Origin of the sequence: Streptomyces sp. NPDC007901 (assembly GCF_042959465.1) — a bacterium.
Classification (GTDB): domain Bacteria; phylum Actinomycetota; class Actinomycetes; order Streptomycetales; family Streptomycetaceae; genus Streptomyces.
Genome location: NZ_JBIBKW010000003.1, coordinates 697,070 through 754,418, shown reverse-complemented (window position 1 = coordinate 754,418; position 57,349 = coordinate 697,070). Strand labels below are relative to the sequence as shown.

50 protein-coding genes and 1 pseudogene (2 of these 51 cut by a window edge) are annotated in these 57,349 nt (G+C 70.5%); 26 read left to right on the top strand and 25 right to left on the bottom strand.

Annotation, left to right across the window (positions count from 1 at the left end; genetic code table 11):
• A protein-coding gene (locus tag ACFZDK_RS13680; protein WP_390972224.1) for a DUF4142 domain-containing protein crosses the window boundary here: on the top strand, nt 1–445 show its 3' portion. 338 nt of this gene lie to the left of the window's left edge; 445 of the gene's 783 nt are visible here — the last part of the coding sequence; the start codon falls outside the window, past its left edge; it ends in the stop codon at nt 443–445.
• Between the two features lie 114 nt (nt 446–559).
• Nucleotides 560–1,300, top strand: a complete 741-nt coding sequence (locus ACFZDK_RS13675; RefSeq protein WP_390972223.1) for a DUF4142 domain-containing protein — start codon at nt 560–562, stop codon at nt 1,298–1,300.
• Between the two features lie 35 nt (nt 1,301–1,335).
• Here ACFZDK_RS13675 and ACFZDK_RS13670 read toward each other — a convergent pair whose 3' ends face one another.
• The 3 genes from ACFZDK_RS13670 to ACFZDK_RS13660 all read right to left on the bottom strand — a co-directional run bounded on the left by ACFZDK_RS13670 (nt 1,336) and on the right by ACFZDK_RS13660 (nt 3,912).
• On the bottom strand, nt 1,336–2,040 hold the full coding sequence (locus ACFZDK_RS13670; RefSeq protein WP_390972221.1) for a hypothetical protein: 705 nt from the start codon (nt 2,038–2,040) through the stop codon (nt 1,336–1,338).
• 209 nt (nt 2,041–2,249) lie between these two features.
• A complete protein-coding gene (locus ACFZDK_RS13665) occupies nt 2,250–2,789 on the bottom strand; it encodes a MarR family transcriptional regulator (RefSeq protein ID WP_390972219.1) in 540 nt (179 codons plus the stop codon).
• 34 nt (nt 2,790–2,823) lie between these two features.
• Nucleotides 2,824–3,912: a SpoIIE family protein phosphatase gene (locus ACFZDK_RS13660; protein WP_390972217.1), complete on the bottom strand. Its 1,089-nt coding sequence runs from the start codon at nt 3,910–3,912 to the stop codon at nt 2,824–2,826.
• 182 nt (nt 3,913–4,094) lie between these two features.
• Between ACFZDK_RS13660 and ACFZDK_RS13655 the strand changes: the two genes are divergently transcribed.
• The 3 genes from ACFZDK_RS13655 (at nt 4,095) to ACFZDK_RS13645 (ending at nt 7,285) form a co-directional block, all read left to right on the top strand.
• Nucleotides 4,095–4,601, top strand: a complete 507-nt coding sequence (locus ACFZDK_RS13655; protein WP_390972215.1) for a nitroreductase family deazaflavin-dependent oxidoreductase — start codon at nt 4,095–4,097, stop codon at nt 4,599–4,601.
• 286 nt (nt 4,602–4,887) lie between these two features.
• Nucleotides 4,888–5,406, top strand: a complete 519-nt coding sequence (locus ACFZDK_RS13650) for a hypothetical protein (RefSeq protein ID WP_390972214.1) — start codon at nt 4,888–4,890, stop codon at nt 5,404–5,406.
• A 94-nt stretch (nt 5,407–5,500) separates the two neighbouring features.
• Nucleotides 5,501–7,285, top strand: coding sequence for a copper resistance protein CopC (locus ACFZDK_RS13645; protein ID WP_390972212.1), 1,785 nt, complete (start codon nt 5,501–5,503; stop codon nt 7,283–7,285).
• A 12-nt stretch (nt 7,286–7,297) separates the two neighbouring features.
• Here the strand turns inward: ACFZDK_RS13645 and ACFZDK_RS13640 are convergent.
• Nucleotides 7,298–8,034, bottom strand: a pseudogene (locus ACFZDK_RS13640) (flavodoxin family protein).
• 230 nt (nt 8,035–8,264) lie between these two features.
• On the opposite strand from ACFZDK_RS13640, the gene ACFZDK_RS13635 reads away from it, so the two are divergent.
• Together ACFZDK_RS13635 and ACFZDK_RS13630 are read left to right on the top strand one after the other, a co-directional pair.
• A complete protein-coding gene (locus ACFZDK_RS13635; RefSeq protein ID WP_390972210.1) occupies nt 8,265–8,846 on the top strand; it encodes a hypothetical protein in 582 nt (193 codons plus the stop codon).
• A 345-nt stretch (nt 8,847–9,191) separates the two neighbouring features.
• Nucleotides 9,192–9,470, top strand: a complete 279-nt coding sequence (locus tag ACFZDK_RS13630) for an STAS domain-containing protein (protein WP_390972208.1) — start codon at nt 9,192–9,194, stop codon at nt 9,468–9,470.
• Nucleotides 9,471–9,479: 9 nt separating this feature from the next.
• Here the strand turns inward: ACFZDK_RS13630 and ACFZDK_RS13625 are convergent, their stop codons facing one another.
• A complete protein-coding gene (locus ACFZDK_RS13625; RefSeq protein WP_390972207.1) occupies nt 9,480–10,055 on the bottom strand; it encodes a TerD family protein in 576 nt (191 codons plus the stop codon).
• A gap of 245 nt (nt 10,056–10,300) precedes the next feature.
• Here ACFZDK_RS13625 and ACFZDK_RS13620 point away from each other — a divergent pair, with 245 nt between their 5' ends.
• Complete coding sequence (locus ACFZDK_RS13620; protein ID WP_390972205.1) at nt 10,301–10,783, top strand: CBS domain-containing protein; 483 nt, start codon at nt 10,301–10,303, stop codon at nt 10,781–10,783.
• A 21-nt stretch (nt 10,784–10,804) separates the two neighbouring features.
• Here the strand turns inward: ACFZDK_RS13620 and ACFZDK_RS13615 are convergent, their stop codons facing one another.
• From ACFZDK_RS13615 to ACFZDK_RS13590, 6 genes are all read right to left on the bottom strand, one after another.
• Complete coding sequence (locus ACFZDK_RS13615) at nt 10,805–12,109, bottom strand: SLC13 family permease (RefSeq protein ID WP_390972204.1); 1,305 nt, start codon at nt 12,107–12,109, stop codon at nt 10,805–10,807.
• Complete coding sequence (locus tag ACFZDK_RS13610) at nt 12,106–13,353, bottom strand: cation:proton antiporter (RefSeq protein ID WP_390972202.1); 1,248 nt, start codon at nt 13,351–13,353, stop codon at nt 12,106–12,108. The genes ACFZDK_RS13615 and ACFZDK_RS13610 overlap by 4 nt, the downstream gene beginning before the upstream one ends.
• 166 nt (nt 13,354–13,519) lie before the next feature.
• Nucleotides 13,520–16,069 (bottom strand): ATP-binding protein, encoded by a 2,550-nt coding sequence (locus ACFZDK_RS13605; RefSeq protein WP_390972200.1) that lies wholly within the window; start codon nt 16,067–16,069, stop codon nt 13,520–13,522.
• A gap of 187 nt (nt 16,070–16,256) precedes the next feature.
• Nucleotides 16,257–21,215 carry a DNA repair ATPase gene (locus ACFZDK_RS13600; protein WP_390972199.1) on the bottom strand — a complete coding sequence of 1,653 codons (4,959 nt, stop codon included), beginning with the start codon at nt 21,213–21,215 and terminating at the stop codon, nt 16,257–16,259.
• An 80-nt stretch (nt 21,216–21,295) separates the two neighbouring features.
• Nucleotides 21,296–23,329, bottom strand: coding sequence for an SPFH domain-containing protein (locus ACFZDK_RS13595; protein WP_390972197.1), 2,034 nt, complete (start codon nt 23,327–23,329; stop codon nt 21,296–21,298).
• 80 nt (nt 23,330–23,409) lie between these two features.
• A complete protein-coding gene (locus ACFZDK_RS13590) occupies nt 23,410–23,814 on the bottom strand; it encodes a hypothetical protein (RefSeq protein ID WP_390972195.1) in 405 nt (134 codons plus the stop codon).
• A gap of 235 nt (nt 23,815–24,049) precedes the next feature.
• On the opposite strand from ACFZDK_RS13590, the gene ACFZDK_RS13585 reads away from it, so the two are divergent.
• Nucleotides 24,050–25,108 (top strand): helix-turn-helix domain-containing protein, encoded by a 1,059-nt coding sequence (locus ACFZDK_RS13585; protein ID WP_390972194.1) that lies wholly within the window; start codon nt 24,050–24,052, stop codon nt 25,106–25,108.
• A gap of 35 nt (nt 25,109–25,143) precedes the next feature.
• On the opposite strand, the gene ACFZDK_RS13580 is transcribed toward ACFZDK_RS13585, so the two are convergent.
• Nucleotides 25,144–25,605 (bottom strand): MarR family transcriptional regulator, encoded by a 462-nt coding sequence (locus ACFZDK_RS13580; RefSeq protein ID WP_390972193.1) that lies wholly within the window; start codon nt 25,603–25,605, stop codon nt 25,144–25,146.
• A 318-nt stretch (nt 25,606–25,923) separates the two neighbouring features.
• Between ACFZDK_RS13580 and ACFZDK_RS13575 the strand changes: the two genes are divergently transcribed.
• From ACFZDK_RS13575 to ACFZDK_RS13565, 3 genes are all read left to right on the top strand, one after another.
• Nucleotides 25,924–26,145, top strand: coding sequence for a three-helix bundle dimerization domain-containing protein (locus tag ACFZDK_RS13575; RefSeq protein WP_390972191.1), 222 nt, complete (start codon nt 25,924–25,926; stop codon nt 26,143–26,145).
• Nucleotides 26,146–26,429: 284 nt separating this feature from the next.
• Complete coding sequence (locus ACFZDK_RS13570) at nt 26,430–27,662, top strand: alpha/beta fold hydrolase (protein ID WP_390972189.1); 1,233 nt, start codon at nt 26,430–26,432, stop codon at nt 27,660–27,662.
• Between the two features lie 447 nt (nt 27,663–28,109).
• Nucleotides 28,110–28,574, top strand: a complete 465-nt coding sequence (locus ACFZDK_RS13565) for a hypothetical protein (RefSeq protein ID WP_390972188.1) — start codon at nt 28,110–28,112, stop codon at nt 28,572–28,574.
• 431 nt (nt 28,575–29,005) lie between these two features.
• Here the strand turns inward: ACFZDK_RS13565 and ACFZDK_RS13560 are convergent, their stop codons facing one another.
• The 4 genes from ACFZDK_RS13560 to ACFZDK_RS13545 all read right to left on the bottom strand — a co-directional run bounded on the left by ACFZDK_RS13560 (nt 29,006) and on the right by ACFZDK_RS13545 (nt 34,435).
• Nucleotides 29,006–30,214 carry an alpha/beta fold hydrolase gene (locus ACFZDK_RS13560; protein ID WP_390972186.1) on the bottom strand — a complete coding sequence of 403 codons (1,209 nt, stop codon included), beginning with the start codon at nt 30,212–30,214 and terminating at the stop codon, nt 29,006–29,008.
• Nucleotides 30,215–30,286: 72 nt separating this feature from the next.
• A complete protein-coding gene (locus tag ACFZDK_RS13555; RefSeq protein ID WP_390972185.1) occupies nt 30,287–31,867 on the bottom strand; it encodes an AMP-binding protein in 1,581 nt (526 codons plus the stop codon).
• 209 nt (nt 31,868–32,076) lie between these two features.
• Nucleotides 32,077–33,735 (bottom strand): penicillin-binding transpeptidase domain-containing protein, encoded by a 1,659-nt coding sequence (locus tag ACFZDK_RS13550; protein ID WP_390972183.1) that lies wholly within the window; start codon nt 33,733–33,735, stop codon nt 32,077–32,079.
• Between the two features lie 286 nt (nt 33,736–34,021).
• On the bottom strand, nt 34,022–34,435 hold the full coding sequence (locus tag ACFZDK_RS13545; protein ID WP_390972181.1) for a MerR family transcriptional regulator: 414 nt from the start codon (nt 34,433–34,435) through the stop codon (nt 34,022–34,024).
• Between the two features lie 401 nt (nt 34,436–34,836).
• On the opposite strand from ACFZDK_RS13545, the gene ACFZDK_RS13540 reads away from it, so the two are divergent.
• The 6 genes from ACFZDK_RS13540 to ACFZDK_RS13515 all read left to right on the top strand — a co-directional run bounded on the left by ACFZDK_RS13540 (nt 34,837) and on the right by ACFZDK_RS13515 (nt 41,244).
• The gene (locus ACFZDK_RS13540) at nt 34,837–36,342 is read left to right on the top strand and encodes a SulP family inorganic anion transporter (RefSeq protein ID WP_390972179.1); all 1,506 of its coding nucleotides are present in this window, start codon (nt 34,837–34,839) and stop codon (nt 36,340–36,342) included.
• A gap of 293 nt (nt 36,343–36,635) precedes the next feature.
• Nucleotides 36,636–37,457 (top strand): hypothetical protein, encoded by an 822-nt coding sequence (locus tag ACFZDK_RS13535; RefSeq protein ID WP_390972178.1) that lies wholly within the window; start codon nt 36,636–36,638, stop codon nt 37,455–37,457.
• 233 nt (nt 37,458–37,690) lie between these two features.
• A complete protein-coding gene (locus ACFZDK_RS13530; protein WP_390972176.1) occupies nt 37,691–38,356 on the top strand; it encodes an SCO family protein in 666 nt (221 codons plus the stop codon).
• A complete protein-coding gene (locus ACFZDK_RS13525) occupies nt 38,353–38,886 on the top strand; it encodes a copper chaperone PCu(A)C (RefSeq protein ID WP_390972174.1) in 534 nt (177 codons plus the stop codon). The genes ACFZDK_RS13530 and ACFZDK_RS13525 overlap by 4 nt, the downstream gene beginning before the upstream one ends.
• Before the next feature lie 101 nt (nt 38,887–38,987).
• Nucleotides 38,988–40,250, top strand: coding sequence for an iron uptake transporter deferrochelatase/peroxidase subunit (gene efeB, locus ACFZDK_RS13520; protein ID WP_390972172.1), 1,263 nt, complete (start codon nt 38,988–38,990; stop codon nt 40,248–40,250).
• A gap of 10 nt (nt 40,251–40,260) precedes the next feature.
• Nucleotides 40,261–41,244, top strand: a complete 984-nt coding sequence (locus ACFZDK_RS13515) for a cytochrome c oxidase assembly protein (RefSeq protein ID WP_390972519.1) — start codon at nt 40,261–40,263, stop codon at nt 41,242–41,244.
• Between the two features lie 104 nt (nt 41,245–41,348).
• Here the strand turns inward: ACFZDK_RS13515 and ACFZDK_RS13510 are convergent, their stop codons facing one another.
• From ACFZDK_RS13510 to ACFZDK_RS13485, 6 genes are all read right to left on the bottom strand, one after another.
• Nucleotides 41,349–41,627, bottom strand: a complete 279-nt coding sequence (locus ACFZDK_RS13510) for a hypothetical protein (RefSeq protein WP_390972170.1) — start codon at nt 41,625–41,627, stop codon at nt 41,349–41,351.
• Nucleotides 41,627–41,833 (bottom strand): hypothetical protein, encoded by a 207-nt coding sequence (locus tag ACFZDK_RS13505; RefSeq protein ID WP_390972168.1) that lies wholly within the window; start codon nt 41,831–41,833, stop codon nt 41,627–41,629. The genes ACFZDK_RS13510 and ACFZDK_RS13505 overlap by 1 nt, the downstream gene beginning before the upstream one ends.
• 498 nt (nt 41,834–42,331) lie before the next feature.
• Nucleotides 42,332–43,585 (bottom strand): helix-turn-helix domain-containing protein, encoded by a 1,254-nt coding sequence (locus ACFZDK_RS13500; RefSeq protein ID WP_390972167.1) that lies wholly within the window; start codon nt 43,583–43,585, stop codon nt 42,332–42,334.
• Between the two features lie 129 nt (nt 43,586–43,714).
• Nucleotides 43,715–44,557 carry a phosphatase PAP2 family protein gene (locus ACFZDK_RS13495; protein WP_390972165.1) on the bottom strand — a complete coding sequence of 281 codons (843 nt, stop codon included), beginning with the start codon at nt 44,555–44,557 and terminating at the stop codon, nt 43,715–43,717.
• Between the two features lie 381 nt (nt 44,558–44,938).
• Nucleotides 44,939–45,997, bottom strand: coding sequence for an LPXTG cell wall anchor domain-containing protein (locus ACFZDK_RS13490; protein WP_390972163.1), 1,059 nt, complete (start codon nt 45,995–45,997; stop codon nt 44,939–44,941).
• A 1,041-nt stretch (nt 45,998–47,038) separates the two neighbouring features.
• Entirely contained in the window at nt 47,039–48,013 is a 975-nt protein-coding gene (locus ACFZDK_RS13485; protein WP_390972161.1) for a CorA family divalent cation transporter, read from the bottom strand.
• A gap of 461 nt (nt 48,014–48,474) precedes the next feature.
• Here ACFZDK_RS13485 and ACFZDK_RS13480 point away from each other — a divergent pair, with 461 nt between their 5' ends.
• Both ACFZDK_RS13480 and ACFZDK_RS13475 read left to right on the top strand, forming a co-directional pair.
• Nucleotides 48,475–48,963, top strand: a complete 489-nt coding sequence (locus ACFZDK_RS13480; protein ID WP_390972159.1) for an Asp23/Gls24 family envelope stress response protein — start codon at nt 48,475–48,477, stop codon at nt 48,961–48,963.
• Nucleotides 48,964–49,188: 225 nt separating this feature from the next.
• Nucleotides 49,189–49,797 (top strand): DUF5994 family protein, encoded by a 609-nt coding sequence (locus tag ACFZDK_RS13475; RefSeq protein WP_390972157.1) that lies wholly within the window; start codon nt 49,189–49,191, stop codon nt 49,795–49,797.
• 63 nt (nt 49,798–49,860) lie between these two features.
• Here the strand turns inward: ACFZDK_RS13475 and ACFZDK_RS13470 are convergent, their stop codons facing one another.
• Together ACFZDK_RS13470 and ACFZDK_RS13465 are read right to left on the bottom strand one after the other, a co-directional pair.
• Nucleotides 49,861–50,259 (bottom strand): DUF5994 family protein, encoded by a 399-nt coding sequence (locus ACFZDK_RS13470; RefSeq protein WP_390972155.1) that lies wholly within the window; start codon nt 50,257–50,259, stop codon nt 49,861–49,863.
• 42 nt (nt 50,260–50,301) lie between these two features.
• Nucleotides 50,302–51,303: a fatty acid desaturase gene (locus ACFZDK_RS13465; RefSeq protein ID WP_390972154.1), complete on the bottom strand. Its 1,002-nt coding sequence runs from the start codon at nt 51,301–51,303 to the stop codon at nt 50,302–50,304.
• Nucleotides 51,304–51,617: 314 nt separating this feature from the next.
• Here ACFZDK_RS13465 and ACFZDK_RS13460 point away from each other — a divergent pair, with 314 nt between their 5' ends.
• The 6 genes from ACFZDK_RS13460 to ACFZDK_RS13435 all read left to right on the top strand — a co-directional run bounded on the left by ACFZDK_RS13460 (nt 51,618) and on the right by ACFZDK_RS13435 (nt 55,124).
• A complete protein-coding gene (locus tag ACFZDK_RS13460; protein WP_390972152.1) occupies nt 51,618–51,809 on the top strand; it encodes a CsbD family protein in 192 nt (63 codons plus the stop codon).
• Complete coding sequence (locus tag ACFZDK_RS13455; protein WP_390972150.1) at nt 51,806–52,153, top strand: hypothetical protein; 348 nt, start codon at nt 51,806–51,808, stop codon at nt 52,151–52,153. The genes ACFZDK_RS13460 and ACFZDK_RS13455 overlap by 4 nt, the downstream gene beginning before the upstream one ends.
• 39 nt (nt 52,154–52,192) lie before the next feature.
• Complete coding sequence (locus tag ACFZDK_RS13450; RefSeq protein WP_390972148.1) at nt 52,193–52,903, top strand: DUF5994 family protein; 711 nt, start codon at nt 52,193–52,195, stop codon at nt 52,901–52,903.
• Between the two features lie 10 nt (nt 52,904–52,913).
• Nucleotides 52,914–53,189 (top strand): hypothetical protein, encoded by a 276-nt coding sequence (locus tag ACFZDK_RS13445; RefSeq protein WP_390972147.1) that lies wholly within the window; start codon nt 52,914–52,916, stop codon nt 53,187–53,189.
• Nucleotides 53,190–53,333: 144 nt separating this feature from the next.
• Nucleotides 53,334–53,645 (top strand): STAS domain-containing protein, encoded by a 312-nt coding sequence (locus ACFZDK_RS13440; protein ID WP_390972145.1) that lies wholly within the window; start codon nt 53,334–53,336, stop codon nt 53,643–53,645.
• A gap of 237 nt (nt 53,646–53,882) precedes the next feature.
• Complete coding sequence (locus ACFZDK_RS13435; protein ID WP_390972144.1) at nt 53,883–55,124, top strand: SpoIIE family protein phosphatase; 1,242 nt, start codon at nt 53,883–53,885, stop codon at nt 55,122–55,124.
• A gap of 528 nt (nt 55,125–55,652) precedes the next feature.
• Here ACFZDK_RS13435 and ACFZDK_RS13430 read toward each other — a convergent pair.
• Nucleotides 55,653–57,349 carry the 3' portion of a YncE family protein gene (locus tag ACFZDK_RS13430; RefSeq protein WP_390972142.1) on the bottom strand. 298 nt of this gene lie beyond the right edge of the window, so the window shows 1,697 of its 1,995 coding nt (coding positions 299–1,995); its start codon lies beyond the right edge, outside the window; the stop codon is at nt 55,653–55,655.

Sequence of the window (57,349 nt, the reverse complement as noted above, 5' to 3'; positions counted from 1 at the left end):
CATCCCCAACCAGCCCACACCCCAGCAGGCGGGCTTTCTCGCGACGTTCCAGTCGGACACGGGCAAGCAGTTCGACACCGACTTCGCCAACATCCTGCGCGTCACCCACGGGTCGATCTTCAACACCATCGCGAAGGTCCGCTCCACGACCGAGAACACCCTCGTGCGCGCCCTCGCCGACCAGGCCAACGATGTGGTCCTGGACCACATCACACAGATGGAGAAGACCGGACTGGTCAACTACGACCAGGTCAACTTCCAGATAACGACCCCGCCGAAGCTTCCGTCCGCCCAGGTCACTCCCCCGGTGCCGCAGGCGGGTGCACCCCAGGTCGTCCTCACGGTGCCCCCCGGGCTGTCGACCGAGGGAGTGCCGACGGGTCCGGCCGTCACCTCGGAGGGCTCGTCCGGGGCGTCCCCGACACCGACGCCGACCGCGGGATGACACGGCTCCGTCCACCGCCGTATGGCAGCGTGCAAGTTTTACCTCACGCAATGATCGGTCGGCGGGACTCCCGCGTACCTCTTGACGAACGCTTTGCTCGCGCCAGGAGGAATCATGCCCATCTCTCGCAACACGATCGGATCCCTCGCCGTCGGCGGGGCGCTCACCGCCACCTTGGCCGCCCTCGTCTATCCGAGCATGCTCGGCGTGCAGACCACGTCCTCCGATCCGTCCCGGGTCATCGCCAACACCCAGTGGGGGCCGCTGACCGAGGGCGACCGCGACTTCGTCGTGAAGGTCCGCTCGGCCGGGCTCTGGGAGTATCCGCTGGGCGAGCTCGCGCTGGAGAAGGGCTCGACGCCGGAGATGAAGGAAGCGGGCAAGCACCTGATCGTGGGACATGCCGGGCTGGACGACCTGTGCCGCAAGATCGCGCCCATGCTGAACATCACACTGCCCAACCAGGCCACCCCGCAACAGCAGCAGTTCGTCGCGACCTCGGCGGCGCAATCAGGCCGACAGTTCGACAGCACCGCGGCGAACATCATGCGCGTCACGCACGGCCAGATCTTCCCGACCATCGCCAAGATCCGCGCCAGCACCACCAACACCCTCGTGCGTCAGCTCGCCGACCTCGCCAACGACACCGTTCTGGACCACATCACGGTCCTGGAGAAGACCGGCGTGGTCAACTTCGACCAGGTCAACTTCCAGCAGACCACCCCGCCCAAGTTGCCCAAGGCCCAGCTGACCCCGCCCGCGCCCCAGCCGGGAGCACCCATGGTCGCGCTCACACCGCGTCCCGACCTGAACGTCAACACCGCCTCGCCCGCGCCCTCTCCGGCCGCCGGGTGACCAGGGGCCGACCGCGCGGGCCTGCCCGGAGGACCTCAGCGTCTCGCGTCGGCGTGGGCGGAGAGCCGGTAGGAACGGACGACGGCGACCAGGCTCCCGGCGACGAGAGCAGCCGCCCATGGCGCCAGGCCGCGCAGCGGCTCCGGCACGATCGACTCCGCCTCGGTACCCCGAGTGGGCACTCTCCCACGGGGGTCGTACACGACCGTGAGGGCGTCTCCGGGGCGCGTCGTCTGCTCACAGCCACGCCAGATGCGGACCTTGAGGGGCATCCCGTCGGCGTCCCGCACCGAGCAGAGGTACCGGCCCCGCCCACCGTCCGTGGCCCATCCGTCCTCGACCGACGTCACGGTCACGGACTGCACCCGTCCTCGTTCCGCCAGCACCATGCCTGCGGCGGCCTGCGGCGCCTGCAGCGCGAGGCAGACGCCGAGCAGCACGATGATGCCGACCAGCGCGCGACCGGCCCCGACGGAGACGAGATACAGCGCGAGCGCCACCACGCACGCCAGGCCCCCCTCGCCATCGGCGAGCGAGGGGCGGCCTGTCCAGGCGCCGTAGAGTGTCGTGCCCACGACGGCCCCGGCGGTGAGGATCCCCGCGAGGAGTCCCTCCGCGACCAGCCGCCACGGCGGCAGACCGACGAACTCGGCGGGCCCCCAGACGGTGGCGCGCAGATGCGCCATGAGGTGGGAGGCGGCGGACGGCGAGGCCCGGCGCGTCCGGCGCACGAGTCCCATTCCCTGCGTCCCTCCTCAGACCCCCGGTGCCCGCGCTGTGCGGCCACGCTGTCACGACCGGTCGCGCTCGCACGACACGCGCCCCGGAGCGGGCGGCAAGGCCCGCCTTCACAATTCCCTTGCATTATGCAAGACAGTGAGGATCCGGAGAAGACGTGTCCGTGTACGGACCCTGGTCGGCCGCGCGTTCCGGCCCGGCCGGGCGCGGGTCACACGTCGTGGACCATCGCCTCGTCGACGGCCCAGCCGAGCGGGTGCGGATCCGGGTTGTCGGCGGCGGGGGTCGCCGGAGGCTCGCCGCCCGCCCGGTTGAAGGCGCCCAGAGCCTCGATCAGCGCGAGCCGCTGCGTGGGACCGAGCCGGGCGACGATCCCCGCGATCTCGGAACGGCGCCGGGCGGTGACGTGCTCGACGGTGCGCCGGCCCTCGTCGGTGAGCTGCAACAGGGTCTCGCGCCGGTTGTCGGGGTTGGTCTGGCGGTCGGCGAGCCCGGCCGCGATGAGCCGGTCGACCATGCGCATCGCGGTGGACGGCGCCACCTGGAGCAGGTCGGCGAGCACCACCAGCTTGGTGGCACCCCGGGTGGCGAGCACGACCAGCATGCGGAACTGCGGCAGCGTCACTCTCTCCTCGACCTCGGCGAGGGAACGGGCGGAGACCGCCACCAGCAGGCGAGAGGCGGTCAGCACCGCCCTGGTGACCGCGTCGACATCGTCCATGGCCCCCGCTGGGGTCTCGTGCTCCGGCATAGGTCCTTTCTACCGTGCCGAAGTCGGCGCCCCCTCACGCGAGGGGAACAGATTTTCCCTCCCCATGACCGTGGTACCGCAGGAGCAGCATCGCGGCGTCGTCGTGCAGCGGCCCTTCGGCATGCCTGACCAGGTCTTCTCGTACGGCTTCCAGAGCATGGTGCGCTTCCGGCTCCTTGAGCAGGTAGGCCCGTTCGCCGAGGGGATAGAAGGAGCCTTGCGCGTCCCGGGTCTCGGTGACGCCGTCGGTGTACAGGAGAAGCTGGTCGCCGGGCGCGAAAGCCACCCGATAGGGCTTGGGCCCCTCGGCCCCGTGGGCGCCCAGCCCGAGGGGAAGCGCGTACGCGGGCGGCTGCGGGAAGTCCGCGGTGCCGTCCTGCCGCACGACCATCGGCGCCGGATGGCCGAAGTTGAGGAAGACGACCTCGTGACCGGAGCCGATCTCGGCGAGCACCGCCGTGACGAACTTCTCACCCTCCAGCTCCCGCGCCACACTGCGTTCCAAGCGCTCGCCCAGCCCCACCAGGTCCGGTTCGTCGTGGGCCGCCTCCCGGAAGGCACCGAGCACCACCGCCGCCGTCTCCACGGCGGCGAGCCCCTTGCCCTGCACATCACCCACGATTACCCGGATCCCGTGCGGCGAGGCGACCATCTCGTACAGGTCGCCACCGATCCGAGCCTCGGCGACCGCCGACGTGTACGACACCGCCGCCTGCAACGGACCCGCCGTCCTGGGCACCGGCCGCAGCAGCACCCGCTGAGCCACCTCGGCGATCGAGCGCACGTTGGCCAGCTCGGCCTCCCGGCGGGAGCGCATCACCGCGGCGGCGACACCCACGCCGGTGACACCCGCCACCGACACCATCGCGGTGAAGCCCCGGCGCTCCTCGAAGAGCCCGTCGTACATCCCGAGTCCCACGCACAGGAGCAGCGCCACGGATCCGATCAGCGCCGTACGCCGCCACCCTCCTACCAGCCCGGAGAACGCCGGCCCCAGTGAGACCAGCGGCAGGAACCCCACCCCTGGCCCGGCGACCAGGTCCGCTCCCGCCACCACGGCCATCGCCGCCACCGGCATCCAGGACAGCACTGCGGACCCGGACGTCGGCTTGTGATCGATCATGACGTCCTCCAGCGGTCCCGCGGTCTCAGGAGCCGCCCGTCCAGGACTTCCGACACAGGCACCCCTCCCCGTCCTTAGACTATGCAAGAGTTTGCGTGTCGAAGCGGGCCCCATTCCCGGCCCTTTACCCAAGAGTGGCCGAGAGGTACCGGGGCCGACGCACCCGATCCCGGAAGGCGACCATGCCCGGCAGACACACCGCACCGGACCGACCCCCACTCCCCGTCGGCTGGCGGCGTCAGGCCGCACGACTGCCGATAGCCCTCTTCCGCTGCGGGCTGGGCCGGCTCTTCGGCGGGCGGCTGCTCCTGCTGCACCACACGGGTCGCGTCACCGGTCTCCAACGCCGGGTGGTCCTCGAAGTGGTGGAGTACGACCCGGTGGCGGGCAGTTGGACCGTCGCCTCCGGCTTCGGGCCGCAAGCGGCGTGGTACCGCAATCTGCGCGCGGACCCGAAGACCCTGGTCAATGTCGGCAACCGCGGCTACGCCGTCACGGCACGCTTCCTCACACCCGGCGAAGGCGCCGAGATCATGGCCCGCTACGCCCACCGTCGCCCCCGGACCGCGCACCGACTGTGCGCCTTCATGGGATTCACGCCGGACGGCACCGACACCGGGTACCGGGAGATCGGAAGAGCGACCCCCTTCGTCCGACTGGAGGCGGCCCCCGGGTATCACCCGAGGTGACCGACCACACGGCCGACACGGCCCGGGACAGAAACTTCCCCGAAGTGCTGGCATTGCATTTTGCATCATGCAAAACTTGCACCGGGGGGTCGAGTCGGCGGTCGGTCGTCCGGCGCCCGCGCAGGAGTGACCGGCACGGATACGGGCTCGGGCGGTACACCGGCCGCCGACTGGCCCCACGGGACCGACCCGGCACGCACTCCTCGCCACCCCTCCGCCTCCCGCAGAACACCCCTCCAGCAGGATGTACCACGGGTCGAGGAAACAGGCATGGAGATGAGGGCCAGTGGCCGCTGAGTATCCGCCGGACAAGGAGAGACCAGGCGGCGAGGACGGCGGTGTGCCCGTACCGGACGCCGTGTGGCGCAGATTCCTCGACGACACCGAACAGGCCATCCGGGCCTCCGCGCCCCGGGAACCCTCCGCGCAGGAGCGAGCGGCAGGCGTCCGCCACGGCCCGACGGAGGCGACGGGTCTACGGTGGAGGTTCCCGGCGGCGACCTACGACTCCGGGTCGAGTCGTACGGACCACACGGTCGGCGACCTGTGGGACCCGGAGGACCAGTCGCCGACGACGGGCTGGCGGGATCTGGACGGCTCGGGGAAGCTGCGGCGGGCGGGCCGTGTCCTCGCCGTCGTCGCCGCCGTCATCGTGGCCGTGGGAGCGCTCTCCCGCCTACCCACCCGATCCGCTTTCTCCGACGCCAGCCCCGACGGGGGCACCACACAGCAGTCCGGGGACGTCCTGCCGGACGGTGTGCCCACCGCGACCGGCGGCCTGCCGCCCGGCCCCACCCACGGATGAACAATTCCGACGAGTGAGCAGGATCCGGGGCGCGTCCGTACGTCCTGACGGACCAGGAGCCGAAGACCGGAGAAACCGCGTGGTGCGAGGACAAGTGAACGACGGCAGGCACACGGTCCGCTCCCTGATCGCTCTCGTCGCTCTGCTCGCCGGCATCCTGCTCGGCACTGCCTCGCCCGCGTCGGCGCACGCGACGCTGACCGCCAGCGACCCGCGCGACGGGGCTGTGCTGAAGACCGCGCCGAAGCAGGTCACCGCGACGTTCGACGAATCGGTCGCTCTGGTGGAGGACTCGCTGCGGGTGGTCGACCCGGACGGCCGTCCGGTGACCGCGGGGCGTCCGCAGCACGCGGGCGGCAGGGGTAACACCGACCAGGTGAACTTGACGGGCGGTCTGGGACAGGGCACGTACACCGTGTCCTGGCGGGTGGTGTCGGCGGACAGCCACGCCGTGTCGGGCGCGTTCACCTTCTCCGTCGGGAAGCCCTCGGCGACCCGCGCCACGACCACCGCCGCCCCTGCCGTGGACCCCACGGTCAACGTGCTGTACGGCATCGGCCGCTATGTCGCGTACAGCGGTCTGGCGCTGCTGATCGGCGTCGCCGTCTTCGTGCTGATCTGCTGGCGGTCCGCCACGACCGTGCGGCTGGTGCGCCGGCCGTTGGTGATCGGCTGGTGGGCGCTGCTGGCGTCCACGGTCGCGCTGGTGCTGTTGCGCGGCCCTTATGACAACGGTGACGGACCGGCCGGGGTGCTCGACGTGGAGTCACTGCGCCAAGCCGTGGCCACTCGACCGGGCATCGCCCTGCTGGCCCGGCTGGTCCTGCTCGTGGCGGTGGCCGCGCTGGTGCGGTGGCGGCCGCCGGAGCCCACGCGGCCCGTCGTCGCGGCGGGCGGTGCGCTCGCGCTGGGCCTGACCGCGACCTGGGTATCGGCCGAGCACGCCTCCGCGGGAATCCAGGTGCCCGTGGCCATGACCTCCGCCGCGCTGCACCTGATGGCGATGGCGATCTGGCTCGGCGGCCTGACCGCGCTGCTGGTCACGCTCCACCGCGCCCCCGCCGAGGACCCGCTGCCACCCGCCGCCGTCACCCGCTTCTCCCGCATCGCGCTCGCCTCAGTGGCCATGCTGGCCGCCACCGGCGTCTACCAGTCCTGGCGCGGACTCGGCTCCTGGGAGGCGTTCACCACCCCCTACGGCAGGATCCTCGCGTTCAAGATCTGGGCCGTGCTGCTGATGCTGTTCGCGGCGTCGTACTCCCGGCGCTGGACGGCCCGGCTGCTGCCGGTGCCGGAGGAGGAACGGGTCCTGGTCACCGCAGGCCGCGGCGGATCCGCTCCTCCGGCCGAAGCGGGCGATGCGACTGAGTCCGCTTCCCCAGCGCCCCGCCACGGCCTGCGCCGGTCCGTGCTGGCCGAGGTGGCGGTCGGCGTGGCGGTCCTCGTGCTCACGACCCTGCTGACCGGCACCCAGACGGGCCGGGCCGACGCCGAGACGGCCGCCAATTCGACCAGGGTGCCGGGTCAGCCGGACATCTCCCTGACCCTGATCCCGTACGACACGGGTACCAGCACCCTTGTCGGGCGCGGCAAGGTCCAGGTCAGCCTCTCACCGGGCCGGACCGGCCGGAACGTCGTGGAGGCCCTGGTCTACGGCGCCGACGACAGCCCGGTCACCATCCCCGAACTCCACCTGACCTTCACGGACGCCGACCGAGGAATCGGCCCGCTGGACGCCGGGCTCGTCGACGAACGCGGCTACTGGGGCAGCGACACCCTCAACCTCCCGGTCGCGGGGACCTGGACCATGAAGGCGACCGTCCGCGTCTCCGACATCGACCAGGTCACGGTGGAGAAGACCGTGACGATCCGGCAGTGACCGTCGTCCTGCCTAGCGGTGTTCGGGGTTCTCGTAGTCGCGGCGGCAGCCGGCGTCCCAGGCGGTGGGCTGGTTGCCGTGGGCGGGGATGCCTCCGAGGTCCTTGAGCGCGCGGGCCAGGTGGAGCAGGTTCCAGGTCATGAAGGTGGTGTTGCGGTTGGTGAAGTCGTTCTCCGGGCCGCCGGAGCCGGGGTCGAGGTACGAGGGGCCGGGGCCCGCCTCGCCGATCCAGCCGGCGTCCGCCTGGGGCGGGATGGTGTAGCCCAGGTGCTGGAGGCTGTAGAGGACGTTCATGGCGCAGTGCTTGACGCCGTCCTCGTTGCCGGTGATCAGGCAGCCGCCGACCCTTCCGTAATAGGCGTACTGGCCGACGTCGTTGAGCAGGCTGGAGCAGGCGTAGAGGCGCTCGATCACCCGCTTCGTCACGGAGCTGTTGTCGCCGAGCCAGATCGGGCCGGCGAGCACGAGGATGTCGGCCTCCATGACCTGCTGGTACAGATCGGGCCAGGCGTCCGTCTCCCAGCCATGCTCCCGCATGTCGGGCCAGACCCCGGTGGCGATGTCATGGTCCACCGCCCGCACCACATCGACCTGGACCCCCTGCGCGTCCATGACGGCGGTGCTGCGGTCGATCAGCCCCTGGGTGTTGCTCGTGTCCGGCGACCGTTTGAGGGTGAGTTGATCACCAGGGCGCGCAGGTCGTCGTACCGGGCCGGCGGAGCGTCTCCGGTGGACGGCGAAGCGTTCACACGATCCTCCTTAAAGGCCCTGCCGTCGCAGTGATGCGTGGCGAGTCGTCCCTGTCCGGGCTCCAGCGTGGGAGCCGCCCGCGCCGGACGCCACCGCAGCACCGCCGAATGGTCCTGCCGCTCTCGGGGCACCCGCACCCGGCGAGCGCCCCGAGGCCCCGACAAGCGCGACGGGAGCACACTTGAGGAAACGACGGGCCTGTCAGCACTCGCCCGAGGGGGTGTCGGTCATGGTGCGGACCCGGGGCGCCAGGGTGAGGATGTGGCGCCTGCGGCGCAATCCGCTGAGGCGGCGCAGTGATGTGGTCGACGCCTGGATCCTGCTCGCGGCATGGCTGATCGCGCTGGCAGTGGGCCTGATCACGGGTCTTGCGGCGGGATCCGCGGTGGACCACCAGCTGGACCGGCAGCGGGCCGAACGCAGGACTGTCCCGGCCGTCCTCACTGCGAACGCGCCGGGCAGGACATCCGCGTCGGCCGTGGACGACGGCCGCGTCTGGGCCACCGTGCGCTGGACGGCCCCGGACGGCTCCACCCATACCGGCCGCACGACGGTGCACCCCGGTGCGAAGGCAGGGACGCCGGTCACCGTATGGATCGACCGTCAGGGCCGCCTGACCTCCGAGCCACTCGCGCCTGTTGATGCGGCTTTCCAGGTGACCTGGACCGGCGTGCTGGTCGCCCTGACCACGGGCGGTGCGGTGCTCGGCGTTACCCAACTCGTCCGCCTCCGACTGGAGCGGCGGCGACTGGAGCGGTGGGACGAGGAATGGGCGCGGGTCGACAGTCCCAAAGGGTGGAAGACCGGGTGACTCGGCCTCGGGGCCGACAGCGCTTGATGCCTCGCGGTTCCGGTCCGGAGGGTCCGGACGACGGTCGTCGGTATCGGCGGGGAGAGGCTGGTGCCCGCGGGACGGCGCCTGTCCCGCGGGCACACCGTCCCTCTCCGATGCGTACTGCGGCAGCGCCCGGCTCGCCCCGCGGTCCAGAAACAGGCGCCCTGCAGTCATGCCCGATATGGTTTATAAAAGGTGTGCCGGGAAGTCTGGTCGGCGGACGTCTGCCGCTGCCCGGAGCCACCGATGCGCTTCTTCCCCTCGTGTTTCCCCCGAATCCTTCGACGGTCGGTCGTACGCGACCCGTCCGCATACGAGGTCGTGCGACTGCACGGTGAGCTCGACACCCGCAGCGCAAGGGCGACCGGCCTGCGCCTGGTCCGGCTGATCGACGCGGGACCGCGGGTCCTGGAGATCGACCTCGGCGAGGTGACGTATCTCAGTCCGGACGGTTGCAGAGCGTTGTTCGCCGCACTGCGGGCCGCTCGCGCTCACGGCACCCGGCTGGTCGTCACGCACGCCGACGAACACGCCCGGTCGATCTCGGATCAGCTGGGTATCGCCCGCGTCCTGGCGGCCCAGCCAGGGGGCGGTTCCTGATCGGGGCGCTCAGACCGTCCCCGCCGGACGCTCCTCCGGGGTCTGGCCGCTGCAGGGCGGGCGCACGCTGCCCATCTCCAGGGTGAAGGGCACCGGGTCGCTGTCGGATCCCTCGACCATCGCATGCATCTCCCACCCGCCAGAGCCGTTTCTGACGAACTCGGCCACGGTGGTGGCGGTGGAGTCGGCGACCTGCGTGAAGTCGTCCGCCAGCAGTTCGGCATAGCGCTGGACGACCAGCACCCCGGCGTTGTGGATGTCGCCGAAGGTCCGGCGTCCGCCGTCCTGGTGGATGACCACTCCCACCACGACCCGCCCGTAGGCGGCCGCGAGGCGGTCGAGCTCCAGCACCATCACCTCGACGTAGCCGAAGCCCTGGCCGGTCTGGCTGTGCCGGGTCATGTTGATCGTGCCGTCGGGTGACCGGCTGTCGTAGTGGACGATGTACTCCGGCCGCCCGTGGGGATCGTCCGCGGAGTAGGTCGCGGCGACGATGTCGAGGTGCCGGGGCGGTTCCCCGAAAGGACTCGGGTCCCATTTCAGCCGCACCTCGACCTTGTCGAGCCCCTCGCCGACACCGCTCACCGGTTGTCGCCTCCCCGCACCGGACCGCTGAAGGCCCAGTCGGCCCCCACCCGTGAAGTATGGCCTGTGACCAGCGAATTGATGCTCCCTTGACGCGCTTCTCACCAGGCAATCGGGAAGGGTAGGACGTGGGACACCCTTGATGGTGTTCAGGTTGCGTATGTTTCTGCCCGATGACCTGGCGCACCGGGCGGACCGGGTACGAACCTCGACACAGGGATGATTCGGGAAGACGGGAGCCGGACGTGCGTGCACGTGATCTGGCGGTGGAGTACCAGTCGGTGAGCGTCGACAGCGACGCCCTGGACGCGGCGCGGCTGATGGCCGAGCACAAGCTGCCGGCGCTGCTCGTGCTGGACGAACGGGGGGAGCCGAAGGCGATCCTTCCGGCCTCCCAGATGGTCAAGGTGCTGGTCCCGGCATACGTCGTCGAGGACCCCGCGCTCGCGGCGGTCGTCGACGAGCAGCACGCCGACCGGCTCTGCCAGGCGCTGGCCGGACGCCGGGTCGGTGACTGCCTGTCGAGTACCGCTCCCGCGCCGCCGATCGCCGACCCGGACGACACCGCGCTGGAGGTCGCCGCTCTGATGGCTCGGGTGCGCAGCCCCATGGTCGCCGTCGCCACGAAGGACAAGGCCGGCACTCGTCTGCTCGGGGTCGTCACCGCTTCGCACCTGCTGCACGAGCTCCTGGGCAAGGCGGGCGCGGCGAGTACGCCGACCGCCTGAGCAGGCTCGCAGGCGGCCGGCTCAGGCCAGGGCGAAGTACCGCAGCCACAGGTACAGAGCGCTGATCAGGACGGTCACGGCTGTGACGACGAGGCCGTACTTGGTGAACTGCCAGAAGGAGATGGGCTGCCGGTTGCGTTCGGCGATGCCGAGGACGACGACGTTGGCGCTGGCGCCGATCGCGGTGGCGTTGCCGCCCAGGTCGGCGCCCAGGGCCAGCGCCCACCACAGCACGTGGTGGCCGCCGGCCGCGCCGCCCATGTCCTTGACCAGGTCGGCGGTGATGGGCGCCATGGTGGCCACGTAGGGGATGTTGTCGACGACTCCGGACAGGACCGCCGAACCGCCCAGCAAGGTGAGCGTGGCGCCCAGTTCCCGGCCGCCGGTGGCGTCCGCCAGGGCGCGGGACAGGTCGCCGATGACCCCGGTCTCGATCAGGGCGCCGACCATCACGAACAGGCCGGCGAAGAAGGCGAGGGTGGGCCACTCCACCTCGCCCAGGACCTCCCGGGTGTCCACCTTCGACACGCCGACCAGCAGACCGGCGCCGAGCAGGGCGACCACACTCGGCTCGTAGTGCAGCACGGGGTGCAGGACGAAGCCGGCGACGACGAGCGCCAGGACTGCCAGCCCCTGCCACAGCAGCCGTGGGTCGCGGATGGCCTCGCGTTCCGTCAGTGTCATGACCTGTGCGGCGCGCTCCTCGTCGTACACGAACGCTTTGCGGAACATCACCCGGCACAGCGCCAGCAGCACCACCGTCAGAACGGCGGCGATGGGGGCGAGGCGGACCAGGAAGTCGTTGAAGGTCAGTCCGGCCCGGCTGGCGATGATGATGTTGGGCGGGTCGCCGACCAGGGTCGCGGTGCCGCCGATGTTGGAGGCGAACACCTCGGCGATCAGGAACGGCGCGGAGGGGAGGGCGAGGCGCTCGCAAACCAGCAGGGTGACCGGGGCGACCAGCAGCACGGTGGTGACGTTGTCGAGGAGCGCCGAGGCCACCGCGGTGATGAGTATCAGCATCGCCATCACCCGGAACGGTCTGCCCCGGGCCCGCTTGACCGACCAGATCGCCAGGTACTCGAACAGGCCGGTCTGGCGCAGCACGCCGACGATCGCCATCATCCCGAGCAGCAGGAAGATCACGTTCCAGTCGACGCCGGTGTGCTCGGAGTAGAACGCCGCCTTGTCGTCTGTGGCGCTGATGACGAGCATCAGTCCGGCGCCACCGAGGGCCGCGGCCGTCCGGTGCACACGCTCGCTGATGATCAGCACGTACGCGCCCACGAAGACGGCCACGGCCGCCCAGCTCTGCCAATCGCTCATACGGCGGTCTTTCTCTCCGTTTCGGCTTGTCGGTCTGCGTGGTCGGGCTCGTCGTCGGGGATGCCGACCAGGTCCTCGACATCGAACATGCGGGCGATGGGCACGTCGGTACTGGAGTGCGCCACGATCGAGAAGGCGATGCACACCGCGATCAGCGTGTACGCCTCCTCGGCGTGCGGGATGCCCGACTGCAGCACCAGCAGCCCGTACACCACCGAGGCGAAGCCCTTGGGCCCGAACCACGCGGCGGTCAGCTTCTCCCGCCGCTCGAACCGGGCTCCGGTCAGTGAGATCAGCAGCGATGCCGGGCGGATCAGCACGATCGCCAGCACCACCGCCACGTATCCCTGCCACGGCAGGTCCGCGAACAGTCCCGGGGCCAGCAGCGCCCCGAACACCAGCAGCGCGGCGAACTTCGCCAGCTCCGCCAGCGCCTCACCCAGCGGCTCGAACGCGTCCTTCGCCTCCGGGGAGACGGCGGCGAGCACGGCGCCCGCGGAGAACGCGGCCAGGTAGGGGTTGGCGTGGGTGAGGTGGCACAGGCCGTACAGGATGACGCCGGTGGCCAGCGGCAGCAGCGGCTGCAGCTTCGGCTCGGCGCCCAGCAGCCGGAACCGAACGAACCAGTTGACCAGCAGCGGCAGCAGCACGCCGAAGGCCAGGCCAAGGGCCAGTTCCAGCGCGATCCGCCCGATCGACGCCTCGTCCGTGTGACCGGCGGCGGTGGGGCCGGCGGCGGCGATCAGGATCAGTACGACGGGCAGGGCGATGCCGTCGTTGACGCCGCTCTCGACGTTCAGCAACTCGCGCAGCTTGGCCGGGACCTCCTTGCGGCCCACGATCGCCGAGGCGAACACCGGGTCGGTCGGCGCCAGGACCGCACCCACCAGGAAGGAGGTCGTCCAGTCCAGGCCCACCAGCCAGTGGGTCACCAGTGCCATGAAGACGAGCGCCAGCGGCATCCCCAGGCCCAGTGCGCGGGCCGGGCCCAGCCAGTTGGTCCGCAGCTTGGCGAAGGAGACGTGCTGCCCGTCCGTGAACAGCACCGCGAACAGCGCCAGATCGGCCGTGACCGACACGATCTCGCTGTCCGGCGTGATGTGGATCAGCCCGAGGAAGCCGTCGCTGACCAGTGCGCCACCGACGAGGAAGAGCAGCGAGGTGGACAGCACGGTGCGGGCGGCGAGCCCGGAGAGCAGCACCGCGATCAGCAGCGCCACCCCGAAGACGGCGACGAGTACCACCGGTCACACCCCGATCGGAAGAGAGAGAACACCTCTGTTCGCCGACCAGACTTCCCGGCACACCGCTGGGAACCCTACCCGTTCTTGATGCGTCTTTGACAGAACGCATACGCGCACCGTCCCGGACGCCAGGTTGCCGGTACCCGGCAACGAGCGGCGCGCAGCGCTACGTGGCGGCTCCCGGTGTCCGGTCGGCGGCGCCGCCTGCCGCGCCGACTGAGACAGGGATGGTGAGGATCATGGTGAGCCCGCCGCCCGGGGTGTCCTCGGCCACGAGCGTGCCGCCCATGGCCTCGGCGAAGCCGCGGGCGACCGCGAGGCCGAGCCCCACCCCGGCGCCGCGCGGAGTGTCGCCATGGCGCTGGAAGGGCTCGAAGACGCACTCCTTGGCCTCGTCGGGTATGCCCGGGCCACGGTCCACGACCCGGACCTCGACGCGTTCGGCGATGGCGTCGGCCGAGACCAGGACGGGCTCGCCGTCGGGGCTGTACTTGACCGCGTTCTCGACGACGTTGGCGAAGGAGCGCTCCAGCAGACCCTTGTCGACGGCGACCATGGGCAAGGTCTCGGGGATGTCGAGGGTGACGGCCGACTCGGGGTCGGGGATGCCGAGGAGCGCCATCGGGACCACCTCGTCGAGGTCCGCCTCGACGATGAGCGGGGTGACGGTACCGGTCTGGAGGCGCGACATGTCCAGCAGGTTGCCGACCAGGTGGTCGAGCCGGTCGGCACCCTCCTCGATCGCGGCCAGCAGTTCCGCACAGTCCTCTTCCGACCACTCCACGTCGTCCGCACGCAGCGACGTCACCGACGCCTTGATTCCCGCGAGCGGGGTCCGCAGGTCGTGGCTGACGGCAGCGAGCAGCGCCGTGCGGATGCGGTTGCCCTCGGCCAGCGCCCGGGCCTGATCCGCCTCCTGCCGCAGCCGTCGGCGGTCCAGGACCACGGCGGCCTGGGCGGCGAACGCGGCGAGCACCCTGCGGTCCTCGGCGGGCAGGACCCGGCCGGTGAGGGTGAGGGTCATGTGGTCACCGGCCGGCACGTCCACGTCCGGGTCCTCGGGGCTCCGGCACGGGCGCGGGCCCACGCTTCCCGCGCAGGTCCACGGATCGTGCTCGCCCGACCTCTCCAGCAGGGTGGCCGACTCCATCCCGAAGATCTCCCGTACCCGCTCCAGCAGCGCGTCGAGGCCGGTCTCGCCGCGCAGCACGTTGCCCGCGAGATAGGACAGGATCTCCGACTCGGCGCGCAGCCTGGCCGCCTGCCGGGTCCGCCGGGCGGCCAGGCCGACGACCGAGGCGACGGAGACAGCGACCGCGAAGAACACGACGATGGCGACGACGTTCTCAGGATCCGCGATGGTCCAGGTGTGCACCGGCGGCGTGAAGTACCAGTTGAGCAGCAGGCACCCGGCGGCGGCCGAGGCGAGTGCCGGCAGCAGCCCCCCTAGCAGGGCCGCCGCGACGGTAAGAGCCAGGAAGACCAGGACGTCGGTGGTGAAAGCCGGCCCAGTGCCGGTGTGCGTGAGCACGAGGGTGAGCAGGAACGGGCCGGCCACACCGACCCCCCAGCCCCCGATCGTCCGCCCCCGGCCGAGCTGCGTGCCCCTGGCCGTCGGCAGCCCGCGCCCTCTGCCGGCCTCGTCGTGCGTGACCAGGTGGACATCGAGGTCGGGCCCCGACTCGCGGGCGACCGTCGCGCCGACGCCGGGCCCGAGGACGTACTGCCAGCTTCTGCGCCGGGACACGCCCAGGACGATCTGGGTGGCGTTGACGCCGCGTGCGAAGTCGAGCAGGGCGGCCGGGATGTCCTCGCCGACGACGTGGTGGAAGGTGCCGCCGAGGTCCTCGACCAGGGTGCGCTGGACGGCGAGTTCCTTCGGGGAGGCCGAGGTCAGGCCGTCGCTGCGGGAGATGTAGACGGCCAGCACCTCGCCGCCTGCGCCCTTCTCGGCGAGCCGTGCGGCCCGCCGGATCAGCGTCCGGCCCTCGGGACCGCCCGTCAGGCCGACGACGATCCGCTCCCGAGAGCCCCAGATCCTGGTGACCTGATGCTCGATGCGGTACCGCTGAAGATGCTCGTCGACCCGGTCGGCCAGCCACAGCAGCGCCAGCTCTCGCAGGGCGGTGAGGTTGCCCGGCCGGAAGTAGTTCGAGAGGGCCGCGCCAACCTTGTCCGGTTGGTAGATGTTGCCGTGCGCCATCCGGCGCCGTAGTGCCTGCGGGGACATGTCGACCAGCTCGATCTGGTCGGCCCTGCGCACCGCCTCGTCCGGCAGGGTCTCACGCTGGCGCACCCCCGTGATCGACTCGACCACGTCGCCGAGCGACTCCAGGTGCTGGATGTTGACCGTGGAGACGACGTCGATGCCGGCGGCCAGCAGTTCCTCGACGTCCTGCCAGCGCTTGGCGTTCCGCGAGCCGGGGACGTTGGTATGGGCGAGTTCGTCCACCAGGGCGACGGCAGGGGCGCGGCGCAGCACCGCGTCGACATCCATCTCGGTGAAGGCGGCGTCCCGGTACTCCAGTTCCCGGCACGCGATCTGTTCGAGGCCGTGCAGCATCACCTCGGTACGCGGCCGCTCGTGGTGCTCCACGAAGGCGACCACGCAGTCGGTGCCCCGCTCCACCCGCCGGTGCGCCTCGGACAGCATGGCGTAGGTCTTGCCCACGCCCGGTGCCGCACCGAGAAAGATCCGTAGTCTGCCTCGTCCCATCGTCTCGTCCCTGTGTTTCGTGGCCCGCATCGGAGATCAGGCGCATAGGGGTTTACAGATCAGTCTTGCTCATGTGGGAACCCGCCCCGATGCGCCCGCACCATGCGACGCCGGTCCCGACGCACCAGTGCGCTCGTGCAAGCCGCCACGATCAGTACGGCGGCCGCGACGGGGATCAGGAAGGACGTCATTCTCTCTCCTCCCGCACGGCCGTGTGCCGGGTGCCGGGGGTGGCGGCCCGGTCGATCGCCGTCTCGACGGCCGCGATCCGGTCGGCGAGCAGTGCGAGGGCGGAGACCGCGCGGGTGAGCGGGTCGCTCTCCGGGCCGCCGAGGGACTGGGTGCGGACGTACGCGGCTTTCACCTCGGTCCACCGCACGGCCTGCTCGGCGGTCAGCGTGCCGCGCAGCTCGGCCAGTTTCAGCAGGTTGGCCTCGGCACCTGAGGTGAGGGTGCGGGCGTCGGCGGTGTAGTGGTCGTGGAGGACGGCGGCGAGTTCGGCGCGGTCCATGACCGGCTGGATGCGCTGGGCGATCCTGTTCATGGTGCGGTAGGAACCCTGGAGCCGGAAGGGCGGTTCGGTGCGGGTGGCGTCGGGCTGGGCGGCCGAGGCGATGTAGGCGGCGTTGACCGCGAGGACCGTCTCCCTGGCGGTCAGCAGATGGCGCAGCACCGCCAGGATCCGCTCCAGTTCGGCAGCCGGGTACGGATGGACGAGGCGGTCCGAGCGGGCTGTGGGGTCGCCCTCCGCCATGCGGACCAGCAGGTCGAGGTCGGTGCGGTCCCGGCCGGCGAGCGGGGCGAGGTCCGGGTTGGCGGTCAGGGCGTTCTCGACGAAGCTGAGTGCGAAGGCGTCCTGCCTGCCCGTCAGGACGTCGCCGAGGTTCCACACGTCGGCGCGGTTGGCGAGCATGTCGGGGACCTGGAAGCGGCCGCCGGACCCGGTGTAGGGGTTTCCGGCCATGCAGACGGCGAAGCGCTTGCCCCTGAGGTCGTAGGTGTGCGGCTCGCCGTTCCGTACGCCCTCGATGCGGCGGGTGGCGTCGCACAGCGGGATGAACCTCTGCAGCAGTTCGGGCGAGGTGTGCTGGATGTCGTCCAGGTAGAGAAGGGTGTTGTTGCCGGCCTCCAGCGCGAAGTTGATCTTCTCGACCTCCCGGCGGGCGGTGGCGTTCGGGGCCTCGGCGGGGTCGAGCGAGGTGACCGCGGGCCCGAGCGCCGGGCCGTCGACCTTGACCAGGAGCAGGCCGAGGCGGTCGGCGACGTACTCGACGAGGGTCGTCTTGCCGTAGCCGGGCGGGGAGACGAGCAGGAGGAGGCCGCCGGTGTCGGTGCGCTTCGTCCCGCCGGTGGTGCCGAGCTGTCCGGCGAGGCTGTCCCCGATCAGCGGCAGGTAGACCTCGTCGATGAGCCGGTTGCGGACGAACGTCGGCAGCACCCGCGGCCGGTGCTCGTCCAGCCGGATCCGCGTACGCTCGGCGGCCACCAGTGCCGTGCGGCGCCGTTGGTAGGCGCGGTGCTTGGGGATCCCGTGGGTGCGGAACTCTCGGGTGCGGGCGAGGAGTTCGTCGATCCGGACCGTGAGCGTACGGCGGCTGATGCGCGGGTGGGTGCCCAGCAGCCCTTCGACGGTCCCGGTCAGCGATGCGTCGGAGTCGTACCGGGGCAGATCCGGGCAGAGCTCGGCCGCCACCGCTTCCGCCAGGTCGCCGGGGTCGATGTCCACCCCGGTTGCCGTGGTGTACGACGTCAGCCACGCCTCGACGATTTGCCGGCGGTCGGCCAGGGGACCGAGGGTCGTGAGGTCGTCGTCGTACGCCGAAGTACCCACGGCATGGCGGAACTTGTCGAGCAGCGTACGGGCGCCGGTACTGATGACGAACCCGTCGGGGCCCGAGGTGAGTTCCTCGAAGAGGTAGCGGGCGGCGGCGGTCGCGGTCGGGCCGCCGATCGCCGCCGACAGTTCCCCTTCCAGGTCGGCGATGGCCGGGGCGAGGCCGAAGGTGTCGCGTGCGCGGGCCAGGGAGCAGGCCCGGCGGGTCCAGGTCGTGCGCTCGTGGGCGGTGGTGGCGTGGGCCCAGAACAGCTGGGCGGCGGCGCGGGCGGCGGGCTGGTGGCGGAGCGGGCCTGCGCCGTCGTGCAGGCGCAGCAGGGCCTTGAGGATCAGTACGGCGTCGTGGTCGTGGACGCCCCGCTCGTACCCCTCGTCGTATGCCGCCTCCGCCGCCTGCCGGACCAGGTCGGGCAGGTCGGCCACCGCGAGCGCGGCCGGGCCGTGCTCGTCCAGGAGCCGGGAGGCGAGGTGCTCGGCGCGGTAGACCTCCGGGGACTCCGAGGGCAGCGGGCGGTCCCAGTAGGGGCGGGTGGCCGCGAAATCCGGATCGGTGACCGGCGCGCGGTAGTCGGTGCCGGTGACGGCGAAGGCGAGGCCGTCGCCGTGCGGGACCAGGGTGAGTTCCAGGGGCTGGGTGTTCACGGCGAAGCGGTGGGTGCCCAGGCGGAGCGTACGGCCGTCGTCGGCGTACAGGTCGCCGCGGTCGCGCAGGGCACGCAGGGCCTCCTGGCGGGCTGCCTTGAGGCGGCCCTCGAGTTCCTCCGCCCGCACCTGGTCGCCGAGTTCGCGCAGTTCGCCGATGGCGCGGTGGATCTTGGCGGGCAGCGGGTCGGAGGTGAAGTACGTGGTGACGGCGTCCGTGTCCACGAGGGTCGCGGCGCGCCGGGTCAGCGTGCCGAGGACGCGGGTGGCGGAGTCGGCGAGGCGTTCGGCGCGGCGGGCGCGGGCGTCGGCGAGGCTCTGCTTGCGGGCGGCGAACGCCTCGTGGACCTCGTCGCGCCTGTCGGCGAGTGTGGCGAGGAAGTCGTCGGACTCGGCGAACCGGGACTCCAGGTCCTCGATGTGCACGAGAATCCGGGCGAGTTGCTCGTCGCACGTCTCGGGGCTGCCGGCGGCGGCGAGCGCGCCGGTGACGGTCTGGCCGAGCAGGGCGGACTCGGCGGCGAACGCGGCACGTCCCTCGCGGTCGAGGAGGTCGCGGCGGCGGCCGTCGAGGGTGGCGCGGGCGCGGTTGAGACCGCCGAGGACTTCGGCGATCCGTTCCAGGACGGCTGTGCGCACGGTGGCGTCGCCGATGTCGAGCCCGGCCACCACCTCGGTCACCGTCCGCAGCCCGTCGGCGAGTTGGTCGAGGCGCGCGGAGAGCGGCACGGCCTCGGCGACCGCGCCGATCGCCCCGGCGTCCGCGGTGAGCCGCTCGACGTCCGCCCGGTGCTCGGCGAAGGCATCCTCACGGGCCAGGTGGGTGACGGCCCGCCGGCCGAAGGCGGCGAGGTCGGCCTCGGTGGCAGTGGCCAGTTCGTCGATGCGGGCGGTGTCCGCGTACCGCATGTCCCTGAGGGTGAGCAGGTGCCCCTGGGCGTGGCGGAGTTCGGTCAGGCCGGCGACCCAGGCAGCGGCGCCGCGCGGGGCCTCGCCGCGCAGGCGTCGTACGACCGCAGCGATCCGGGCATCGGCCTCGGTGAGTGCGGCGGCGGCCTGGCGGGTGAGGGACTGGACGGTCGCGAACTCGGTCAGTACCTGTTCGGCCGTGGCGCGTACCTGTGCGAGCGGCTCGTTCAGGTCGCCGAGTTCCGGGTCGCCCAGCCAATGGTGGACGTCGGCCGCGCGGACACACGCGGCGGCGAGTGCCTGGTACACCTCGGTCGTCGGTGTCGACTCGGCGGCCGCGCGGGTGATGGACAGGCAGTCGGCGATGCCGCGCACCAGGTCGGCGTTGCCGATCCGGGCGAGCGGTCCGGCGGCGGGGGGTTGCGCGGCCGCGTGCGTGTCGGAGACGTACGGGGAGTTCCACAGCTGGAGCGGGTGCAGCCGCCGGGGCTCATCGCCATCGGCGGCGTGCAGGACCAGCAGCGTGCCGTCGTCGAACAGCGCCCACCCGTGGCAGGACAGCGGGGCGGCGACCTCCTTGCGGATCAGGTTGTACGACAGCAGCAGGCTGCGGCCCGTCACGCGCGCGTGGAAGGCGTACAACACGTCCTCGCCGTTCGGCGAGCGCACCTCACGCTCGAACTCCAGGTCCGCGATGTCGAGGTCGTACGTCCGGTGGGCGCCCGTGGCCAGGCAGTAGCCTCCGGGAAAGACGACGCCCTGGTCCTCGGGGAGACGACGGCAGGCCAGGCCGATGCCGTCCAGGCGGACGACTGTCCTGGTCAGCGTGTTGAAGACCAGATGGCGGTCGGAGTCCTCCTTGTAGGGGCGGATCCGCAGCAGGACCAGCGAGCCCACGCGGGCGTAGGCGATGTCCGCGTCGGCGAGGGACTGCAGCGGCTCGTCGACCGGCTCGGAGTGGATACCCTCGTCCGTCTCGGTGTCGTTCTCGACCTTGACGGTCAGCGTCCCGCCGAGCGTGTCGACGAAGACCTCGCCTTCGACGGAGACGTGCGGGTGGCGGCCCAGGACGTGGTCCTCACGGGTCGTCGCGGTCCACTCGACGTCGTGGGAGCGCGGCAGGACGTGGTCGCGGTCGCCGCGCGCGTCCACGAACGACGCCCGGCCGTCGTCGGTGAGTGCCCAGCGCAGGACGCGGATGTCGGCAGCCCGCTCGCCGGTCTGGAAGACGGCGAGCAGCTTGCCGTCCACCCGGTGGAGCCGGAGCAGCCGGGCCTGGCGGTAGTAGCGGTGGAGGTCGGCCATCTCGCGGACGAACGCCGGGTCGTCGAGCAGGCCGGGCACGGCGTCGTCGGGCAGCCGGTTCAGGTCCCGGTCGAAGAGCGCGAAGACGTCACCGGCCGGGCCTCCGGGCCCGGGGTTGTGGCCGAGGAGGAGGGTGTCGCCGACGGCGACGAGGTCGCGGGGCACACTGGCGTGCCCGGTGCTCAGCTGTCCGGTGCCGGCGAGTTCGAGGCGGGTCGAGCCGAACTCCTCGGTACGGCGGACGTTCAGGGCCTCGGCTCGGCGGGCGAGTTCCCCGGCCTGGGCGGTGAGCCGGGCACGCAGCACCTCATAGGCGCCGGTGTCCGAGGTGTCGGTGCCTGCGGCTCCGCGCGTGCCGATGTCCGGGGCATCGGTAGCTGCGGCTGCGCGCGTGCCGATGTCCGGCCTGTCGATGCCTGGAGCCTCGTACGTCCCGGTGTCCTGGCCGGTGCTCATGAATGCCTCTCAGCAGGTCGTCGTAGATGCGTGGTCCGCAGCCGCCGTCCCCTGTGCGGCGGCTCCGGACCACGGGCCGGTCAGCCCCTGGCGCTGCCGTTGAGGGCGGCGAGGGAGGTGTCGGCGAGCCCCAGCTCGCCCGCCCTGTCCAGCAGTTGCTGGAGCTGCCCGGAGTTCGCGGCGCCCGACGTCATGAGCTTCGTCAGCAGCGCGGACACGGTCAGGTCCCGGATACCGGCCGTGGACACGGAGCCGAGGGCACGGCCGAGGTCGTCGGGAAAGCTCGCGGATCCGTCCAGCCAGGGCCCGGCGAGCGCCTGCGCGGTGTCGGAGTTCTGGACGAACCCGTCGACGCTCTTGCCCAGCGAGATCGCGGAGACAAGCCGGTCGAAGAAGACGGACTCCCCGCCCACGATGTCGATGTCGGCGTTCTCAAGGCCGGTGGCGAGCACCGTGGCCTGCGCCTCGGCGATCTGCCGCTGCGCGTCCAGCCCGGCGAGCCGTACGGCCTTCTCCGCCTCCAGGCGCAGCCGGTACTCCTCGTGGCCGCGCGAGGCGTCGTCCAGGGCGGCCATCGCCGCCGCCTTCTCGGTGAGACCGGCGGCCTCCGCCTTCAGCTTCTCGCCGATGCCCTCGGCCTCGGCCAGTGCCTTGGCCCGGGTGCCCTCCGCCTCGGCGCGCAGCCGTGCCTCGGACGCGGCGGCCTCCGCCCGCCCGGCCTTCTCGATGACCTCGGCCTCCTTGTCGCGGACCTGCACGGCGGCCAGCCCCTCGGCGGCGGCCTCGGCCCGGACCCCCTCGGCGAGCCGCAGCTTGGCCTGGGCGTCCAGGTCGGCGGTCTTCAACCGGGCCTCGGCGAGGGTGATCTCCTGCGCGGCGCGGTGCACGGCTGCCTGCTCGGCGGCCTCCGCGGCCTTGATGTCCTTGACCAGCTTCTCCTGAGCCTCGGCCTCGGCGGCGATGACGACCGCCTGCCGCTCCCGCTCGGCCTCCTCCACGGCCCGCAGCTTCTTGATGGCCTCCTCCTGCTCGGCGACCGTGCGGTCCACGGCCACCCGCTCCCGGACGACCTCGGCGATCTCCCGCTTCTCCGCCTCGACCTCCTTGTCGGCGGCGATCCGGGTCAGCTGGGTCTCCCGCTCCCGCGCGATGACCTCAAGGAGGCGGTCCTTCTCGACCCGCTCGCCCTCGACGGCGATGACCCGCTCACGGTTCTTCGCGGCGACGGCGATCTCGCGGGCCTGGTTCTCGCGCTGCACGCCGAGCAGTTCCTCGGTCTTCAGGAACGCCCCCTGCGCCCGTAGCCGCTCCTCCTCCACCACCCGCGCCGTCTCGGCCTCCTCACGGGCCCGCACCGTCTCGATCTCGCGCTTCTGCTTGATCTCCGCGTCCGTCTGCCGGCGCTCCAGCTCCAGGATGGCCTCGCGCGCGTCGACGTTCTGACGGGTGATCTCCTTCTCCTCCGTGCGCTGGGCCTCGTTGGTCCGCACGTGCTCCACGGCCGTCAGCTCGGTGATCTTCCGGATGCCCTGGGCGTCGAGGACGTTCGCCGGGTCGAGCTGGGACAGCGGCGTCTGCTCCAGGTAGTCGATCGCCGCGTCCTCCAGGTGGTAGCCGTTGAGGTCGACACCGATCAACTCGATGATCTTGTAACGGAGTTCCTCCCGCTTGGTGTAGAGGTCGGTGAAGTCCAGCTGCTTGCCGACGGTCTTCAGCGCCTCGGAGAACTTCGCGTGGAACAGTTCCTGGAGCGTCTTCTGGTCGCTGGCTCTCGCGGTGCCGACCGCCTGGGCGACCTTGACGACGTCCTGGGCGGTCTTGTTGACCTTCACGAAGAACGAGATCCGGATGTCGGCACGGATGTTGTCACGGCAGATGAGCCCGTCCCGACCGGCCCGGGTGATCTCGATGGTCTTCACCGAGATGTCCATCATCTCGGCCTTGTGCAGCACCGGCAGCACGACCTGCCCGGTGAACGTCACATCGACCCTGCGCAGCTTGGAGACGATCAGCGCCTTGCCCTGCTCCACCTTGCGGAACAGCAGGGAGACAACGGCGACGGCGAGCAGGCAGACGGCGATGAGCACGCCGATGCCCATGGTCATGGGAGTCATGGCATACGTCCTTGAGGCGTAAGGGAGTTCGAAAGCCAGGAAGAGGGGGCCGGGAGAGACCGGCCAAGCGGCGGCCAGGCTCAGGCTGCGTGGTCCGCCGGCGGGGGCAGGGCCGCCGCGGGTTCGTTCGGGAAGAGCCGCTGCAGCGGCCGCACGATCAGGCGGGTGGCGCCCCAGGCGAGGAACAGCGCTCCCGCCGGGGCGGCAAGGCGCAGCGACCCGGCGACCGGTCCGGGAGGCCGGAACACGGTGAGCAGCACGGCAGCCGAGACACTCAGGGACCAGGCGAGCGCCGTCAGGAGCGAGAGTGCGAGTGCCACGGGCACCCCGCCCATGCGCCAGGGCCGGAGATCGACGTCCGCGTCGAAGCCGCCGGCATCCGTCAAACGCGCCAGGGCCAGAAGCCAGAAGCAGACCACGACGACGAGGGCGGTGGTCGGCAGGATGGTGGGCAGGCCGGTGGCGGCCACCAGAAGCGTTCGCATGCTCCCGCATCCCCCTTCGCCGACCATGTCCATGGGCGCGCGGCTCCGCTCCGTTTTCCGGTGCCGGCACCTGCCGGTGTCCGGCACCGGAATCATCCGCCGTGCTCCCCACGAACCATGCTCCACGACCAAAGCCACCCGGCGCATTGCCGGTGTCCGGCAGTGTTCACTAAGGTCTGGATGCCGAGGACCGCTAAGGAAACGTCAGCGGCGCGTCAAGATTTCGGGGGACGACGTGACGGACCGGCACATACCTGAGCAGTACCTCGACGGCTACGACCGCATACTGACCGAGGTCTCCGCCACCGGCCGGCGCCTCACCCGGGACGAGATCGCCTCCCGGCGCGCACTGGGAGAACAGGCCGCCGAGGCCGGCCACGGACTGCGCGCCCTGGTCAGCGCCCACCTCACCGCCGCGCGCACGGCCTGGCCCACCGCCACCGGCTCCGCGGACGAGGCGCTCGCCGCCGTCCAGCAGGTCGTCGACGCGTTCGCGGAGGGCTTCGAGCGCGCCCAGCTGCTCGCGGTGCGCCAGGAGGAGGCGGCCCGCCGGGAGTTCATCGACGACCTCCTCTACGGCCGCAGCAACCTGGGCCGACTCTCCGAGCGCGCCGAGCGCTTCGGCCTGCGTCTGTCCCACGCCCATGCGGTCGCCGTCGCCCAGGGCGCCACCGCCTACGGCGAGGGCGACCCGGTGCCGAGGCGGGTGGAGCAGACTGTCATCGCCCGGTTCGGAGACCGCAGCGTCCTGCTCACCACCAAGGACGGCAGAATGCTGTGCATCGCGCCCGGCCACCAGACCGACGTCCTCGCCCACTTCGCCAAGCAGGCGCACGCCGCCACCGACGGCGGCCGGGTCGCCATCGGCCGCGCCCAGCCTGGCCCCGGCGGGGTCGTCCAGTCCTACGAGGAGGCGCTCAACGCGCTCGAACTGGCCGAGCGCCTCGGCCTCGACGACCCGGTCCTGCGCGCCGCCGACCTGCTGGTCTACCCCGTCCTCACCCGCGACCGGCAGGCCATGGCAGACCTCGTCCAGGACACCCTTGGCCCGCTCGTCACGGCCCGCGGCGGCGCCGAGCCCCTCCTCGACACCCTCACCGCCTACTTCGACTCCGGCTGCGTGGCCACCGAGGCGGCCCGCCGCCTGTCCCTGAGCGTGCGCGCACTGACGTACCGCCTGGAACGCATCCACAAACTCACCGGGGCAAACCCCGCGGACCCGACCCACCGGTACATGCTCCAGACGGCGGTCATCGGGGCACGGCTGCTGGACTGGCCCGCCACGCCCCTGTAACGCCCCGAGCACCGGACGGGCGAGAGCCGCGGACCTCAGCCCGCGGCCGGGCCATCGCCCTGCTCGCCCAGGTTCTCGGCGAACTGGTGGAGGTCGGCCAGGGCAGCGTCCATACGGCGCTTGTGCGCTCCGGTCCAGGCAGCGAGCTGATCGCGCCCGGCGCCGGTGAGGGTGACCCCGGAGGCCCGGCGATCGACGGGGGCGACCTCGCGGACGACCAGCCCCGCGGTGCTCATCTGCCCGATCAGTCCGCTGACGGTACGGAGGGCCAGGCGCTGGCGGACGGCCAACTCACCGATCCTGACGGGCGAGTGTTCGCCGAGCACCTGAAGCAGCTCGACCTGGGCCATGGGCAGCGTCTCCCTCGGGTAGTCGGTGCGGATCGAGGCACGCAGCGCCCGGCGCAGCCGGGTCACGGCCTCGGTCAGCAGCCGGGCGTCCGGCGCCCCTGCGCCGGCCCCGGGCAGAGGCGCATCTGAGCGGGGCTGCACGGACATGAGGCCAGGGTGGTCGGAGGCACGCCGGCATCCACCCGCCCTGCCGGACACCCCGGCAACCGATCCTCCTGATGTCCGAGCCCGGAAGCCGCCGCTCCGCCTGACCGGGAGCGCGCGCCGACGCCCCCTCGCAGCAGGACGCCATTTGCGTGACCATGACCCCACCATTACATCGACCAACGAACTATTGCACTATCGTTCCGTTGGGGCCCGCGGCGACACCGCCAACACCGCAGCCCGAACGGTGGAGGAATGTCCAAACGGCGCCGCCGCGCGCCCGCCAGCGACATCACAGCGCCCCGGACGGAGGGGTGAGTCATGTTGATCGAGCCTGACGGGGATATCACGATCCGCCACGTCATCGACCACCTCACAACCTCCTACGGCGGCAGCCGCGCACCCGACGAAGTCGAAGCAGCGGCCGCCACGGCACACACCTCCTTCGGGAGCCCGCCCATCCGGACCTACCTCCCGGTGCTCGTGGAACGGCGGGCCCGCCGGATCCTGGGCGACAATCACCGTGCTTCCGTGGGCACTTGACTCCTCCGGTGACCGACACAACCGCCCCGGTCGGCGCGCATCCTCGCCACAACCGTGCGGCGGGCCGCATCCCGCCCGCCGCCCAGGAGGCTTCGACCGCCCACCGAACCGGGGTCACCCCGCCCGATGACGGCCTTCACCACGACGACACATACGGCGCGCAGCGGAGCGGGTGCGCGGTGCACCTGACGGGCGGAGCTGGTTCGGAGCCCGCCTGACGCACCTTCCCGTATCCACGATTCGTTCACATGTACGCCGACGCCTGAGGGTTGTACGCTGCAAAGGTGGAGGGGGAAAAGTATCGCTTCGGTGAGTACGAGCTCGACGTGGCCGGGCATCTGCTGCACCGGTCCGGTGAGCCGGTCCATGTCGAGCCACGGGCCCTGGACCTGCTGTGCCACCTGGTCGGGCACCGGGACCGGGTGGTGCCGAAGAACGAACTCCTCGACGAGGTGTGGGGAGACCGTTTCGTCAGCGAGGCCGCGCTCACCACGGCACTACGGACCGCCCGCCTCGCCGTGGGCGACACCGGCAGCCGACAGGACCTGATCCGCACCGTCCACCGGCGAGGCTACCGGTTCGTGGCTCCGGTGACGGTCGTCGGGAGCGACTTGCCCACAGTCCAGGAGCCTGAGGTCGTCGCCGAGGCGGCATCAGTCGACCGGCCGAGCGGCTTCGACAGCCAGACGATCCGGTTCTGCCGGGCCGGCGACGGCACCCGTATCGCCTATGCCAGTATCGGCTCAGGGCCGCCCCTGCTCAAGGCTGCCAACTGGATGTCCCACCTCGACCTGGAGTGGACGACCCCGGTGTGGTCCCACTGGCTGGGCGGCCTGGCCCGCAACCGCCGCCTGGTCCGCTACGACGAACGCGGTTGCGGACTCTCGGACTGGACGGTCCCCGGCTTCACGTTCGACGACTGGGTCGACGATCTCGACACCGTGGTGGAGGCCGCCGGGCTCGACCGCTTCCCGCTGCTCGGGGTCTCCCAGGGCGGCGCGGTGGCGGTGGCCTACGCCGCGCGGCGCCCGGAGCGGGTCAGCCGGCTGATCCTCGCGGGGGCCTACGCCCGGGGACGGCAGGTCCGGGCCCGGGACGACGCCGAGCGCGAGGAGGCGGCCCTCGACCTGGATCTGGCCCGGGTGGGCTGGCTCCACCAGGACCCCAGGTTCCTGCGGGTTTTCGCCTCCCAGTTCCTGCCCGAGGGCACACCGGACGACTGGGACGAGTTCACCGCCTTCCAGCGGCAGACCACCTCCCCCGCCAACGGGGTACGGTTCCTTGAGGAGTTCGCCCGGATCGACGTCTCCGCGATCGCCCACCAGGTGTCCTGCCCGACGCTGATCATGCACTCCCGTGACGACGAACGCGTACCGGCGGCGCAGGCCGGTGAACTGGCCGCGCTCATTCCGGACAGCCGGCTGGTCATGCTCAAGAGCCGCAACCACCTGCTCACCGCCTTCGAACCGGCCTGGGACGAGTTCCTCGCGCACATCGACGCCTTCCTGGCCGAGTGACGCGGACCGCGGACGGACGCCCGAAGCCCGGGACGACGGTCGGCCGATCGCGGTAGCTGCCGCGAGGGGACCGGCGCGCCGGCTGTGGGGCGACGGTACGCGGACGGCAAGGCGACAGAACTCCCCCGCCGTCTCCATGAGACCGCGCCCCGTACCGGCCGCCCGGGCACGGGTCTATGGAGGCTTCCCGACGAACCGCTTCCGGACGGTGGTTCCGACGCGCCCCGCAGCACCTCGCCGCACCTGGCCGCCCCACGTCGGAGTGGATCGCGTCAGCTGAGGACACCCCCTCAGCTTCCCCTCAGACAAGCCTCAGACCTCCCCCAAGCTCCAGCCTGCCGACAGGCCCGATGCTCGAACCACGCCGCGCAGAGGGGCACTCGACCGACAACGCACCCCGGCCCGGCATCCAGGAACAGCCAGGACACGAGAGAACAGGACAAGATCATGCGACTCGACAACACCAGGACGTCCGGCCAGGCCCGGAGTCGGCGGGGGCTGGCGCTGCTGATCGCCTCGGGGGCCGCGCTGGGCTCGCTGATGGTGGGAACGATTCCCGCGCAGGCCAACGACACCACCAAGGAGGTCTCGGCGGACGGCCAGTCGATCACGTTCTCGACCAGCGACAGCAGCCGGAACGTGAGCGGAAGCGTCTCGTTCGTGGTGAACGCGGACGGCAACTGGTCGATCACGGGGACCGCGCACAACTCGAACCTCCTCGTCCGCACGTTCCACTGGACGTGCGACCTGACCTGGGACGCCGCCGAGGTCAGCCACGCGACGGCGAAGAAGGCCGTGCCGGGCAAGAAGACCCGGACCATCAGCTCAGCGGCCTACGACCCCGACATCCAGGGTGACTTCGCCGCCATCGCCGACCACGGCAGGGCCGACTGCGACATCGTCATCGGCTGACACGCCACCGGACGGGGGAAGGCCATGAACATCTACGGCTGGGACACGGTCAGCGCGTTGTCGGTGGACTCGGCGAACCGTGTTCTGGCCGCGAACCGGGCCGACCGATCATGGACTTCGAGGCGACCGGAAGCCCGCTGTCGGCCCGTTGCCTCCGTCGAGGGAAACCTGGCGCCCGGCACATCGTGCCGGGCGGTTCCGGAAGCTTCCTCAGGCGAGCGGTACCGACCGACAGCGGCACCCTCACGTCCGTGAGTCACGGCGTCGACGCCGGCGCAGTCAGCCAGAACCCGTTCACCTGCTGGACCGGTTCCCACCGCCGGCAGACGGCGAGGGCCCGGAGTCGGCGCGGAGTCATCAGCATTCCGCCGGCCGTACTCCGGGCCTTCCGTGCGCTCAGTCGCCCGTCACCCGAGGGGAACCCGGCCAGCTCACCCCTCAGCGAGGAAGGCGTCGAGATGGGTCAGGAAGGTCGGCCAGGCAGGATCGTCGGCGGTGAACAGGTGGTTGCGGCTTTCGAGCAGGATCAGTCGGCTGTCCGGGATGAGCGACGCCAGTTCCAGCGCCTGTGCGACGGGGACCCGCGCGTCGTCGCGGGCGTGGACGATCAGCGTCGGGCAGGTAACCCGGTGGGCGATGCCCGAGACATCGATACGGGTGAACTCCTCCAGGAAGCGCAGGCCGTTGGCGGGCGAAGTGGTCTGCCGTTGGTAGGCGGCGAAGGCGTCCCACTCCGCGGGGGTGGCGTCGGCCAGGAACTGGGAGGCGAAGTAGCGCAGGAAGCTGCTGTCCTGGGAGCGCCATCCGGCACGCGCGACACTCAGATCGACCTCGGCGGCGTCCTGCTCGTCCTCGCCGGCGGCGCGGGCCAGCTGGCCGCGGGCGTAGGCGGAGGTGAGGACGAGCCTGCTCACCCGCTCGGGGTGGCGCGCGGCGTAGGCGACCGCCACCGCGGCGCCCTGGGACACGCCGAGCAGCGGGAAGCGGTCGAGGCCGGCGGCATCGGCAACGGAGTCGAGGTCGGCGACGAGGTCATCGAGGGTGAAGCTGCGCAGCGCCCACTCGGACAGGCCGCAGCCCCGCTCGTCATAGCGGATGAGCTGCCGTCCACGGGTGAGCCCGTCGAACCAGTGCGCCCACATCGGCGTGGTCCGGTCGAGATCGAGGTGGGTCAGCCAGTTGGCGGTCTTCACCAGAGGCGGGCCCTCGCCGGTCAGCGCGTAGGCGATGCGGGTCCCGTCGGCGGACCTGCAGAACCGGATGACCTCGTGGTCCGCCTCCGTCGCCGGGGGGCAACCAGGTGCGGCGGGCGGAGTGTCCAGGACCTCGGTCGTCCGCGCGACGAATCGGTAGCCGTGCGGAGGCACGGTGCGTATCAACTGCTGCCGCCCGTCATTGTCACCGATCACGAGTCGTGCGGTACGCAGCCAGTCCGCGAACGCGGCCTGGCTGGTCTCCCGCCCCTGCCCCATCCTGTCGAGCAGTTCCTCTTCGGACACGACACGGTCGCGGCATTCTATTAAATGACACAGCAGGTCCAGGGCGCGGGAATCGACATCGACAGGATGTCCGCCGTGGCTGAGCCGACGGCTGTCCGCGTCCAACGCGTACTGCCCGAACCGGTAAACCGCGCCGCTCACCCCATGACTGTATAACGGAGCTTCGTTATGGGGGAGTTGGAGGAGTGGCGAGTCCTGGACCGGGGCCACCGCTCAGGAACGCGCCGACTCGCGGTCCCGCAGTTCGCGGCGCAGGATCTTGCCGGAGGCCGCCTTCGGCACCGCCTCGACGAACTCGACCCGGCGGATCCGCTTGTACGGGGCCACCTGTCCCTCGACGTAGGCGATCAACTCGGACACGGATATCGGCACTCCGGACGCCGGCACCACGAACGCCTTGGGCACCTCGTTGCCCTCCTCGTCGACGACACCGATCACGGCCGCGTCGGCGACACCGGGGTGCTGTACCAGGACGGCTTCGAGTTCGGCCGGCGCGACCTGGTAGCCCTTGTACTTGATGAGCTCCTTGACCCGGTCGACGATGAACCAGTTGCCGTCCGCGTCGACGCGTGCGATGTCGCCCGTGTGCAGCCAGCCGTCCGCGTCGACCGTCGCGTCGGTGTCCTCCGGGCGCCCGAAGTAGCCCTTCATCACCTGCGGTCCGTGGATCCACACCTCGCCCGGCTCCCCCGCCGCCGCGTCCCGGTCGGTGTCCGGATCGACCAGCCGGGCCCGGGTCGACGGGAGCAGTCGACCCACGCTCCCGACGGGCTCGTCCCGGTCACCGTCGGCGTGCAGGTGGCTGACGGGGGACAGCTCGGTCATGCCGTACCCCTGCCCGACCTCCACGCCCAGCCGCTCGGCCACCGCCGACTGCACCCCGGCGTCGAGGGGAGCCGCCGCCGAGATGACGCGCCGCAGGTGCGACAGGTCCAGGCCGTCGACCGCGGGGTGCTTGGCCAGTGCCAGCATCACCGGAGGAGCGACGTAGGCGTGCGTGATCCGGTCCCGTTCCAGACTGGTCAGGAACTCGTCGAGATCGAAACGTGCGTGCACGTACACGGTCGCGCCGCGCTGCAGCGCGTTGTTGACCAGCGCGGTCAGCCCGAAGATGTGGAAGAAGGGCAGGATCGCGATGACCCGGTCACCCTCGTCGACCCGGTGCAGGCCCTGCATCTGCTGGAGGTTGGTGCAGAGGTTGCGGTGGGTCAGCATCACGCCCTTGGGCACGCCCGTCGTACCGCTCGAATACGGCAGCACGGCCACGTCCACGGCAGGATCGATCGCGCACTCCGGTACATCGCCGTCGCGAACCAGCCCCAGCACCGGGCGGTGACCGTCGGCGGTGTCACAGACCAGGATCTCGATGTCCAAGCCGGTCTGCCCCCGCACCAGCTCCACCGCTGCCCGCGCACTCTCGACCAGCGCCGACACACTCACCATCAGCCGCGCCCCGGAGTCGATCAGCTGCTTGGCGATCTCGGCCGGCCGGGCCAGCGGCGACAGCGTGGTCACCGTCCCGCCCGCCGTGGTGGTGGCGTAGAGGACCACGGGGAACAGGATCGTGTTCGGCATGTGCAGCGCGACGACATAGCCCTTGCCGACGCCCTCGGCCGCCAGGCCCGCCGCGAGCCCGCGCACCGACTCGGCCAGTTCGGCGTAGGTGAGGGTCCGTCCGCCGGCCACGTCCACCATGGCCGGCCGTGTGCCGCGGCGGGCGGCATCGGCGAGCACCCATTCATGGACGGGACGGTCGACCGCGGCGACGTCCGGGTAGCTGCTCTCGTAGATCATCGAAGCTCCGTCTCTCCGGTCGGGACATGGTGCGGGACCGCTGGTGATGCGCGACCGGGCGCTGTCCTGGCTCAAACCGGGTCGGACCGACCCGGACCTCTTGAGCATCGGGTCCACGGCCCCCCAGGACTTGGTGAAACCCTGAGGCTTCGCTGAGGAGGAACCGGCGAGAGCGCTCCGGAGGGCATCCATGCCTCCGCTGCGATATGTCAGGCCCCGGTGAGCAGGTGGCGGACGACGTAACCGGCGGAGTCCACACCTGTGCTGCCGCCTTCGACGAGGGCGGCGACGGCGATGCTGGAGTCGTACGCGGTCAGCCAGCCGTTGGTGTGGTCGCCCTCCTCCGCGGTGCCGGTCTTGGCACCGACACCCGCCAGACCGCCCAGCCGCGGTGCGGCGGTGCCGCTGATGGCGACGGTACGCATCATCGACTGCAGGTAGTTGGCCGTACGGGCGGAGATGGGCCGGGGCGCGGTGTCCTGGTGCTGGCCGGGCAGGATGACCGGCTGCTTGAAGCCGACGCCTCGGACGGTTGCCCCCACGGACGCCAGGAACAGCGGTGTGGCCGTGACCCTTCCCTGCCCGATGAACTGGGCCGCCTGGTCGCCGCCCTGGACGTCCGGCGGAATGCTCGGGTCGGTGGTGGCCACCCCGCCTCCGATGGACCAGCTGCCCATACCGAAGACGTTCACGGCCTCGTCGTGCAGGGCGGAGGCGTCCCCGTCGTGCACGAGGTAGTGGAAGCCGTCCTTGATGAAGCCGGTGTTGCACGACACCGTGAACGACTGGGCGATGGTGGCGGCCGGGTTGGCCGTCACTCCCGAGTCGTTGTGGAAGACCTGGCTGTTGGCCGTCAGCGAGTCCGTGCAGGGAGCAGGGCTGTTCGGCGTCAGGCCCGCCTGGTCGAAGAGGGCCGCCGACGTGATGATCTTCATGGTGGAGCCCGGTGACTTGATGCCGTTGATGGCGATGTCGCCGTCCGCGCCGGTGTGGGCGAGCGCGAGGATGTGGCCGGTTCGCCAGTCGAGTGCCACCGTGCCGGCGGGCTTGCCCTGGAGGTGGGCGTCGGTCACCGCGTTCTCGGCCACGGCCTGGAGGGACGCGTCGATGGTCGTCTTGATGACAGGTGACTTGCCCTTGGTGAAGACCTTCAGCGCCTTGACTCCGGCACCGCTCGCGTCCACCACGGCGACCCCGGTGCCGGGGGTGCCACCCGCGGGGGTGGCGTTCTTGCGGATCGTCGCCACGATGTCGCGCAGTGACGAGAACCGGGCGAGGTCCGTCCTGCCGTCGCTCGCCACCACCTTGGCGGTGCCGGCGTCAGCGGGGAGCTTGCCCGCGGTCAGCGACTGGTCGTCGCCCAGGCCGGGGTAGAGAACAGAGTTGTTCCAGTGCAGCGCCAACTGGCCATTGGTGCTCTGCCGGACCGCCACCGCGCTCGGGTAGGTCCAGGTGCCGCCCGCCACCCGGGCCGTGACGTCGAAGGTGACCTTGGTGGCGCCCGTCGTGACCGTCGACGGGCCCGCCGACGTGACCTGCGTGAAGGCCAGCGACTTCAGGTGCAGACCGCCCGTATATCCCCGCAGGGCCGAAGCGGCAGTGGCCGATGCGTCGGTGTGGCTCGCCGCCTCGCCGTACTGCTGTTTCGCCCAGCTGTCCAGGAACGCCCGGGTCAGCGTGATGGCCTTGGCATCCGAGGGTGGCTCGCTCGACACGGCCGTCGGGTCGAACCCGCGCGCCGCTTTGGTCTCGCCGTTCTGAGCCGTCCCGGAGGACATCGCCTGCACGACGTTGTAGGCACCGATTCCCCCGAGGACGACCAGGGCCGTACACGTACCGGCTATCCCGATCTTCGCAGCTCTGTTCACACTGACGGATCGTACGCTCGTTTGCACTGTGCAAGTGTCGGCATGTGCGGATCGTTATATGGCTCTGAAAATCGACCAGGGTCGCTCTTCACCTCACTCGGTCCGCCGTTAAGCGGAGTGGAGAGTTCTCACGAGCGCCACGCGTATGCCTGGCCGGGGTCGCCCGCTCGCGGAGTGTGCGGGCGGCGCCGACTGGTCGGGGGCGCCTGCGGCGGCGCTCCGCGTTGGGGTTCACCCACCCGGCCAGTGCGTCATGCATGTAGCGCGAAGGGGTGACGCCGCGGTTCTAGATGCGGGCAGCAGGAGTGTTCTGCTCCAGACGGGCGCCCAGGGTGGCGGCGAAGTCCTCGGCGCGGGCCAGCTGGACCCGCAGCTTCTCCACCTGCTCGTCGGCAGCCTGCTGATACGTGCGGATACGCTCCAGGAGGGCCTCGCGTTCGCCGGCGTCGAGAGCGTCGTCGCGGTCCAGGCGGTCGGTGGCGTCCAGCAGGTCGCGCATCTGCTCCAGGGTGAAACCGAGCGGTTTCATCCGGCGGACGACCATGAGCCGGGCGACATCGGTCTCCGTGTAGAGGCGGAACCCGCCCTGGGACCGGGCGGAGGGGATGACCAGGCCGGACTCCTCGTAGTGCCGGATGGTGCGCAGGGACAGCTCCGTCCGCGCGGCGACCTCGCCGATCTGCATGTGCTTGTCGTCCACGCCCGTACTCCTGGCCCTTCCCGTCGTGGCGGCCGCGTCCCGTACAACCCCACCGACCTCTACTCTAACGTTAGGGTAGAGTTGTTGACCGTGGGGGCGACCCAGGTGCGCCCCCGCTGCCGTTCCGGGGCCGATGGCGCCCCCGGCGAAGATCCGAACCTTGCAGGAGAGAGCGTGCGCGAGCCCATGACGCTGATCGCCGCCGCCTGCCCGCCGTGACCCTTCGCCTCCGGACGCGAGGGCCTGGCCGTCCATAGCGTGCCCTTCGGCCTCGCGTCCCTTTCGACTTCCGGTCCGCTCTGCGGGCCGTCCGCGCGGGGCCACCCCGGCACCCGCACGTCCTCCCCGCACGCCCCGGCCTTGAGATGGGGTGTGCCCGAGCACGACAGGTACGCGTCTCCTTGTCTTCTGCTGCTGTGACTCCCGCCGCGCGCCTGCGCGGCCTGCGCCCCGACTGGCTGAACGACCCGAAGGTCTGGCGCACCGAGATCCTGGCCGGCCTGGTCGTCGCCCTGGCTCTGATCCCCGAGGCGATCTCGTTCTCGATCATCGCCGGAGTCGACCCGGCGATCGGCCTGTTCGCCTCCTTCACCATGGCCGTCACCATCTCCGTCGTCGGCGGACGCCCCGCGATGATCTCCGCCGCCACCGGCGCGGTCGCTCTCGTCATCGCGCCCATGAACCGCGAGCACGGCCTGGGCTACCTGGTCGCGACCGTCATCCTGGCCGGTGTCTTCCAGGTGATCCTCGGCGCGGTCGGCGTGGCCAGGCTCATGCGGTTCGTGCCCCGCTCGGTGATGACCGGCTTCGTCAACGCCCTCGCCATCATGATCTTCATGGCGCAGGTGCCGGAGATGCACGATGTGCCCTGGCCGGTCTATCCGCTGATCATCGGCGGGCTCGCGTTGCTGGTGTTCTTCCCGAAGGTCACCAGGGTGATCCCGGCGCCTCTGGTGTCCATCATCATCCTCACCGTGATCACCGTGGCCGCCGGGATCGCCGTGCCCACGGTCGGCGACAAGGGCAGGCTGCCCTCCTCGCTGCCGGTGCCCGGCCTGCCCGACGTGCCCTTCACCCTGGACACCCTCACCACCATCGCGCCCTACGCCCTCGCCATGGCGCTGGTCGGCCTGATGGAGTCGCTGATGACCGCCAAGCTGGTCGACGACATCACCGACACCCATTCCTCCAAGACCCGCGAGTCCATCGGTCAGGGCATCGCCAACATCGTCACCGGCTTCTTCGGCGGCATGGGCGGATGCGCCATGATCGGCCAGACCATGATCAACGTGAAGGTGTCCGGCGCCCGCACCCGCCTGTCCACCTTCCTCGCCGGCTCCTTCCTCATGGTGCTGTGCATCGCCTTCGGCCCGGTCGTCTCCGACATCCCCATGGCCGCCCTGGTCGCCGTCATGGTCATGGTCTCCTTCGGCACCTTCGACTGGCACTCCATCGCCCCCAGGACACTGAAGCGGATGCCCGCCGGTGAGATCACCGTCATGGCCGTCACCGTGACCGTCGTGGTCGCCACCTCCAACCTCGCCATCGGCGTCGTAGTCGGCACCATCACCGCCATGGTCATCTTCGCCAAGCGCGTCGCCCACCTGGCCACCGTCACAGCCGATACCGACCCCGACGCCAGCACGGTCGTCTATTCCGTGACCGGGGAGCTGTTCTTCGCCTCCTCCAACGATCTCGTCGGCCAGTTCGACTACGCAGGCGACCCGAAGAAGGTCGTCATCGACCTCTCGGCCGCACACGTCTGGGACGCCTCCTCCGTCGCGGCCCTGGACGCGATCGAGACGAAGTACGCCCAGCGCGGCAAGACCGTCGAGATCACCGGCCTGAACGACCCCAGCGCCGACCTCCACGGCAAGCTCACCGGCGAACTCGCCGGCAGCCACTGAACCCAGCGCCCCAACACCAGAGGACACCAGCGCAACCGGCCGGGGTCCTCTGGTTTCTCCCCAGGGCCCTACGTAGGCGAATGGTCTCGGTAGGCGCCGGATACGTGGGGAGATCCACTGAGCAGGTGTGGGTCATCCCCGAGCAGGGAGTGGGGAGACAAATATCCCCATCAACGGCACAACATGACCCGTCGGTCCCGGCTCCGCACTCCGCGGGGGCCGCGGGACCGACCGCGTCGGCACCCGCCCCGGCGTCCGCCTGCTCCTGGGCGCCTGGAATGATGGCGGCCGCCATGAACGTCCCGGTACGGGCTGCCACCGATCTGAGACTGCTGAGAGCCTCGGTGTTCTCAGCGGTCTGCGTGGCGCTGGCCGCGGGCGGCCACATACTGGCCTCGGGCGGCGCGGTCCCGCTGTGGTCCCTGACGGCCGGCTGGGCCGCGGTGCTGGGTCTCGTGGGTCCCCTGGCCGGACGGGAACGGTCGCTGCCCGGCATCGCGCTCGCCCTGACGGGCGGCGAGTTCGGCCTGCACCTGCTCTTCGCGCTCGGACAGGGCTCGGCAGCCTCGGCGCCGGCCGACCGTTCCAGTCAGGTCGTGGCGCTGGCCGAACGGTTCCTGTGCGGGGCCGACGCGGCGCGTCTCACACCGGCCGGTGCGGTCCGGATCCTGCGGCAGGCTCACATCGACCCGGCCCGTGCCGTCCCTGTCACGCACGGCACGCAGGGCATGACGGGTATGGCCGACATGGCGGGCCACGGTGGCCACGTGATGGCGCTGAGTTCGATGTTCACGGTGCCGATGCTCACCGCGCACGTGGCCGCCGCCGTCGTCACGGGCTGGGTGCTGCGCCGCTGCGAGGTCGCGCTGTGGCGCGCCGTCCGGCTGCCGGCGGTGACGGCGGGCCGGCTGGCCCGGCTCGCCCTGCTGCGGCGGCTGGTCGCACTGCTCGCCATGGTCCCGGCGCAGATGCGGGCCGCGGCACTGCTCAGACGGTTGCTTTCCCTGCTCGCCCCGCGTCGGACGGGGGACACGGGCATACGGCACCTGCGGTCCGCCGCGCTGTGGACGTGCGTCGTCCGACGTGGGCCGCCCACGGCGGTCGCGGCGGCCTGAGCCTCCCCGCGTGCGCATGTGCCCGGGGTGGGTTGCGGCTGCCCTGGTGCGAGGGTGAGATCCCCGTTCCTGTCCTCCGGGTTCCACGGAGAACGGTCTTCGCGGTCGCCAGACGCGTCATGCTGCGTTCCGCCCGCCGCACGGAGTCTCCTCCCTCCCTCCCCGCATGTGCGCCGCCCGCTGACGCGTGAGCGTGCGACATGCCCCGCTGCCTCGCACGCAGGAGACTCACCATGCACATCTTCATCCGGCGCCGGACGGTCGCGACCGCGACGTTCCTGGTCGCCGCCGGGCTGGGCCTGACCGCCTGTGCCGACACGTCCGGCGAGCAACCGGTCCCCGTCGCCGCCGCCCCTTCCTCCTCGGCGGCACCCGGCACGGTCCCGCTGGACACACCGGACACCAAACCCGCCCTGACCCTCACCGACCAGAACGGCAACCCGTACGACCTCGTCAAGCGGACCGCGGGTCACCCGACACTGCTGTACTTCGGCTACACCCACTGCCCCGACGTGTGTCCCACGACGATGGCCGACATCGCGCTGGCCGCACGGAAACTGCCCTCGGCCGACCGGGCCGACCTGCGCGTGGTCTTCGTCAGCACCGACCCCGCTCGTGACACCCCCCTGCGCCTGCGGCGGTGGCTCGGCGCGATCGACCCCTCGTTCACCGGTCTGACCGGCGACTTCGCCGCCGTACAGAAGGCGGCGCGAACCCTGGGCGTCGGCATCTCCGCACCGGTGAGGCACAAGGACGGCACCGTGACCGTCAGTCACGGTGCCGAGGTGTTCGCCTTCTCTCCCAAGGACGACAGGGCCCACCTTTTCTACACCTCCGGTACTTCGGAGCGGCGCTACGCCGCCGACCTGCCGAAGCTCATCAAGGGAGAGACTCCGTGACATCTCACACCACCCGCCGTCCTCGTCCCGGTGGCATCCGCGTGGGAACCGCCGCACTGCTGTTGGGCTGCACCACACTGGCCGGCTGCTCCTCCCCGGCATCGACGTCCGCGACCCACGCGTCGTCTTCGCCGACCACGGGAGCCGTGACCTATGACGAGCCGGTGCTGACGGTGTCCGGTGCCTACATACGGCAGCCGCCGACGGCCGACATGGCCGCGGGCTACTTCACCGTCACCAACACGGGCCGGCAGCCGGACAAGCTCACCGGCGTGACCAGCGACGCCGCCTCCAGCGTGTCCATGCACCGCACCACTGCTGAGAACCAGATGGCGCCGGTGCAGGCGTTCACCATCCCGGCGGGCGGCAGTCTGGTGCTGCGCACCGGCGGGAACCACCTGATGCTGACGGGCTTCAAGAAGAAGCCGACGGCGGGCGAGACGATCACCCTGCGACTGCGCTTCGCGGCCTCCGACTCGATCACCGTACGGGTGCCGGTCGAACCGACGACCTACCAACCCTCGAACTGACGCACGGGAGAGGGCCCGACCGTCCGCACGGACACCGGCGGGTCCTCGCCCCTCCAGACATCCGCACCACCGCACTCCTGACGTTCGGCAAAGGCTTCGACATGCCCGAAGACACCACACGACACCACGAAGAACGGGGCTCCGTCTCCCGTCGGCGGCTGCTGGGCACGGCGGGTGCGGCAGGCACCGCGGGGCTCCTGGCCGGGGCGGGCGGCGGCACGGCCGCCTACGCCGCCGGACACCGCGCCGCCCTCCTCACCTCGGTCGGCAGTACCGCTGTCCCCTTCCACGGCACCCACCAGGCGGGCATCACCACGCCCCCGCAGGCCGTGGGTCACCTCGTCGCCTTCGACCTGGCCGACGACACCGGCCGAAAGGACGCCGCCGCGCTGCTGCGCCGCTGGTCGGCGGCAGCCGAGGCGATGGCCGAGGGGCACCCGCCCGCGGGTGTCGACGACCAGATCGCCCTGGACGCCGGCCCCTGCCGACTGACCGTCACTTTCGGCTTCGGCCTCGCCTTCTTCACCAGAACGGGCCTCGCCCATCGCGCCCCGGCCTCTCTCGTGCCTGTCCCCCGCTTCCCGTCCGACGCGATCGACCCGGAACGCAGCGACGGCGACCTGTGGATCCAGATCGGCGCCGACGACCCCCTCGTCGCCTTCCACGCTCTGCACGTCATGCAGCGGGAAGCGGCCCGAACGGCCCGGATCCGCTGGCAGATGAGCGGCTTCAACCGCGGTCAGGGGGCCACCACCCGCCCGCGGACCGTCCGCAACCTGATGGGCCAGCTCGACGGCACCGGCAACCCCCAGCCCACCGACAAGGACTTCGCCACCAAGGTCTTCGTCACGGACGGCCACGGAGACCAGGCGTGGATGAACGGCGGTTCCTACGCCGTCGTACGGCGCATCCGCATGCGCCTCGGCAACTGGTCCGACCTCACCCGCACCGAACAGGAACAGGTCATCGGCCGCCGCAAGGACACCGGAGCCCCTCTGTCGGCCCCCGCGGACGCGCCGGAGAGGACTCCCGTGGACCTGGACAAGTTCACCTCCGGCGGCTCCCTCGCCATCCCCGCCGACGCCCACATCCGCGTCGCCGCTCCCGGGTCCAACGACCAGGCCGCCATGCTGCGCCGCGGATTCTCCTACCACGACGGCTACGGCGCCGACGGACAGCCGGACGCGGGACTGCTGTTCATCGCCTGGCAGGCCGACCCCGCCGCCTTCGTCACGGTGCAGACGAAGCTCGACGGAGCCGACCACCTCACCCGCTTCATCCGCCACGAGTCCAGCGCCGTGTTCGCCGTCCCCGGCGGCGCCGCACCGGGCGAGTACGTCGGCCAGTACCTGCTGGAGGCATGACATGCACGGCATGCAGCACATGAACATGACCGGCCCGATGTGGATGCCCAGCGCGCCGCCGACCCTGGCCCGGCTGCTGGCCTGGCACCCCCAGCCGCTCCCGGTGGAACCCCTCGCCTGCCTCCTCGCCCTGGCCGCCTACGGCCTGGGAGTGTGGCGGCTACGGCGCCGCGGCGACCGCTGGCCACTCGCCCGCACCCTGCTGTGGACCATGGGTGTGCTCACCGTCGCGGCAGTCACCTGCACTGGGACGGGCGGCTACGGCATGGAGCTGTTCAGCGTCCACATGGTGCAGCACATGGTGCTGTCCATGCTCGCCCCGATCCTGCTCCTGCTCGGCGCGCCGGTCACCCTCGCCCTGCGGGCCCTGCCCACCGCCAGGCGCGGCCGTACCGGCCCCCGGGAACTGCTCACCCGGCTCCTGCACAGCCGTGCCGCGCGCGTGGGCTCCTCTCCGCTGTTCACCCTGCCGCTGTTCATCGCCAGCCTCTACGGCCTGTACTTCACCCCGCTGTTCGACTTCCTCATGGGCAGCTGGCTCGGCCACGAGTGGATGCTGGCCCACTTCCTAGCCACCGGGCTGCTGTTCTTCTGGCCCATCCTCGGTGTCGACCCCGCGCCCCGGCGCCCCTCCCATCTGCTGCGCCTGCTGGAGCTGTTCATCGGCATGCCCTTCCACGCCTTCTTCGGCATCGCCGTGATGATGTCCACGAGCCTGATGGCCGCCTTCTTCGCCCACCCCCCGGCCGTCTGGCACCTCGACCCCATGACCGACCAGAACACCGGCGGCGGCATCGCCTGGGCCTTCAGCGAGATCCCCACCCTGCTCGTACTGATGGCCGTACTCGTCCAGTGGGCCGGCAGCGACCGCCGCACCGCCGCCCGCACCGACCGCCAGGCCGACCGGGACAACGACGCCGAACTCCTCGCCTACAACGCCTACCTCGCCCGCCTCGCAGCCCACGACAAAGTCACGTCACCTACCCGGCGCTGAAGCACGGGGAGTTGCCCGTCCCGTCGGGGAGGCGGGACGGATGTCCAACGGGCCGCCCTTGAGCCTCGCGACTCCCCGGAAGCGGCGGCCATCGGATGGTGGTGCTAGCGCGCCGGGTGCGCCCTGGAGTCGGTCTCGGCGTACGGGTTGCCCTCGGCCGGAGTCACGCGCCAGAAGGTTTCCGCCACCGCCTTGAACTGACGATGTGCCGGATTCAGGCCGGTGTGCTTCAGAGCCCAGACCTCCACCGGCAAGCGCTCGTTGTCCGTCGGCTGCGCCTGCGCCCCGCACTTGAGGCACACAGCCGAGTAGATGCCGGACGGGGCGCCTTCGGCCGTCTCCGCCCCGAGTGTCCATTCAGCGGCGGTGATGATCGCGCGCATCACAGTTCGCCCTTGCTGCGCCGGTTCGCCTCGGTCACGAGGGCATGCATCCTGCTGCGACTGCCCGCCGCGGTGCAGCGCGGGCACGCGCACGGCGGATACCCACTGGAAAAGTCGAGCACCTCCGCGGGCTCCACGGTGTGCTTTCTGCACACCTGCGTACGGGTGCCTGTCTCCGGGTTCACCCTGTAGACCTCGATCGTCATCACTCGGCATACCCCCAGGGGTCCACCTGGGCGCCTGTCCGGCCCGGCCCGAAACATCCCCTGGGTGTCGACGTAGGGCCGCACAAGGGCGCCTGCCGTTTCCCAGGCTTCCTCGCCTCCCAGTCGCGCGGAGGGAACCACTCGGCGCGGCCTTGGGGCTGTGGCTGCCACGACTCGGCCGGAAGCTGGGCGTGCCGCTCCCCGCGGCGCCTGCAAGCGATGACCAGCCGTGTGCCCCAGACGTCCGGCGCGGGGCGCCCGCGGGGCTCCGGGTGCACTGTGAGGGGTGTGTTGGCGGCAGTGTGCTTGCTGGCCGTACGGTGCCCACGCAGGGCAGCTCTCACTCGATCGAGGGTCTGTGGTACGAATCGCACTGTCGGTCTGCTCCTGTCAGATCGGCCCCGCCCCGGGACCGTCGTGAGCGGTCGCCGGGGTCTTCGTGGTCTTCGACCGTAGGCGCAGCGAGAGAGGGGCAGGGGCACAGATTGTGCCCCTGCGTCAGGCAGCCAACAGACCGATCTTTACCGCGAGTTCGGACGCACGGCGGCGACGGGCCGGAACCTTGGATTCGGCTTCTTCAAGGACGATGCGCTTCGCATATCCGTTGTACTTGATCGTTTCCGGTGCAGCCTCGTGTGCCTTCTCCAGCGTGGCGAGGGCGACGTCAGGTTGCCCGTCGAGCTGGTAGCCACGGGCTTCCTCGATGCGGTGGCGGGCTCGTCGCGGCCTCGATTTGATCGTGACCGCGTCTGCGGCGGCGGCCTGTCGTACCGACTCGCCGCCCTGGCGTAGCTCCACGGCCACGGTGACCGCATGCGCGCCCATGACGGCGTGAGAGAACGACGTCACCGGGTGGTAGTAATCGTCGGGGAGCCGCTGGGCCATGGCGCGCGCCTGGTCCCAGTACCGCCATGCAGTGCCGGTCTCTGCCCTCCGGGCAGCGGTGTACCCGGCCTCGAAGGTGAGGGCCCCGGTGATGGCGAGAACATGGTCCGAGGCATCGGGCAGGAGCGGTTCGAGATATGCCAGAGTCTCCAGATTGATCGCGTCGGCAGCGTCGAAGTGCGCGGGCCCCGCGTCGCGGTGAGCCTGCGCGGCCAGCCACGCGGCCACCCCGATTGCGTGCGGATCCTCGGACTCCTGGGCAGCGATCAGACCCCGCTCGGCGACGCGCCACAACAGGGCAGCGTCCGGCTGATAGGCCACGAAGAACTGACACAGCGAATAGACCTCGGCGAGCACAGCCTGCGCCGCTCTGCGATCGGGGGCAGTCTCGGCCTGCCGCACGGTGAGTTGGGCATCCCGGATCAGATCCGGCAGCAACGCGCCGATCATCTCGCGGTGGTTGGGTGCCTCGTGCCGGGCCTTCCAGGCGCGGGTGAGCCTCGCCTGAAGGTGCGCGGCCAGGGGCGCCTCGTGCCGGCTCGTGAGCGGGAAGGCGTCAACAGCGGCTTTGACCGCAGCGAGGCGCGGGTGACCGGGGCCGCTGAACAAGTGGACGTGTACGGACTGGTTGCCGGTGAGATCCGACAGGTCACGGACACGCAGCAACTCAGCGATGTGCAGGACGGTCTCCAGCTTGGGCGTCTTCAGGCGTCCGGTCTCGACGCCCTTCACCCAGGATCCGGACTTGCCGAGCAGTCCGCCCAACTGGTCGCGTGTGATGCCCTTGCGGGTTCGCAGCATCTGTAGACGCTGGCCGAAGACCAGCGGATCGGCATACGGGTCCGGGGTAGCGTCTTCAGACGACACGGCCTTGCCCCTCCTCTGAACAGCTCGACACTGTCAGGGTATGGGGCAGGGCCGCTCCCGTGTGAGGATCCCGCCGCGCACGCCCGTCTCCCGGTCTTCCCCGGCTCCGGGCTCAGCCGCCCCGCGAGGTCACAACCGGCTTTCCGCTGCTGCCGTTTCCGCCATGCCCTGTGCCGGACCGAGGGCAGCCTGCTTGTCCTCGTGCTTGCGGAGGGCCAGTGAGTCGGCGATGCGCAGTACCGGCTTGGCGAGCACGAAGCCGATACCCATCACCAGCACGCCGGCGGCCGCGTCCATCAGGTAGTGATTGGCCGTGCCGAGTACCACGACCGTGATGACCACCGGGTAGACGATTCCCAGGGTGCGCACCAGCCGGTGCCGCCCCAGTCGGAAGAGTACGAGTCCGCACCACAGAGACCAGCCGACGTGCAGGCTCGGCATGGCCGCGTACTCGTTGGTGAGATGGCCCAGGCCCCGCGGCGCACTGGCGTCGGCACCCCACCAGCCGTAGGAGCTGTACTGGGCCATGGTGTCGATGAACGCGTGCCCACCGCTCAGCAGTCGAGGCGGAGCGGTGGGCAGTACGGCGAAGCCGACCAGGCCGATCAGGGTGGAGATCATCAGCCATGTGCGGGCCGTCCGGTAGTGCGCCGCGTGGCGGCGCCACAGCCAGACCAGGACAGCGGGTGTGACGACGTAGTGCAGCGACGCGTAGGCGAAGTCGGCGGGTACGCCCAGGAGGGCGTGGTCGGAGAAGAGCCGGTTGAACCAGTGCTCCGGATGCAGGTGCACCAGCTGCTCGGCATGCAGGATGCCCACCCCGCTCTTCACGGCATCGGCTGCCTCGCCCCTGATCAGCAGGCGTATCCCGGAGTACAGGACGTAGACGACGGCGAGCAGCGGCAGCTCGGTCCTCCGACGGAGACGGTCGCGATGTGCTGCAGAACGCATCGCGGAGGCGCTGATCGTCATCCGGATGTGGCTCCATGAGTTCTTCGCGGGCTGTGGGCCGATCGTTGCTCCTGGGGTGTGTCGGCCCCTGTCTCACCCAGGGGTGATGCGGGCTCCGAACACACAGGTGCCCGAACTCGTCGCTCACCGAATATATCGGTGCCCGAAGTTGCTCCCGCTGGAGCCCCGCCTTTTCGGGTTCGCTCACCTCTAGGTGCACAACCGACCCGGTGGCCGGCCGGAAGCGCGAGGCGGCCAGCGGCGACTGTTTGCGCTGTGTGCGGGCATAGCGAAGGGCCTGCACCCAAGCCCTTTCAGGTACAGGCCCTTCGGACACGGCAGAGACGTCATGCGGCACCCCTGCCGTGTTCGGGCGAGGTGGCCATCGCGCCTCAGGCGTGCTTACGCGGCGGTGTTCGCGCCGGCGCCCTTGCGGCGCCGCACGACGAACATCGCGCCAGCGCCGGCGACGACGGCGGCACCGCCGATGAGGCCGATCGCCGGGAGGTCGGAGGAGGAACCGGTGTGCGCGAGGCTGCCGGTGACCGGAAGCTGCTCGGAGCCGCCCTGCGGCTTCATGCCGGACTCGGGCTTGCCCGTCGGCTTGTCGCCGGTGGGCTTGGCGTCACCGGTGCCGGCCGGGGTGGTGCTGCCGGCCTTGAGGACCGTGAACTCGTACGAGTCCCCGTTGCCGTTGCAGGACGTGCCCTTGCCTGCGTAGATCGCGCTGCTCATGGCGAACGAGGAACCCGCAGGGGCCTTGGAGCTGACCCGGACCCGCAGGTCCATGTCGACCTTGGCGCCCTTGTCGATGGCGTCGATGACGCCGACGAAGGTACCCGGGACGACGTCGCTGCCGTCGCTGTCCTGGTACGAGTCGGTCCACTTGCCGGTCTGCGGGTCCTTGTACTGGAGCTGGGCCAGCTCGTAGGCGAGGGAGTCGTTGACGTTGACGTTGTCGTCGTACTCGGTGAACGTGTCGACCCAGACGTTCTTCAGGTCGGTGTCGGAGTTGTTCTGCACCGAGAAGGTGAAATCGTGCCAGCCGGAGCCGGCGACGATCTTGCTCGGCAGGCCGTCCACCGCGACCTTGAGGTTCTCGTCCAGGTTGAACGCGTCGCACTGGTCCGGAGTCCAGTCGCTGGGCTTCGACGGGGTCGCCGACGGCGTGGGGGACCCCGAGTCCGCGGGGGAGCTGTCGTCGGCGGCCGGGCTGGACTCGTCGGCCGCCGGGCTCGACTCATCGACGGCCGGGCTCGACTCATCAGCCGCCGGGCTCGACTCATCGACGGCCGGGCTCGACTCATCAGCCGCGGGGCTCGACTCATCAGCCGCAGGGCTGCTCGCCGATGCGGCCGGAGTCGCTGCGTCGTCAGCGAAGGCTGCCGGAGCCGAGAGGAGGGCGAGCGGGGCTATGACTGCCGTTGCGGCCGCGGTGACCACGGCACGGCGAAGCTTCATTTGTGAGGACCTCGACAGGACAGGCGGGCTGCGGTGGCGCAGCACGCATCGGAAGGCTCTCGCGTGTGGGGCGCGGGCGCGACTGTTGGTTACGCATGGGAGACCTGTGACCGGCGAGAAGAGTTGCCCTCACCTCAGAGGATCCCAGAGTGAAGTGCGTCACAACAGTGAACGCATCGAGCGCGGAAACCGTCAGGGGTTCAGGCCGTCACGGCGATGCGCGCGACCAGGTCCCGGCCCGTCTGCACGCCGAGTCCCAGCAGCGCCTCCAGCACGGGTACGGCGGACATCGACTCGCGCGGAGGCGGCGCTGGCCCAGATCACCGTAGAGCCCCGAAAGCGTTTGGGCGGTGGACCCAACTTGAGGGAAGCCTGGACCCGCCAGATCCTGGCCCTTCCCGACCCCGCACCGAAACTGATCCGCGTCCTGCCCGCATGGACGGCCCTGACCGTCGGCGGCTCCCGCTACGGAAGGCCACACGGCCGTGGCAACGGTAGTGCTGGACGCGCTCGGCGACAACAACGAGGCATGGTCCCGCTATACCGCCGGCCCGGCCTCGCACTCCGGACCAACAGCGCGGCTACGGCTCGGAGACGTTTTCGACGCTGCCGCGCAGGGAACAGGCTGACCGACCCCACCGAACGCGAAGTGACCGTCCGAGAGCGCCACCAGCGCCAAGCAAATTTCCGCACGCAATGGCAAGCAGGTCCATGGCCATCCCACCGCATGTCAGCCGCTTGGGAGAAAACTGGGAGAAGATCTTCTCCCAGAACCCCTGCGATACCTCACCACACCACCCGAGACCAACGGCACGACCTGCATAAACACCAACTCGGCCGGTAGTGATCTTGCCCGGACCTCATTCGGGACGAAGAGGTCGTGGGTTCAAATCCCGCCACCCCGACAGTGAAACACCAGGTCAGGCCCGGCGCTGAGAAATCAGCGCCGGGCCTGAATTGTTGTTCGGCCCCGTCTTGGCAGTCGACTTCGGGTACCGGCTCCCGGGACCCGTCTGACCGCACACGCAGCAGCGTGTGCGGTCAGAGCCAGTCCCAGTGCCTGAAAGCGAAGTACAGCGTCAGAGAGACAACGACGATGACGGCGCTGGAAACGATGAAACCCGACTGTTGTCCGAAGCCGGGGTAGGGAAGGTTCTGTCCGTAGAAGCCAGTGATCGCCGTGGGCACGGCGATGATCGCGGCCCAGCTCGTCACCTTCTTCATGATCAGGTTCATCCGGTTCGCCTGCACCGACAAATTGGTCTCCATCACCGAGGCCACCAGGTCGCGCAGCGACTCCGTCCACTCGCCGGCACGCAGCACGTGGTCGTACACATCGCGGTAGTACGGCTGCAGGGGGCCGTCGACGATGTCGAGGTCGGGGCGCATGAGGGCGTTGACGACCTCCCGCATGGGCAGGACCACGCGACGGAGCCGAACCAGTGATTTCCGCAGGGCGTAGGACTGGCGCTGTACGGTCTGGATCTGCCGGCCGCCTTCGGCGAAGAGCAGATCGTCAAGTTCCTCGATACGTTCGTCGAGTTGCCGTACCGCGGCGAAGTGCCCGTCGACGACGTAGTCGAGCAGGCCGTGGAGCAGAAAGGCGACCCCGTGTGCTGCCAGAGCCGGGGTACGGTCCCAGCGGGCAACCAACTCGTCGAGGTCGAACGCGGCGTCCTTGCGGACGGTGATCAGCGCGTGAGGCGTGAGGATGACCGCGAGCTCGCTCATCGTCAGTCCTGCGCCGTCCGCGGCGACGGCGACCGCGTAGACACTGAGGAAGTGATGGGTGCGGTAGCTGTCGAGTTTCGCCCGTTGTCCCTCGTGCAGCGCGTCCTCGAGAGCCAGCTCATGGAGACCGAGTTCCTCGCCGACCGCCGTGAACTCGGCGCGGTTCGGGCGGTACAGGTCCAGCCACACGATCGAAGACGGATCCGCCAGATGCCGGGAGATGTCACGGACCGGGAAGTCCTCCTCGACCAGGGAGCCGTCGCGGTACAGCCGAGTACGGGCCATGTCGCGCACCCTAACGGCACCAGCGGAGCATCAGCGGACACCACTACCGGACATCCACCCCGACGGGTGGGCCGGTGACTGACACGAAGAGATGGTGTGATCCACCCGGCCGACCTCCGCGAGTGACACAACTGGAACACCGTTGCCTTCAAGGGCCGACAGACGCGCCGTCCACATGGACGGCGGACAGCGGCCGGCCCGCCGCTGATACCGGGAGGCTGACGTCCTGCTGTTTCTTCTGCCAAACGCGGATGGGGCACAGCCGTGGGGCCCGCGTCCGGCAGGGCGGTCCGGCCGGCCACCCGACCTGCCCTTCTGCGTGGGATACCACCGCGTCTCCCGGCGCAATGCCCGACATCGCTCACATGCCACTTGCCTGAGCGAGGTCGGGCACTCGCCGTTAGCGTGAAAGGAAGGGGGCACGACAGGCCGCCTATTGCGTCGGAAAGTGGTGACCGAAGATGACGGAGACCGGACTGCCGAACCGGCCCGAGACCCCTCGCGCGGGATCATTGGGCGAGCGCGGCAGGAAGAGTGCGGGGGTGCCGCACGGAAGCGATCCGGGGTCGCGTGGCCGTACAACGATCGCCGACGGTGTGGTGGCGAAGATCGCCGGGATGGCCGCCCGGGATGTGCCGGGCGTCCATTCGATGGGCGGTGGGTTCGCCCGTGGCATGGGGGCCATGCGTGAACGGATGCCCGGTGCGGGCGGGAAGTCCGTCACCAGCGGAGTGAAGGTCGAGGTCGGCGATGTACAGACCGCTGTGGACCTGGAGATCGTCGTCGAGTACGGCGTCTCCATCATCGAGGTCGCGGGCGACGTCAGAGAGAACGTGATCGCTGCCATCGAGCGGATGACCGGTCTGGAAGTTGTCGAAGTCAACATCGCAGTCGGAGATGTACATCTGTTCGACGAGGACGAGGGACAACCAGAGCGGCGGCTCGAGTAATCGCTTGCCGGAGCCACGGCGAGCAAGGAGCGCGCGATGGGCATGGCTGACGGGGAACTCGGTGACCTCTTCCACACCCGCGAGCACGGTAACCGGCGACGGTGAGACCAGCCGCTCCTCGGAGGACGACCGCCGACGGAAGTGAGCCGACGTCCAAGAGCGGTCCGTTCGGCCTCTTCGGGGAGTAGCGTTAACTCATCGGGAGCACTTCGCACACCGGCTCCGATGCCGGTTTCGTTCCCGGTGAGCAACGACACCGGACGGCTGCCCTCGCGCAGAGGTGCAGAGGTCCGGAGACGGGTTCGCGCGATGTCCGCGACCACCTCTCATCCCCCGCTGCGGGCCGTTCCCTTCAGGGCCCCGACCGCGCGACTCGCCCTGAAAGCCGTGAGTCCTTCACCAGGGCACGTCGAGTTGGACGGTGCCTGGTGGCCTCGGTCACGTGACCTGACACACGAACTCTCCGCACTGGCGGACGTGCTGGATCCGCTGTGGGGCCGGATCACCCATATCGCCGTCAACCCCCGCCACTGGCCGATCATCCCGCGCAAGATCCTCGTCAACGGCCATGTGGTGAAGGCCGGTTGGTTCACGTCGGAGCAGGATCCGCACAAGATCCTGCTGCTGTCCTATACGGCAGGCCGCTGGGACCTCTTGGTGATACCCCCGGAGACCAGCGCTCCCTCGGCCGCCCGGCTGATGGCCGCCGCGAGCGCGAACACCGGCCCGCCGATGACCGCGACCGCCCTCATGACGGCGGAACAGGCCGGCGGGACCTCCTCCTCGTCCGAGGCCACCAGCAGCCGGCCCGGCCGACTGATGGTGGGGGTGTGACGGTCGTCGTCGCCCTGGCCGTCGGTGCCTGATGATTCACCGGGCAGTCCGTGGTGGGCCGGATCACACATGACCACCTGCCGCGGCCGCCATGAGCGGTTCCGCTGTCTCCTCGGTCGTATCCGGAGGCACGACCAGCAGGTCCCAGCGCCCCCGGCCGGGGGCGAGCAGGACGATCGTGTGCGGGGCGGATGCCGCCAGGGTCCTGTGCAGGCGTACGACCTGGTTGAAGACGAGCATCCGGCCGGGCACCGCGGGCCACGTCGCCCCGTTGACGGTGACGCTGGTGATGTGACCCCACGCGCGCGGCAACCCGGCAAGCAGCTGGGGGAGTTCGGAGAGCAGGTCGTACGAACGGGGCCACCACGCTCCGTCGATGGGTCGGGGCATGCCGCTGCCGGATGCGAGACGCATCCGCAGGACGGGGTGGGAGGGAAGCGGGGACTGCAGTGCGGTGGTCATGAAGGCTCCTGCCAACTGCCGTAAGCGATTGAGTGGTTGACGTCAGGCACGACGGTCCGCGACCCGCTGCGCCGTCGGCCAGCGCACGTCGTACACCCAGCCGAGGCGTTCAAGGAGGCGGATGACGGCGGCCGACGGGTCGATCTGACCGCGGTCGACGCCGTGGCGGGCGCTGGTGGGGTCGGCGTGGTGGAGGTTGTGCCAGCTCTCGCCGAACGAGAGCAGGGCGAGGGGCCACAGATTGGTGGCCCGGTCGTGGCGCCGGGTGCGGAACGGGCGCTCACCGATCATGTGACAGAGGGAGTTCACGCTCCAGGTGACGTGATGGAGCAGCGCGATACGCACAAATCCCGCCCACAGCAGGGCGGTTACGCCGTACAGCCACGTACCGCCGATGGCCCAGCCCACCGCGAACGGCAGGGCGAGCGTGAGGACGCACAGCGCCGGGAAGGCGCGGGCGACGGCACGGATGTCGCGGTCGGCCAGGAGATCGGGGGCGTAACGCTCCGGCGGCGTAGGGTCGTTGCGGAAGAGCCAGCCGATATGGGCGTGCAGCAGTCCGCGCAACTGGCCTCGCAGATGCGTGCCGTAGCGGTACGGGGAGTGCGGGTCACCCGGCCGGTCGGTGAAGGCGTGATGGCGGCGATGGGTGGCGACCCAGCCGATGACGTCGCCCTGGAAACTCATCGAACCGGCCACCGCGAGCGCGATCCGCACGGGACGGACGGCCCGGTAACCGCCGTGAGTGAGGCCGCGGTGGAAGCCGACCGTGACGCCGAGACCCGTGATCGTGTAGAGGACGAGCGCGAGCACGATGTCGGCGGGATGGATGAGACTCCCCCACAGCAGCCAGCCGGCGAGACCGATCGCCAGGAACGGCAGGACGACGATCACCGTCGTCACCGCAATGTACAGACGCTCACCGCCGCTACGCGCGGGCACCGGACCGTCCTGCGGGAAGGGGGACGTCCCGTCGTAGCCCTGGGGCGCCGGGGCAGGATCCGACGGGGTGACCGTCGTGGACGTGGTCGGACTGAGTGGCATACGTGGCTCCTCGGCCTGGATGCGGATGGCACGGCCGGGGTCACGGGCTGCCCATGTGAGGGGAGTCGCGAGGACGGGCCGGTTCGGACACCGGCAGACGAAGAGCCCTCGCTGCCTCCACCGTACTCCCGCACGCTCCGAGACGAGGCAGGCCGGATCGCGTGGCCACCGCGTTGACACGGACCATTACCGGACGTTGACTGGCAGCACGGTGCAGGGCCATGCCACCCCGGAACACACGGTGAGGCATTCCGCCTTCCCGCCTCGCCCAGACCCCGCAGGAACTCACCTACCGGACAACAGCGAGGCCGGCCATGACCGTTTCACGGACCATCAGGAACAAGGCGCAGACGATGAAGGGCCGGATCACGGAAGAGCTCGGCCGGGTCACCCACGACAGGCGGCTGCAACGCAGGGGCAGGATCGACCGGGTCTCCGGAAGCCTGAAACAGGCCGTCGAGAAGACCAAGGACGCCTTCAGGCGGAACGGGAGCGGCCCCCGATGATGTACGACCAGACGCGCGCGCAGCAGCCCGCGGACCACACCCCGGGCCCGGCCGGGCGCCGCAGCCCGGGCCCGGAGCCGCTGCTCTCCTCGATCGAACGGGACAAGGTCGTCCGGCGCCTCCGGCACGCCCTCAACACCTTCGCCGACACCCCGCGCGAGGCGCTGCAAGAGGCCGAGAGCGCCTACGACGAAGCCACCGCCCAGCTCGTGAACGCCCTCGCGGAACGGCGGCGTCTCCTGCGCGCCGGCTGGCAGGACCAGGACCCCGAGACGCAGTCCGACGAACTCCGGCACGCACTGAGGCAGTACCGGGAGATCACCCAACGACTGCTCCAGCTCTAGGCGGGCACTACTCCGCGCTGCGGCGGAGCGCGGAGTAGTGTGGACAGTACCGAGAGCATTCCGCACACCGGCTTCCACGCCGGGTCGTTCTCGGCGAACCATGAAACCCGGGCCGCCGCAGAAGCGGCCCGGAGACGGGTCCGCATCATGTCGGCGACCTTGCTTCCACCCCTGCCGCATCCCGAGCCCGTCGCAGCCCCGGCCGCGCGTCTCACCCTGAAGACCGACGGCACCTCCCGCGGACTCCTGGACGGTGCCTGGTGGCCCCGCTCCCGGGATCTGCTGAGCGAACTGCCCGCACTGACCGATGTGTTGGACCCCCTGTGGGGCCGCATCACCCGCATCGCCGTCAACCCGAAGCACTGGCCGGTCATCCCGCCCAAGGTTCCCGTGCACGGCCACATCGTCAAGGTCGGCTGGTTCACCCCGGAGATCGACCCGCACAAGCTGCTGCTGCTCTCCTACGGCACCGGCCGCTGGGACCTGCTGATCATCCCGCCCGAAACCGGGGCGGAGTCGGCGGCCCGGCTGATGGCTGCCGCGTCCGACTACGACGGCCCGCCACTGACCGCGAGCGCGCTCATCGCCGCGGACGAGGCCCGGCACGGCGTCTTGGCGACCGACGAGCCACTGGACCCGGACGAGGCATGGGAGTACGAGGGCGGCGCCTCCGCGGTGTCGGTGTCAGCGGCCGTTCCGCGACAGACCCCTTCCCCCGGCCGGGCCAGCCGCCTGATCATCGGTATGTGAGGTGGCCGCCATGAACGCCTTCCTGACAGCCGCCGCCTTCGTGGTCCTCATCGCAGCGGCGGCGTACATGATCCACCGGCTCAACATCCAGCACGCCGACAGAATCGCCGTGCACCAGTACAGCGCCCGCCTGCCCGGCCGCCGCGGCCGCGGCACGCCGCAGCCCCCGGTGGAACCGGACCGGTCCGAGTCGCCGACCGCCGGCGAACGGCGGGACCACCGCGACGGGGGCCGCGGCCGCTTCCCGCCGCGCCGCCGCCGCAGCCGTACCACTCACCACAGGTGACCAGCCGGTTTCCCCGCACGGGCCGCGCGTACGGACGTCGACTCGGCCCGTAGCGACGCGTGTGCCCGAGCGCGTGCCCCCGGGCCATGGACCGCGCGAGGAGCGGCCGGGACCCATGAACCGAGGCATCCGAACCGAGGCGTCATGACTTTTCCGCAGCTGAACGTCTACCGGCACGACCGGGGCAGTCGGGCGCTGATCACCCTGGCCGGTGAGATCGACCCGGCCACCGCGCCCCAGGTGCGCGCCGCTCTGGAGCGGTGCCTGCAGGACGGCATCACCACCATCGACGTGGATCTGACCACCGTCGGCCGCTGCGACAACAGCGGTCTGCGCGTCTTCCTCGACGCGTCGCGGCACGCCGCCGGGAGCCACGCGTCCCTGCGGCTGCACCACCCGTCCCCGCAGACCGCGCGGCTCCTCGCGGACACCGGCTCCGATCTTCTGCTCCTGTGACGGCCCCGGGAGAGACCTGGTGCACAGCGGTACGGAGAGCCACCTTTTCTGATCATGTGTGACATGCCGTTCTCTGGAGTAATGGGCTGTTCGGGGTGACCGGCCGCGTCACTCTGTGCGGGTTGATCACGGTCGTGTCAGGAGCCCGTGTGTCGGTGCGGGCGCTGGACTCGCGGCACGAGGTGAGCATGGACACGGTCGTCGATGCTTTGACGACGCCGGTGCGGGGGTGCGGTTGTGACGGAAGGCGAGCGCCGACCTGACAAGGTCATGCTGGACCGGTCGGAAGGGTTCGGTGAGCGGCTGCTGGGGGTGCTGCTGGACCGGGCACACGAGATGCCGCCGCAGCTGATCGCCCCGCTGATCGCGGAAGAGGTGGCCAGGGTCGGTGGCCGCGACGTCTCGATCCTGCTGCAGGACTACGGCCAGCTGGTGTTGGTGCCGCTGTCAGGTCGGCGGCTGATGGTCGGCGAGCCCGAGCCGATCGACGACTCCCCCGCCGGTACGGCCTTTCTGCAGGCGACCACTGTCGAGGTGCCGGAGGCCGACGGCGTCCGGATGTACCTGCCGTTGCTGGACGGCAGCGACCAGGTGGGCGTGATGGCCCTCACCCTGGACACCGTCGATGACAACGACCGGCGGCTGCTGCGCAGGCTCGCCGGCCTGGTCGCCGACATGCTGGTCACCAAGCACAGCTACACCGATCAGTTCTTCCGCGCGCGGCGCCGTGAACCGATGAGCGTGGCCGCGGAGATCCAGTGGTCCCTGCTGCCGCCGCTGGCGATGTCGGTCCCGCAGGTCGCGGTGGCCGGAATCCTGGAGCCCGCCTACGACGTCGCGGGCGACAGCTTCGACTACGCCCTCAACGAGGACATCCTGCACGTGGCCATGGTCGATGCGATGGGCCACGGCCTGGACGCCGCCACGATGGCGACCGTCGCCGTCGGGGCCTACCGGCACGCCAGACGTGCCGACATCGGCCTGTCCGAGATCTACGCGTTCATGGACCGGGCCGTCGCCGAGCAGTTCGGGCCCGACCACTTCGTCACCGCCCAGATGATGCGTCTGAACATCGCGACGGGCCACCTGCAGTGGGTCAACGCGGGCCACCCCGCACCGCTGCTGATCCGCGACCACCGGGTCGTCCGGCAACTGGCAGGCCCTACCACCCTGCCCGTCGGCTTCGGCGGTGAAGAGCCCCGCATCAGCGGGCAGATGCTCCAACGCGGCGACCGGGTGCTGTGCTTCACCGACGGCCTGATCGAGGAGCACGAAGCCGGCGAAGAACAGTTCGGCGAAGAACAACTCATCCACTGGGTCAACCGCATCGAACACACGACGAAGGGGGTACGAGCGGTGGTGCGCTCGCTCTCCCACGCCCTGAAGCAGCAACGGGGCGGCCGCACCACCGACGACGCGACCCTCTTCCTGATCGAATGGCGCGGGGGCGCCGCCGACCACCTCGTGCTCCTGGAGTGAGCCGACAACCACCCGGCGAAGACAGGGCCGACGCCACAGGGACCCGCTGCCTGGCTGCGGGTCCCGGTGATTTTCCCCGCCGCCCCGCCCGCGACGATCGTTTCGCCACGGGGCTCCGACTCGGTCGGCAGCATCGTGCCCAGGCGAGTGCGGGACTCATCCGGACCGGGACGGCAAGGCACGGACCGCCCCACTCGGCCGGCTTGGGCGTTTCGCGTGCGCATACCGTGCGGTGCCTCGGACATGCGTGAGCCACCGCGTTTTTTGCAGCGTACGACACCCTGTACGCCGCAAAAGCCCAGCCGAGGGAGCCGTTTGGGAGCCGACCCGCTCCCCGAGCCCTCCCGACACCACCCGAGACCCGCCACATCCGACGCCCTGACCTGCGAAAATGCGAAACTGGCAAGTGTCGATCACGCCCGGTCCTCATTCGGGACGAAGAGGTCGTGGGTTCACATCCCGCCACTGGCGGATGCCCGGGGCGCGGGTCTGCTTCGGCAGCAGGCCCGCGGCCGTGGGGTCAGGGCGTCAGCTGGTGAAGATGAGGTACTTCCAGCTGCCGTGCGTCGTCGAGTTGACGTTGTCGCCGGACGTCGTGTCGATGTAGGAGGAGCGGACGCGGAAGCGGATGCCTGTGGGTGGGGTGCCGGTGAGTTCGAGGGTGTCCTTGCCGGCGGAGCCGAGTGTCAGGTACTCGGAGTGGGTGGTGCGCCAGGCGCCCTGGTAGTAGCGCTGCAGTTCGATCTTGTACTTGCGGCCCGGGTACGGGGTCATGGTCGTGTCGTAGACGGGGTCCTTGGACTTGTGGAAGTAGCGGTAGGTCTGGCTCCACGCCGTCTTGGTCTTGTAGGAGCCGCCGAGCGCGCTCGACACCTTGACCTGTGCGCCGACGGTGCTGGTGGCCGTCGCGGGCACGTAGCGGGTGTCGCCGGTGAACTTGGCGGTGAGCTTGGTGTCGCGGGTCAGGGAGGCAGTGACGGAGAGGTTGCCGGAGGAGTCGACCGTGCCCGACTTCAGCAGCTTCGCGGGCTTGTCCTTGCCGTAGGGGTCGGCGTAGATCGCGACGGTGCGGTTCTTGTACGTCGTCCCCAGGTGCGCGGTGAACTTCACCGCGGTGTTGTACGCGTACACCTTGCCGTTGTTGCCGAGCGTCAGCGTGGTCGCCGTGCGGGTGACGTTCACCGTGCTCTGGGCGGTGGCGCTCGCGTGGTAGTCGTCGCCCGCGTAGGTGACCGTGTACGTGACCTTGCCGCCGGCCGGCGGGGTGTCGGCCAAGGTGTACGAGCCGTCGGCGCCGACCGTCGCCGTGCCGATCGCCTTGCCGGACGGGGACTCGTCGTCGGTGCGGGTGACGGAGACCGTGGTGCCGGACGGGAGCGCGGTGGTCGACGTCAGTCTGCCCGTGACGGCGAGGGACTTGGCGCGCGGGGCGGTGGCCGGGGCGGTCGCCGTGAGGGTGGTGTCCGCCTTGGTCGGGTCGTCGAGGACGCGCAGCGAGTACACGTTCGCGGAGTTGTACGACACCGCGAACAGCTTGCTGGCGTCCGGCGCCCAGGCGAGACCCGAGGGCGCGAGGGTGTCGGAGCCGCTGCCGCCGCCGGTGTTCGGGAAGTCGTACTGCCGCACCGGGTCGGAGACGCCCGGCTCGAAGATGTGGACGTCCGGGTCGTACCAGGAGAAGGTGCCCGCGGCGACGGCGCCGTTCGGGGCGATGTCGACCGCGTTCGGGTAGGGGTTGGTGGTGTAGCTGCCGTCCTCCGACAGGTCCGAGAGCTTGAACACCTCCTGCTGGTACGGGGCGCCGCTGGCCGTGACGACGTCCTTGCCGTCCGGAGTGACCGCGAGGTCGCTGAGGTTGCTGCTGCTGCCCGGGTCCCAGGCGTACGCGGTGCGGTTCGCGGAGCCCGACGACACGTCGTACACGGCGAGTTCGACCGGGCTCTGCCCCGGTGCGCCCGCGACGATGGTGCCCGATGCGCCAGCCGAGGAGCCGAGGATCGGCGCGTCGTTCCAGGTACGGGTGGTGTCCTGGTGGAGGGCCACGACCGGGTCGGCGCCGCTCAGGTCGAGCGAGCCGATGTTGCCGCTGCCGTTGCCGCGGTAGCCGAACCAGAGCTTGCCGCCGGCGAGGGCCGGATACTCGGGCCGGCTGCCGTCGCCCGTCGGGTAGCGATGGGCCTCGGTGGCGGTCGCCGTGTCGATGGCGACGATCGCGTCGGCGCCCT

Coding starts and splice junctions, on each gene's coding strand:
- ACFZDK_RS13475 (WP_390972157.1), top strand. CDS start 49,189: ATGCCGGTTTCGTTCCCGGTGAGCAACGACACCGGACGGCTGCCCTCG.
- ACFZDK_RS13575 (WP_390972191.1), top strand. CDS start 25,924: ATGTTGATCGAGCCTGACGGGGATATCACGATCCGCCACGTCATCGAC.
- ACFZDK_RS13605 (WP_390972200.1), bottom strand. CDS start 16,069: ATGGGACGAGGCAGACTACGGATCTTTCTCGGTGCGGCACCGGGCGTG.
- ACFZDK_RS13670 (WP_390972221.1), bottom strand. CDS start 2,040: ATGGGACTCGTGCGCCGGACGCGCCGGGCCTCGCCGTCCGCCGCCTCC.
- ACFZDK_RS13465 (WP_390972154.1), bottom strand. CDS start 51,303: ATGCCACTCAGTCCGACCACGTCCACGACGGTCACCCCGTCGGATCCT.
- ACFZDK_RS13595 (WP_390972197.1), bottom strand. CDS start 23,329: ATGACTCCCATGACCATGGGCATCGGCGTGCTCATCGCCGTCTGCCTG.
- ACFZDK_RS13600 (WP_390972199.1), bottom strand. CDS start 21,215: ATGAGCACCGGCCAGGACACCGGGACGTACGAGGCTCCAGGCATCGAC.
- ACFZDK_RS13565 (WP_390972188.1), top strand. CDS start 28,110: ATGCGACTCGACAACACCAGGACGTCCGGCCAGGCCCGGAGTCGGCGG.
- ACFZDK_RS13505 (WP_390972168.1), bottom strand. CDS start 41,833: ATGACGATCGAGGTCTACAGGGTGAACCCGGAGACAGGCACCCGTACG.
- ACFZDK_RS13460 (WP_390972152.1), top strand. CDS start 51,618: ATGACCGTTTCACGGACCATCAGGAACAAGGCGCAGACGATGAAGGGC.
- ACFZDK_RS13470 (WP_390972155.1), bottom strand. CDS start 50,259: ATGACCACCGCACTGCAGTCCCCGCTTCCCTCCCACCCCGTCCTGCGG.
- ACFZDK_RS13510 (WP_390972170.1), bottom strand. CDS start 41,627: ATGCGCGCGATCATCACCGCCGCTGAATGGACACTCGGGGCGGAGACG.
- ACFZDK_RS13660 (WP_390972217.1), bottom strand. CDS start 3,912: ATGATCGATCACAAGCCGACGTCCGGGTCCGCAGTGCTGTCCTGGATG.
- ACFZDK_RS13495 (WP_390972165.1), bottom strand. CDS start 44,557: ATGACGATCAGCGCCTCCGCGATGCGTTCTGCAGCACATCGCGACCGT.
- ACFZDK_RS13455 (WP_390972150.1), top strand. CDS start 51,806: ATGATGTACGACCAGACGCGCGCGCAGCAGCCCGCGGACCACACCCCG.
- ACFZDK_RS13580 (WP_390972193.1), bottom strand. CDS start 25,605: ATGTCCGTGCAGCCCCGCTCAGATGCGCCTCTGCCCGGGGCCGGCGCA.
- ACFZDK_RS13655 (WP_390972215.1), top strand. CDS start 4,095: ATGCCCGGCAGACACACCGCACCGGACCGACCCCCACTCCCCGTCGGC.
- ACFZDK_RS13635 (WP_390972210.1), top strand. CDS start 8,265: ATGGTGCGGACCCGGGGCGCCAGGGTGAGGATGTGGCGCCTGCGGCGC.
- ACFZDK_RS13555 (WP_390972185.1), bottom strand. CDS start 31,867: ATGATCTACGAGAGCAGCTACCCGGACGTCGCCGCGGTCGACCGTCCC.
- ACFZDK_RS13590 (WP_390972195.1), bottom strand. CDS start 23,814: ATGCGAACGCTTCTGGTGGCCGCCACCGGCCTGCCCACCATCCTGCCG.
- ACFZDK_RS13675 (WP_390972223.1), top strand. CDS start 560: ATGCCCATCTCTCGCAACACGATCGGATCCCTCGCCGTCGGCGGGGCG.
- ACFZDK_RS13530 (WP_390972176.1), top strand. CDS start 37,691: ATGCACATCTTCATCCGGCGCCGGACGGTCGCGACCGCGACGTTCCTG.
- ACFZDK_RS13490 (WP_390972163.1), bottom strand. CDS start 45,997: ATGAAGCTTCGCCGTGCCGTGGTCACCGCGGCCGCAACGGCAGTCATA.
- ACFZDK_RS13480 (WP_390972159.1), top strand. CDS start 48,475: ATGACGGAGACCGGACTGCCGAACCGGCCCGAGACCCCTCGCGCGGGA.
- ACFZDK_RS13485 (WP_390972161.1), bottom strand. CDS start 48,013: ATGGCCCGTACTCGGCTGTACCGCGACGGCTCCCTGGTCGAGGAGGAC.
- ACFZDK_RS13665 (WP_390972219.1), bottom strand. CDS start 2,789: ATGCCGGAGCACGAGACCCCAGCGGGGGCCATGGACGATGTCGACGCG.
- efeB (WP_390972172.1), top strand. CDS start 38,988: ATGCCCGAAGACACCACACGACACCACGAAGAACGGGGCTCCGTCTCC.
- ACFZDK_RS13515 (WP_390972519.1), top strand. CDS start 40,261: ATGCAGCACATGAACATGACCGGCCCGATGTGGATGCCCAGCGCGCCG.
- ACFZDK_RS13615 (WP_390972204.1), bottom strand. CDS start 12,109: ATGAGCGATTGGCAGAGCTGGGCGGCCGTGGCCGTCTTCGTGGGCGCG.
- ACFZDK_RS13440 (WP_390972145.1), top strand. CDS start 53,334: ATGACTTTTCCGCAGCTGAACGTCTACCGGCACGACCGGGGCAGTCGG.
- ACFZDK_RS13535 (WP_390972178.1), top strand. CDS start 36,636: ATGAACGTCCCGGTACGGGCTGCCACCGATCTGAGACTGCTGAGAGCC.
- ACFZDK_RS13445 (WP_390972147.1), top strand. CDS start 52,914: ATGAACGCCTTCCTGACAGCCGCCGCCTTCGTGGTCCTCATCGCAGCG.